This is a genomic window from Enterovibrio nigricans DSM 22720 (assembly GCF_900167155.1).
Taxonomy (GTDB): Bacteria; Pseudomonadota; Gammaproteobacteria; order Enterobacterales; family Vibrionaceae; genus Enterovibrio; species Enterovibrio nigricans.
In genome coordinates this window covers 1-42,111 of the sequence record NZ_FUXU01000037.1, presented here as the reverse complement: position 1 = coordinate 42,111, position 42,111 = coordinate 1, and the positions used below count along the sequence as shown (strand labels likewise).

Below are 42,111 nucleotides of genomic sequence, written 5' to 3'. Positions count from 1 at the left end.
CTTACAGGACTGGGTATGCCTGAAACTCAGTATATTGCTTAAGAACCGAACAACTTTAGGCTGCCATGTCTTCCAACCGAATTAAGCAACAAAGCCGGTGGAAACGTCACCTTATGTCCTTTTTGGTAAAGGTTTTACGCGTTGAATCCCAGATATTCATTGCCCTACCACCACGAAAGGCGCAGAATAGCGCCCCTTTGGTCCTAAACGCGCCGAATGATCGGCCAACGTTCTACATTGAACGTCATCTTGTTGAGAAATAAATATATGAGTTTTACCTCACTCGGTCTCTCTGCTCCAATTCTTCGTGCCATTAAAGATAAAGGTTACGACACACCGTCTCCAATCCAAGCACAGGCGATCCCTGCCGTATTGGAAGGCAAAGACGTGATGGCCGCAGCGCAGACGGGAACAGGTAAAACGGCAGGTTTTGTTCTTCCAATTCTTGAGCGTTTAAGCCACGGCCCTCGAGCTAAAAGCAACCACGTACGTGCGTTGATTCTAACCCCTACTCGTGAGCTAGCTGCGCAGATCCAAGAAAACGCGGTCGGCTATAGCTGTCATCTTAACTTGCGCTCAAGTGTTGTGTTTGGTGGTGTGAAGATCAACCCACAGTTAATGAGTCTTCGCAAAGGGACTGACATTCTGGTGGCGACACCTGGCCGCTTGTTAGACCTTTACCAGCAAAATGCAGTGAAGTTCTCTCAACTTGAAGTGCTCGTTCTGGACGAAGCAGACCGCATGTTGGACATGGGTTTCTTCCGCGACATCAAACGAATCCTTGATTTGTTGCCAAAGAACCGTCAGAACTTACTGTTCTCTGCAACCTTCTCTGATGAGATTCGCACGCTTGCAAAAGGCTTGGTAAACAACCCAGTTGAAATTTCAGTGACACCAGCGAACTCAACGGCACGTACGGTTGAGCAATGCATCTACCCAGCTGACAAGAAAAAGAAACCAGCGATGCTATCCAAGTTGATCAAAGATGGTAACTGGAAGCAGGTATTGGTATTCACCCGTACGAAACACGGTGCGAATAAATTGTCTCACTTCCTGACGGAAGAAGGCATTACATCAGCCCCTATTCATGGAAACAAAAGCCAAAGTGCACGAACTAAAGCGCTGGCTGATTTCAAAACAGGTGATGTACGCGTTCTCGTTGCCACTGACATCGCAGCACGAGGCATCGATATTCCACAGCTTCCACAAGTGGTTAACTTCGAAATTCCACACGTGTCAGAAGACTACGTTCACCGTATTGGTCGTACTGGTCGTGCGGGGGAATCAGGTAAAGCGATATCATTAGTCAGTGCCGATGAGGCCGATGATCTTTTTGGTATTGAGCGTCTCATCCAACAAGTGCTACCACGACTAGAGTTGCAAGGCTTTAAAACGGATAACACGCTACCAGAATCAAAACTAGATACGCGCCCTATTAAGCCGAAGAAACCTAAAAGACCAAATATGGCTAATGGTGATTCAAAGTTTGCAGGGCAAAAGAAAAAATCAAACTTTGGAAAAAGCAAGCCACGCAACCCTAATCGTACCGAAAAGAAAGAAGGCAGCGCGGCGGATAACAAACCACGTCGCGAGAATGGCAATAAGCCAGCTCAAGGTGGTAATACAAGCGCTCAACCTGCGCGTAAGCCGCAAGGAAATCGTCCTAACCAAGGTAACAATGGTCAAGGTCAATCACGTAGACCCGCAGGCAAAAGCCGTCCTTCAAGTGACAGTGTGAAAACTAGCTGGGGCAACTAATCCCCTCCTCAGTGATGTTTACTCAGTCGTAAACAAGCATCGAAGCGGCATTCATTAGATTGCCGCTTTTTTTATGCACAAATGAAAACCATTTCAAACCCATTAAAATCAAAATATTAAGATAATCCCTCCTGTCAAAATACCTTTAAGATTGATCCTCATTAAGACAACCATACTTAAGTATGACTTTATTACTAGGCATCTCACTATCAATAAACAAATAACAATAGATACACAACTTATACAGTACCATAGTATTAGAAATAGCATATATCATTCATAATAAACAACATATTAATATTTAAAGTGAAAAATACTCCCACAAAATTACGACAATTACATTAGCTACGTACGCATGAATGAATTTAATTATTTAGATGTGGGTTGATGTTTAGGTTTAATAAAAAGAACACGTGCAATCTAATAATTAAAGATTGATGCAATGCATATAAATAACATTCAAATGGTCATTTAATTTCATGAATCATCGTTAAGCCGTTATGGTTCGTTTTTGGTGTTTTTATCGATGCGTAATTTTCAATGCGTATTTCGGTAGGTTATTGGATAGATTTTTATTTGATTTAAAGGAGTGTTTAACGTGAATGGACCATTAAAAAATGTAATGCCGTGGGTGTTGTTAGCTTTGTTACCCGTTTCAGCTCTGGCGCACTTTCAAGTGGTATTGATCCCTGAGACGCTATTGGAAGATGGTGGTACTCAAACACTTAAAATGCCATTCTCACACCCCGCCGATGGCGGGCCAGTCATGCCGATGGAAAAGCCAATATCTCTTCACGTATGGGATAAAGAGGGTTTGAAAGATGTGACGGAGACGCTTCAGCCTCTACGCTGGACAAGTGCCACAAACACGGGAGATGCATGGCAAGCAGAATACAATTTTAAGGCGCTAGGCGACCATATCTTTGTCCTTGCCCCTCAGCCCTATTTTGATAAGCCAGAAAATAAATATATTCAACAGTTTACTAAATCAATCATCAATGTTGGCGCCTTTCCTACGCATTGGGACAAAGAGCTTGGCCTCAATGCCGAAATAGTTCCAATGGTTGCACCGTATGCAATTTTAACAGGCAGTAATTTTTCAGGTGTCGTTAAAAGTAACGGAAAACCTGTTCCTAATGCGGATGTTGAAGTCGAATTTGTAAACTACGACTTAGATACTGAAAACAATAAATACAGTGATGAACAAAAAGTATCATTACCTAGCGATGTTTTTGTAACCCAAACGATTAAGACAGATTCCAATGGCGTGTTTCATTACAGTATACCACACGAAGGATTTTGGGGTTTTTCAGCGCTAGCAGTCGGTTCAGAAAAAGAACTGAATGGTGAAGAACTTTCTCAAGATGCTGTTATTTGGGTTCAAGCCAGAGATTTCAAATAATGCATATAGTTGACGGTGTATTATCGCCAGAAATACTTATCGCTGGCGGCGTTGTTTCAACGCTGTTTGTAGCGATTGGTTTAAAGCAATTAACACCAGAAAAAACACCACAAGCGGCACTATTTTGTGCCGTGTTTTTCGTTGCTTCATTGATTCACCTCCCAGCCTTTTTAACGGCATCCAGCGTGCATTTAATTCTGAGTGGCTTAATGGGAATAACGCTCGGATGGGCAGTTTTTCCTGCCGTAGCAATCGCCATTCTATTGCAGGCGGTATTTTTCGGGTATGGCGGGATTCTCGTACTCGGTGTCAATGTATTCAACATCGCCTTCCCTGCACTTTTGGTCGGACTCGCGTTTAGAAAATTTGCACTGAATAAAGGCCTAACGGCGAAGATGCTCGCCATTATAGGCGGATTAGGGGGTGGCGTTAGCATCATCATGAGCGGTTGTTTAGTGGCGAGTGCCTTGTCTATGTCTGGTGAGAGTTTTCAGCTTGCAGCCAAGTTAGTGTTGATTACAAACGTGCCTGTAGCAATTGTCGAAGCGTTTGTTTCTGGTTTTGCCGTGTATTTTCTCATGAAAGCCAAACCTGATTTTTTCGTTTCTGTCATGCAGTATAGGTAGGATAAATGATGAAGCTATTTGGTGTGCTCCTGATAAACGCGTTGTTCGTGTTTGCCGCCGAGGCGCACAAGGTTGTGCACTTTACGCACGTAGAAGGCAGTGAAATTCATGGTGAGGTTGGTTTTTCCAATGGTGCATTCGCCAGAAAAGGAACAATAGTAGAAGTCTCTGAGGCTGATGGTCAGTCACTGGGCATTGTTGAAGTGGGTGATAAAGGTGATTTTGTATTTATAGCCTCGAAACCTATCGACCACCATTTCAGGGTTAACTTAGGGGCGGGTCATGTAGCAACGTTTGTTGTCGATTCAGAACAACTAGCCTTAAAAGCCTCCGAAAATATCGCGCAAAATGGGCATGTATCGTCCTTTGACTCTCAGGCTTTGCAACAACTTAAACAAATAAGAGAGGACGTTTATCGGCTAGAGAAAACACTCAAAATCTCCGATGTGCTTGCTGCGTTAGGTTTTCTGTTCGGCATGATGGGACTTTGGATGTTTATGAGGAGCTCTCGTGGACAATAAGCCCTCCCAGCATGCTTGGTTGCACCTGTCACGGGAAAACAAACAGTCGTATCTGGATTTGCTTGACCCTCGGGTGCGTGTGGCGGTGGCATTTACATGGGTGTGTGTTTCTTTATCCCTCTCTTCACATCGTAGCTTGAGCATCGCGCTCATGGTGAGTTTTCTCTTTCTGATGATGACGAACCTCAAAGCATCCAAGACCCTCATTCAGGTTGCTGCCGTTGAATCATTCATCATCGCATTGGTTGCTTTGTTGCCGTTTACGACGCCTGGTGAAACATGGTTTACCGTCTTTGGTTTCGATGCAACTTATGAAGGTGCAGAAAAAGCACTTTTCATCCTGATGCGTTCGAATGCATCAATGCTCGCTGTTATTGCTCTTATTGGAACGCTGCCAACATCCACATTCGTTGCGGTATTAAATGCGTTTAAACTTCCGACCAAACTGGTGCAATTGATGGCATTCACGCTGCGTTACATCGATTTGATATTTAAGGAGTATCAGCGAATCCGAAATGCGCTGAAGATCCGTGGGTTTGTCCCTCAAAGAAGCGTTCATACGATGAAAACGTTTGGCTTCGTTATCGGGTCGCTCTTGCTAAATACGTTGGAGCGTTCAGAGCGAACGTTGGATGCAATGAAGTGTCGCGGGTATAGCGGGAAATTCCCTTTCTGTGAAGTTTTCGTTTTCACATTACGAGATTCTCTTTTCCTCTTGGCGATTTTTGGAATGGTTGTTGTGATTTACTCTACTGAATGGGTTTTATAATGATGTTACTTGCTGAGGTGGAAAACGTAAGTTTCCACAGAAATGAACAAAGACAATTTTTTAACGGCCTCGATTTTTCCTGGCAGAGCCATGAAAAAATTGGGATAACCGGTGACAACGGCGCAGGTAAATCCTCTTTTCTCCATATGTTAATGGGATTGACTAAACCTCTTTCAGGAAGCATTAAAATTCTCGGTGAAACCTGTGTCTCTGACCGTGATTTTGTAAACGCTCGCAAACGCCTAGGGCTCTTGTTCCAAAATGCAGATGACCAATTGTTTTGCCCCACTGTCATTGATGATGTTGCGTTTGGCCCGTTAAACCTTGGGTTTGATCAAAAAACAGCGATAGCAAAGGCACAACTTGCTTTGGATAAAGTAGGAAAACGAGACTTGGAGCATCGTATCTGTCATAGCTTATCTGGCGGTGAGAAGAGAATGGTTGCCTTAGCTTGTGTGCTCGCGATGGAACCAGAAGGCTTGTTGTTGGATGAGCCAACTAATGCACTTGATCACGCATCTCGGCATCATCTCATCGATGTTTTAAATCAACTCGATATCGGCATTCTCGTCATCTCTCATGATATGCCTTTCCTTAAGACTGTCGTGCAGCGAAATGTAGAATTAAAACAAGGAAAGTTCTATGAGTGTTGAAAACGAACAACTTGGACTATGGAAAAATAGCCTTTTTGTCCGGCTCTTTTCTGCCAATATTTTCAGCCTTTTAGGCACAGGGATAATGACGGTTGCGTTAAGTCTTTTGGCCTACCAATTACAACCTGATTCTGCCGGTGCTTTATTGGGAAGCCTCCTCGCAGTTAAAATGGTGGCATATCTTCTTGTCGCACCGATCGCAGGGTCTGTTGCTGAAAAATTCTCTCGAAAAGCGTGGATAATTTACGCAAATGTCATGAGGATCGTCGCGATTCTCATGCTTCCTTTTGTCAGCGAAGTTTGGCATGTGTTCGTGATAATTTTCCTGATTAACTCTGCCACGGCTGCATACACACCAATTTATCAAGCTCTCATAGCCGACGTATTGCCAAATGAAAAAGACTATAACGTTGCGATGGGCTATTCGCGGATAGCCTTTGATCTTGAATCGTTGGTGAGTCCAATGTTGGCCGTCTTCTTCTTGCTTTTCATGCCATTCGAACAACTGTTCATCGTGACAGGTATATCCCTTGTTTTTGCTCTTATGTCGTTCCTCTTATCTGCTATACCCACCTTTAAAGCGAATAAAAGCCTCGGAGAGCAAAGCGTATTCAATCGTCTTTTCTTTGGCATAAAATGCTACACGGGAACGCCGAGATTGCGTGGATTGCTTGGGCTGCATTGGGTTGTGTCATGTGGTAGTTCAATGACAATTGTGAATACCGTGGTTTATGTCAGAGAATACTTATCACTTTCTGAGGATCGGGTTGGTTTAACATTAGCGGCCGCAGGCTCTGGTGCCATGTTAATTGCTTTTATCATACCTCGGTTTTTAGACCAAAATAATATCCGTAAGATCATGGTATGCAGTGCGGGGGTTAGTGTCGCCACCCTATTCAGCATTTCATTGCTTCCCTCGTATGCTGGCATGTTGGTACTTTGGTTTATTCAAGGTATGGCGATCAGTGGCATACTCACGCCTTCGGGCCTGTTATTGCGCATGTCTTGCAGCGAAAAAGACCGAACTGCTTACTTTTCATCAAACTTTGCCTTGTCACATGGTTTATGGTTCTTTGCATATCTTGGTACTGGATGGATTGCCGCAACTATCGGGATAGCAAATTGCGCAGTGTTGATGGCAATAGCCTCCTTAGTGGGCCTTTTATATGCGTTAAGCCAATGGCCAAAAGAAAGAAGCTTCTCATTGGAACATCGCCACGACCTTGATTCAAATAACATGATTGAGCATGTGGAAGCGCATGGAAGCCAAGATATAACCAGACGGTCTCAGCAAATTGTCCATACGCATCATTTTGTGCTGGATGAAAACCACAAACATTGGCCATCAAAAAACGTTAAGTAGTCGACAGTGTGGCCGTAGTTACCTCCTCCTGCGGCCTTTTAAAGCCTCATGCCTACGGTGTGGCTTTAACACCAGACATACGACATGGCTTTGAAAAATGTCTATGAAGGAATCGCGTCTAACCACAGTTCCCATTGCTCAAAACAAAAAGCATTCGTTCCCGCAATGACACTTTGAGGTTCAAGGCTACATTGCAGCACGGCTTCACCTTGAAAGGTTGAAGACACGCCACCCGCCTCTGAAAGGATTAAAGACCCTGCCGCGTAATCCCACAGCTTTTGACTGCCATGCAGGTAAATCTGACAACGATTAGAGGCAATCCAACACCAATCTAAAGCACTGGCGCCAAAGCTTCGCTGAGAACGATATGGAGGCTCTGATGCAATGGCTGACGCCAGTGGCGCGGATAGCCGCTTGAAGTCTATTAATGCCATAACCTGTGACAAGTCCTTATTCTCCTGCCACTCATCTATCGCGACATTATTGATAAACGCGCCACTGCCTTTAGCTGCGAAAAAAGCCTCATCTCGGCAAGGATCGTAGACCAATCCCATGACGACTTGTTTATTGATAATTAGCGCGAGAGACGTACAAAAATACGGGATGCCTGAGGCAAAGTTACTTGTTCCATCAAGTGGGTCAAGAACCCACATTGCGTCCGAGTGATGGTTCAGTATTCGTTCCTGTTCCTTAATCGACAATTCTTCGCTAAGCACCGGAATATCTGGCCATCGCTCAAGCAGCTTTTCTGTAATGGCTTTCTCCGACTCTTTGTCGGCCAACGTCACGATCGAATGGTCGTCTTTTTCGTGAACCTTCAGTAAGTCAGTATTACTCGATGCGAAGCGGTTCATGATGTACGTTTGGGCAGTATCACGAACAGCATTCTCGATATACAACGCACACAGTTCGACGGGCATAGAGAGGGTTGATACCAACTCTTGGTATCCATTTTTCATCAGCATATAAATCCCCTTTCGTGCTAAACGAGCATTTTGGGTATGGCGTTTAAGTTGTTGATCACTGAATCAGGGTTGGCACTGCTAATGTCAATGCCATAGTTGTACCCATAGGAAACAGCTACCACCCAGCTGCACGCGCAGCCCTCACATCATTGACCGAGTCTCCCACCATTAACACATTGATAGCGTCGACCCGCATATGTTCAGCGGCCTCAATGATGCCGACGGGAGACGGTTTTGGTTCTGCAACTGAGTCTTGTCCCAGCACAACGGTAAAATAGTGACGAATACCGAGATGATCGAGAACTTCATAGGCCTGCGCCGTGTTCTTGTTGGTAACACAAGCTCTCGGTATATCCATATTTTCAAGTTTTTCCAGGCAATCGGCCACATCAGGATAAAGCTGCGTATTTTGAAATTTTCGGTTTCTCAACGCACGATGGAAAATGGGGTTAGCGATGTTATAGACGTTATCGGACACTTCGCCATCGAGATGGCGGGTAATGATCCTATGGATCAAGCGTTCATGACCATCACCTACCCACCCTCGTATCTCGTCAACGCCACCAAAAGGAAGCCCCAGCTCTGTCATCATTTCTTCAGCGGCAAAAGCCAAGTCGTCTGCGGTATCCACCAGCGTACCGTCTAGGTCGAAACAAATGGCATGAATATTATTGAGTTTCAGCATGGGTTGCTCCTTCTCCATGTGAGATGAAAACAACACAGACGAGAACAACTAGTTAGCTTGTCGGTGCGGTGGAGAGCCGGTTAGCTCCTTGTCCATTTCGATGTGGTAACGATGTACGCGTTCAACTTCTTCTTTAGCACCTATCACGACAGGAATACGCTGATGTAGGTCTTCAGGCTGAACTGAAAGGATTCTTTCTCGGCCTGTCGTGGCTGAGCCACCAGCTTGTTCGATGATGAAACTCATAGGGTTAGCTTCATAAAGCAACCGCAGCCTCCCTTTAGTAACGTTGTCACGATTATCGCACGGATACAGAAAGATACCGCCGCGCATCAAGATTCTATGAACCTCTGCAACCATTGATGCAACCCAGCGAGTATTGAAATTCCTCCCTCTTACGCCATCTTCTCCGGCGACTACTTCATCAATGTAGCGCTTAATTGCAGGTTCCCAGTGTCTCTGGTTCGACATATTGATAGCAAATTCGTTGGTTCGCTCTGGGATCGTGAGTTTAGGGTGGGTCAAAATGAACTCGCCGATATCTTGGTCAAGGGTAAATCCGTTCACACCTTGTCCGGTTGTTAACACAAGATTCGTTGCCGGCCCGTAAAGCACATACCCTGCACATACTTGACGCGTACCTGGTTGAAAAAAGTCTTCTTCTTTTGGTTCTGTGACACCATCAGGGCAACGGAGAATAGAAAAAATAGTGCCGATGGAGACATTCACTTCGGTATTGGAGGATCCGTCCAGCGGGTCAAATACCAACAAATATTTCCCTTTTGGAAAGCGACTGGGTATGGAGTACATGTTTTCCATTTCTTCGGAAGCCATTCCTGCAAGGTTTCCTGACCATTCCATCGCTCTGATCATCACTTCATTTGAAATGATATCGAGTTTTTTCTGTGTTTCGCCCTGAACGTTCTCCGTCTCTGCGCTGCCCAGTACATTGATAAGCTGACCGCGATTCACGTCATCAGAGATCTCTTTGCATGCTGTCACGATAGAGCTAAGCAGCAGTGTAAACTCTCCGGTTGATTCGGGAATGCGTCGCTGTTCTTCGATAATAAATCGTGTAAATGTGGTTCCCTTTCTCATGATGCCTCTCTCCCTAGACTGGCATTTCGCGATTTTTGGCAAACCTGTCGTGCGTCGTTGCAACACTTACACGGTTTGAGCCGTTATAAACCAATTCTTCAATCAATGGCTGCATGATGAGCTCCATGGCAAATCCCATTTTCCCACCAGGTACAACGATATTGTTTCGTCGTGACATGAACGACCCATCAATCATATTCAGAAGGTATTGAAAATTGACGCCAGTCTTTTTCGGGTCTCTGAATCGAATCACAACCATGCTTTCGTCAAGCGTTGGAATATCACGAGCAATAAAGGGGTTAGACGTATCAACCATTGGAACGCGTTGGAAGTTAATGTCCGTTAAAGAAAATTGCGGCGTAATAAAATGCACGTAATCATGCATCCTTCGCAGTATGGTATCCGTTACAGCGTCACGGCTATAGCCGCGTACATTGGTATCACGATGGATTTTCTGAATCCATTCGAGATTAACAATCGGTACTACACCAATCAAAAGATCCACAAAGCGGGCGACATTGCTTTGCGGGGTGACGACGCCGCCATGAAGACCCTCATAAAACAAAAGGTCTGATCCTTCAGGAATAGGTTTCCACTCAGTAAATGAGCCCGCTTTGGTGCTATGAAGCGCGGCTTCTTCTTCATTGTGAATGTAATAGCGACGAAGTGCCGTTCCCGATTCCGCATATGCTGAAAATGTCTTCTCAAGCTCCGCGAAGTCATTACCTTCTGGGCCAAAATGACTGAGATTCTTTCCTTTCTCGTACGCACGCCTTAAACGTTCACGCATTTCTGCCCGATCGTATTTGTGGTAACTGTCACCTTCGATAACAGCCGCATCAAATTGGCTGCGACGAAAAATTTGCTCCATGGCATTTTTAACGGTGGATGTACCAGCGCCGGATGAGCCTGTCACGGCCACAATAGGATGTTTAATTGACATGTTTTTCTCCTTCGATAATCAATCTGATCATTCACTTCAACGAACCGAAGGATCCAATTCGCCACTGGCATATCTTGCCGACATGGTCTCAAGGTTAATGGCTCTGATTTTTGATGCATTTCCGGCACAACCAAACGCTTCATAACGTTCTGTGCAAAGGTCTTTCATTGCGTTAGTTGCAGCGATTAAGAATTTTCGAGGATCAAAGTTGCTTGGATTTTCAGAAAGAAAACGACGAACAGCGCCCGTACTGGCCATGCGTAAATCCGTATCAATATTGACCTTCCTGACACCGTGCTTAATACCTTCAACAATTTCAGACACAGGAACACCGTAGGTTTCCCCCATGTCTCCCCCATATTCGTTGATGATTTGAAGCCAATTTTGAGGGACAGATGAGGAACCATGCATAACAAGGTGTGTGTCAGGAATTCGGGCATGAATCGCTTTTATTCGGTCTATAGCAAGGATGTCACCGGTGGGAGGACGCGTAAATTTGTAGGCACCGTGACTTGTGCCAATCGCAATGGCGAGAGCATCCACACCGGTTCGGCGAACAAAATCAGCGGCTTCTTCTGGATCAGTCAGCAATTGGTCGTGACTAAGTATACCTTCTGCACCAGAGCCGTCTTCTTCACCTGCTGTCCCCGTTTCAAGGGAGCCCAGACAACCCAATTCGCCTTCTACAGATACACCACCTGCATGTGCCATTTCAACAACTTGTCGCGTTACAGTACTGTTATATTCGTAACTGGCAGGCGTTTTCATATCTTCCAGCAATGAACCATCCATCATGACGGACGTAAATCCTTGCTGAATCGATTGAAGACAAACACCGGGTGACGCACCATGATCTTGATGGACAACGACGGGGATATCCGGCCATTCTTCAACAGAAGCAATCATCAAATGTCGAAGAAAACCTGCGCCAGCATACGTCCTTGCCCCTGCAGAAGCCTGAAGAATAACCGGGCTATCGGTGGCGCTCGCCGCCCCCATGATTGCCTGAACCTGCTCCATATTGTTAACGTTAAACGCAGGAACACCGTAACTGTGTTCTGCGGCGTGATCGAGTAATTGCCGTAAACTAATCAAAGCCATAACGCTTTCTCCTTGCAATCGCTGTATTTTTGAATCCTAAGTTCTCACTGGCGCTATATTCACAAGCGTTTGTGAGATAAATATTCAGCGGGCTTGCCACGGCGAATTTATGTTGAATGTTTTACAAGGCGCATCACCGCAGCCCTTTCGATTCACATTACGAGTAAAGCGAAGGTGTCACCAATCAGGAAAAGAAAGAGGAAGCATAAATAAATTTTATGCCCGAAATGGTCTTTCAATAAAAATACTAAATATCAGTAAGATGGGGTTTTTCTGTCGTTTTCTAGATTTTATTACCCTCACAATTTTAAATGTTTTTAATTGATTAATATTCAACTGGTTAATTTAAAATCCGCAAAGAAATATCAAAAAACTCGCCTTCAGAAAATGAATTCTTATCATCATCATAAATAGAAGCAATTTCACTTCTCACCCATTCCACTTAACACTGTTTCTAAGCCAACAACAGGATGGCTGACGACAAGCATTCCTCGAATACAAAAGGACAAGACTATGGCCAAGAGTTATCAAGCAGGTGTTAAGGAGTATCGTGATACATATTGGGAGCCTGACTATATCCCTGCCGATACAGATCTTCTCGCATGTTTCAAAATAGAGCCCCAACCCGGTGTGCCTAGAGAAGAAGCCGCAGCTGCGGTTGCTGCAGAATCATCAACCGGTACGTGGACGACAGTGTGGACAGATTTTCTGACTGATCTCGACTATTACAAAGGACGCGCTTACGCGATTGAAGACGTACCCGGTGATGATTCCTCTTTCTATGCTTTCGTTGCTTACCCTATTGATCTCTTTGAAGAAGGATCGGTAGTTAACGTACTAACATCTTTAGTCGGGAATGTTTTCGGCTTCAAAGCGATTCGCGGTCTCAGACTTGAAGACGTCCGGTTTCCGATTGCTTATGTGAAAACCTGTGGTGGACCACCAAACGGGATTCAGGTCGAGCGAGACAAGATGAACAAATATGGCCGTGCGTTGCTGGGCTGTACGATCAAGCCGAAACTCGGACTCTCCGCGAAAAACTATGGTCGTGCGTGTTATGAAGGGCTTCGTGGTGGGTTAGATTTCACAAAAGATGATGAAAACGTTAATTCACAGCCGTTTATGCGGTGGCGCGATCGCTTTGAATATGTTGCAGAAGCCATTCATCGAGCGGAGCGTGAAACAGGGGAACGTAAAGGCCACTATTTGAACGTGACCGCAGCGACACCCGAAGAAATGTACCGTCGCGCGGAGTTCGCCAAAGAACTGGATATGCCCATTATTATGCATGACTTCCTGACTGCCGGTTTCACGGCAAATACAGGGCTGGCTAATTGGTGTCGCGAAAATGGCATGCTACTTCACATTCACCGAGCGATGCACGCCGTGCTCGACCGCAATCCCCGTCACGGTATTCATTTCCGCGTATTGTCTAAATGTCTTCGCCTCTCCGGCGGTGATCACCTGCATTCAGGTACCGTCGTAGGGAAACTGAAAGGTGACAGAGAGGCAACGCTGGGATGGATTGACATCATGCGTGACCGCGTGATCAAAGAAGACCGTTCTCGCGGTATTTTCTTTGACCAGGATTTTGGTTCGATGCCTGGTGTGCTCCCCGTTGCTTCTGGTGGTATCCATGTTTGGCATATGCCTGCATTGGTCTCCATTTTTGGTGACGATGCGATATTCCAATTTGGCGGCGGAACCTTGGGACACCCTTGGGGTAATGCTGCGGGTGCCGCAGCAAATCGCGTCGCTTTGGAAGCCTGTACGCAAGCGAGAAATGAAGGGAAAAACTTAGAACGTGAAGGCAAAGACATTCTCACTGCTGCAGCGAAACATAGCCCTGAATTGAAAGCTGCAATGGAAACGTGGAAAGAGGTCAAGTTCGAGTTCGACACTGTCGACAAACTTGATGTTGTACACGCCTAACCTCGGGAAATAAGGAGACACACCATGAGTGAAGTAATGGATTATGCGTCGCGTCTTACAGACCGACATAGCCGAAAGTTTGAGACATTTTCTTATCTGCCGAGAATGACGGCCGATCAAATACGCCGTCAGGTGGAGTATATCGTCAGTAAAGGATGGAACCCCGCGATTGAGCATTCTGAACCGGAAGAAGCCAGTGGCTCCTACTGGTATATGTGGAAACTTCCCATGTTCGGCGAAACCAATGTCGACACAATTCTTTCCGAAGCGCAGCTTTGCCATAACCTCAATCAAAACCACCATGTTCGTTTAGTGGGTTATGACAATTTCAAACAGAGCCAAGGGGCGTCAATGGTTATCTACCGCGCGCCTGGCTTCGAGTAACCTCCCTGTCTTATCACGGTAGGGCTTTGACTGGGGTAAGCCTGTAGTCCTTGCTTCCCCAGTCCTTTTTCATAACGTGTTCAGGCATAAGGAGAAATCCATGTCTCAAACAGCGCAGACAGTCACACAACATAGCCAGTATCTGATTGATACAGAGCCATATTACCAAGAAGCGGGCGATGAAATTTCCCTGTTTAAAGCAGCTTATGATTCTCGCATTCCCATGATGCTGAAAGGGCCAACCGGGTGCGGTAAGACGCGATTTATAGAACATATGGCTTGGCGGCTTGGTCGCCCACTCATTACGATATCCTGCCACGAAGACATGACAGCCTCAGATTTGATAGGCCGATACCTTCTGGATGCAAACGGTACCTACTGGCAGGATGGTCCATTGACAACGGCGGCGCGTATTGGCGCGATATGCTATCTCGATGAAGTGGTAGAGGCTCGTCAGGACACCACTGCGGCGATACATTCCCTTACTGACTATCGCCGGACCTTGTCATTAGAGAAAACAGGCGAACTGTTGCACGCCCATGCGGATTTTCAGCTCGTCATTTCCTACAATCCGGGTTACCAGACGTTAATGAAAGACCTTAAAACCTCAACCAAGCAACGGTTTGCAGCGTTGGAGTTCTTGTACCCTGATGCAGACACGGAGGCGACGATCGTTTGCCATGAAACAGGATTACCAAGGGAAACAGCTGACCGACTGATTCAAATCGCCAAACATGCTCGGAATCTCGTTGGACATGGACTTAATGAAGGGATTTCCACACGCCTTTTGGTTTATACGGCACAGCTAATTCAAAAAGGCATTCCCGCTGTTACAGCCTGCCAAATGGCCTTGGTGCGGCCGCTGAGTGACGATGCAGACATTCGCGATACACTCGAAGCAACGGTGTTGGGCAGTTTTTAAGCGATGCGAACGTCACTTAGCAATGCACAGGTCAATCCGGTAGAAAAGATGAATCCTCCAATGGCACGGTAAGGGTAAAGCGGGCGCCGCTCTCAGGTATGTTTTCTGCTGTCAGTTCCCCGCCGTGTTCTGCCATTAACCGGTAACTGATGGCAAGGCCCAATCCGCATCCCTTACCTACCAGTTTGGTGGTGAAGAACGGATCGAAAAGTTGCCCGAGTTGGCTGTCACTGATCCCTGTACCGTTATCAGAAATGCTTATCCAGCCATGACCGTTTTCCGCCGCACACTGAACGATAACAGACGGAATAGCTGCGTTTTCACAAGCATCCAATGCATTGTTCAAGAGATTAACCACGACTTGAACCAATTGCCCTTTGTGTCCGATAACGACGATGTCTTCCAGACGTTCAGCATGAATGTGTTCCTCACAATGTCGACTGGCTGCAACCCATTTTATGGCTAATTCGACGACCTCTTTTAAGTTCAGCGCTGCTTTCTCCGCTTGCTGCTGTGCAGAGAGAAGGCTGAGATCCTGAACAATAGTGCTGACACGGCCTGCAGCCTCCAGAATATCGCTAACCATTGGGGGCATATCGTTGAACATAATATCAATGCCGCTGGTCTTTCTCATTGTTTCAGCCTCTTGGGATTGAGGCGATGCATGAACACGTTCTAAGTACCCTTCTAACTTGTCGAGATTCTTTTTCAGTGCGTGACCATTGCCGATGATAAAGCTGATCGGATTGTTAATCTCATGCGCCACCCCTGCGACCAATTGTCCAAGTGACGCCAATTTCTCCGCTTGGACGAGTTGGTGTTGCGCCGATTTCAATTGCATCAGCGTTGCCGCCAAGGTGTCATTTCGAACTTGTAGTGCTTGTTGATAATACCGTAGTGACAGGTGTGTTTTGATTCTTGCTTTCACCTCCGCCAGATGAATGGGCTTGGTGACATAGTCCAGCGCACCACAATCAAAGGCTCTGAGCTTGTCATCCAGCTCGCTGTAACTGCTGATAAAGAAAACCGGAATGGCCATCAACTGAGGATCTGATTTCAACTTCGCGCATACGTCAAAACCGTTCATATCCGGCATATCAATGTCGAGCAGGATCAAGTCTGGTTGATGGCGTTTAATACCTTCTAATGCATCGCTACCTGACACATAGGGGTGGGTAAAGTAGCCTTCCTCGTTGAGCAATTCACAGAGCATTTCACAAAGCGGTGCAGAGTCATCGACCACAGCAATGACAGGCATTTTGTTTCCTTCTTCTACGCCAACTCGCTGCGTTTGATACTTTGGATCCATAATCTTCCCTACTTACTTACATTGGCATCGAGATATGCCTGTACAACAGCGGTAAGCCGTTCAAATTCACCGACAATCTGTGTCAGGTCTTTGTCAACGATGCTGCGACTGTCACACTGCGCTTCAAGTGTCCCGCTAATTCTGCTCAAACGATCGGCCCCCAATGTTGCCGCGATACCCTTAAGTTCATGAAAGGCGTGTTTTTGAGCATCACGATCAGCAGCGCTGGCTATCCGTTTGAGATCCCCCAAACGAGATTCTCGTTGTGAGAGAAATTTACCCAACATTTTTATATATACAGCCTTGTTTGATCCCAAACGTAGCAACGCGGCGGTTGGGTTGAACGTAGTGAATTTGGCGCATTCATTAATAGAATCACGATTCACTAAATGGTTGGCAATCACCTGAATCAAACGACGAAAATCGACAGGTTTGGGTACGTAATCATTCATTCCTGCCCGAATGCAGGTTTCCGCCATGCTCGCTGTTGTATTTGCAGACAAGGCGATAACGGGAACGGTGTTTCCATTTGGTAGCTTTCTCAATGCTCTAGTCGCTTCAATGCCGTCCATCCCCGTCATACGAAGATCCATCAGGATCAAAGAAAAACATTGCTGTTTAATCGCATCCAGCGCCTCTTCACCTGAGCCTACCTGACTCACTATCATGCCCAGAGACGACAGCAGCTCGCGGATCATTTCTCGATTAATGGTATTGTCATCAACGACCAGCACGTGGCCATTTTTTAGCTCAGTCACGTTAAGTGAGCTGAGATCATCACTCGTATCCGATATGAGCAGATTTGCCTGCATGGCTTCCTGAAGTCGCTCAAATCGCGCTGAAAATTCACACTCAGTACCGAGTCCGTAAGCACTTTGGATATGAATCTCGCCTTTCATCAAGTTAACCAATTTTTGGCTAATCGTTAGTCCCAACCCTGTTCCGCCGAAACGCCGACTGGTTGAAGGGTCTGCCTGATGGTATTGACTGAACAACCGATTTAACTGCGCATCCGTCATGCCTATACCCGTATCACAGACTTTAAATATCAAGGTAGTGCGCTTTTTGGCGCGGGATTTCTTCTGCGAAACAGAGATAGAAACCTCTCCTTTATCCGTGAACTTGATGGCGTTGCCGACCAGATTCACAAGCACTTGTTGTAGACGCAGAGGATCGCCTTTTAGATGGGTAGGGACAGAGGGATCAATGTGCGTTAGAAACGTCAGGCCACGCTTCGAAACATCGAACCACATAACATGCCGTACATTGCTTATCACCTGACGCAAATCAAACGGGACGCTCTCTATTTGAAGTTTACCGGCTTCGATCTTTGACAAGTCCAACACATCGTTAATCAGATGAGAGAGCGAGTGGGAAGCAACATCCACTTTATTGAGGTAGTCCCGCTGTTTCAGCGTCAAATCAGAGTGCAGACATAGTTTCGTAAAGCCTATAATTGCGTTGAGCGGCGTACGAATTTCGTGACTCATCGTCGCAAGGAAATCCCCTTTTGCCTGATTGGCGGCATCAGCCACAGCTTTGGCTTTTTGAAGGGCGATTTCGCTTTGCCGGAGTGCAACTTCCCGTTGCCTCAATTCTGAAATATCCGTGGCCGTCAGCAATATGCCCTGTAGCTTTCCTTGATGACTATAAAACTGTTCCCCTTTTACCAGATAGACTGCCTCAGTAAACTCACCGTCACGCTTATGCAGTGGCGTTTCGAATTCCAAATGGCCACGTTGCGTGATGTAAGACACGACCAAGGAGCCCGACGGTGATTTCACGTTTTCCTGAATATTAGAGAGCACCTCTTTAGGGAACAGCAAATCGATATGAATATGCAGCAATTCTTCTTCAGTCCACCCCAGATCCTGAGTAAATACACGGTTTGCCTGCGTAATGTCCCCCCAATACCAACCACAACCAGAATGCTGTTCATCGCATCGTTAATACTTCGAATGTAGGCATTCAGTTCCAGTAACTGCTTGTTATTCCTTTTTAGCGCATTGCGTTGGGATTCCATCTCCAAAAGAATGTCGTCCATCGCATGCGTTGCTGCTAGCAATTGTTGCTCTCTTGCCTCCGCGGCGGCGTATAGCGCGTCGATTTCCTTTCGCAACTGCGCGTTCTCTTGTTCTGATGAATGCACGGGGACACTGAGTTTTCTGGAAGGCACCGTCATAATAAATACCGTTCCGTTTTTCCGTTTTGCAGCGTAAGACGTTTTACGTAATCAAGGATTGCCGACACAACGTCCTCTAGTACCAGGGTGAGCTCATCAGACAATCCGGGAGAGAAGCTCTCACAAACAGCGGGTTGTACCGCAAGTATCTCTATTTTGGGTGCCGGTGTCACGATGGCGTCGACCGCTTGTAAAAGGTAGCTAACGCCTCCCAGATGGTCGGATACGTTTTGTTTCGTTAGTTCCGATACGGTTTTAAAGCGGAAACTGCCTGCAGACAATCCCAGTTCTGCGGCATCTACAATCAGTACGCTTGAGCAGTGCTCAAAAAGCGGTAAGGCGTTCAACCCAGCAATGCCAGCATCAATCACTTTGACACTTGCTGGAAGCGTTTCTTTGTGCAATCTCGCTGCAATGGCTACACCGATTCCATCATCGCTATGAAGTGTATTACCGAAGCAAAGGATATGGATATTCGTCATACGCTTACACACTAAACCTTAATTTTTTCCCTGTGGGCAGCATGTGCACCGTACACACCAAGCAAGGGTCGTGCGAGCGTATAACGTGTCCGAGCATCAAGGGGTTTTCCATATCATCAATAGGCAACCCAATGACGCTTTGCTCCCAGTGACCGTGCGTCCCCTCTGAATCACGCGGGGACGCATTCCATGCGGTGGGTGTAATAATTTGGTACCGATCAATTACCCCCTCTTTTATGCTGATCCAATGCCCCAACCCGCCGCGTGCAGCTTGTATCATGCCAAACCCTTTGCCATCGACTTCATCTTGAGGATTTGGCGGCAGAAAAAAATCACCATGAATGTCTTCACTCAACGCGTCGACGGTTTCTTTCATTTGCATCAAGCTAAAACCAATTCGCCGTAAACGGGAAAACTGCCTGAGCCACGTTGATGCGCCTTCTTTTTGGTGTAAATCTGTTGTTAATGGGTCACCACCAATAATGAGCTCTGCCATCGGGCCCGTTTGCATCACTCTTCCGTCGTATCTCGGCGCTTTAGCCCATGTATAACGGTCTGACTCACTTTGGTAGTCAGGAATCGTTTCGCCTTTGTGTGGATGGCGACCGCCGTCGTAGTGCCGAAACCAGGAATAACGAACATGCTCTGTGATTGCAGATTGATCGAGTGGCCCTATTTCACCACTGTCACCATCAAATACACCGGCCTGCATGGCATGAGCCTTTGGGTTCAATGGGTCTGAAACAGCACCAAAACTGATCATGCTGGCAGAACCAAATCCTATTTGGTGCAAACCAATCGTTCGGGAGAATCGGGTAAATAAGCCCAATGCGCTGTTCGCTTTATTGCTGTCTTTTTCTAATCCCTCGAAAAAGACGTCACTTTTCGAGAGTGACAGCCAGTTTTCCAATGTGTCACCAATGACGGCAGTTTCGTACCAACGCGTAAGTTTGTTGATGATGTCTCTGGTTTCAATGATTTTGCGTATACTGGGTTTTCCCACAACGCCGCCCGGCAACATATAAGAAGAATGGGGCCACTGGCCGCCAAACAAAGCAACAATACCGACGGCATCCCGACTTTGCTCCAACGCCCCCAAATGATGCCGTCCTTTAAAAGGCGCAAAGGCATCCATAATTTGCGCGTAAAGCGGGTGAGAACGATAAGCCTCATGGCAAAAATCGACCAGAAACATCAAAAAGCTCTGACGAATATCGTTTTGAATGCTTTCTGTCAGTAAACAGAGGTTTCTGATCCGCGTAGCGTTGGGCGGGACGTCAATACCCCATATTTGCTCCAGCGCCAGCGTCGCAGCGTACAAATGTGCCGTACCACAGATCCCGCAGACACGAGGTGTAATTACCGCCGCGTCACGTGGAGCGCGTCCAATCATGATTTGCTCAAATCCACGGTACATCACGCCAATACAGCGTGCATCGACCACCATGCCGTCTTCAACATCCAACTCGAACTCCAAATCACCTTCAACGCGATTTAAATCGATATTCAGCGTCTTTTTGACCATTAAGGCTCCATTTTGCGCTTTTTAACTCGCTCTGGTGCAGCTGCTTTGGCGAGATTTTTATAGGCAATGTAGTTTGCCCGCTCCACGCCTACAGGCAGTTTTGATGGAATTGGGCCTAGCTTTTCCGTCTTAAACAACCCTTCGTCTTCTGGAAATTCAGGGGATGTGCAGCCAAAGCAAGGGACTCCTGCGCGCGTTTTGCTGCTTCTGCCATTCCAAAGGTCGGTGTTGCACGTAGCTTGTGTATATGGGCCTTTGCAACCAAGGTTGAAAAACATACAGCCATTGGTACCAAACTCGGCTTCTTCAACGTCGTACTCGTGGTATTCATTTCGGGTACAACCTTGATGCACCAAAGAACTGAAGAATTCTTTCGGTCGGTTCAACTCGTCTAGCTGAAGAATGATGCCACTGGCGATCATGGCCAGTGTTTTCGTCATGGTGTTCGGGTGTACGGGACAGCCCGCAAGGTTGATGACCGGATACCCTGCACCGCTTCGCCACTCAGGGGGAAGCAAACCACCGGGTTCAGACTTATCCATCTGCAAACCGATACAGTCGGTTGGATTTGGCGGCGCGGCGTGTACACCGCCAAACGCGGCACAAGTGCCCATTGCGAGTACAAACCGCGCCTTCTCTGCCAATTTTAGTACCCAGTTTTTCTTTGCTGTTTTACGAAAAGTGTCAAACATCCCGGAGCCGTTAGGGCCAGTGATTATGCTGCCTTCAATACAGAGGATGTCGAGCGGCAAAGTGCCCTGAATAATGTGATCCATCAAATCGTTCAGGTTGTTTACGCTCTCTACGGACAGCGAAGGCTGCCATAACAATTCAATGGGATAGTCGTTAAGGAGGTCTGAAAATGAAGGTCGATCGGCACTGAGCAGTGCCATGGTGTCTCCACCGCAACTTCCTGTTTGAAACCAAAGCAATGTCATCTTGTCTTTTGCCATCGCTGCTTCCTGCAAAAAACCGTAAGGTAATTATGGTTCAAGCACTGACTGCGTGTTTCCAGATAAAGAAACAGCCGCGGTGACAAGTGCTTGCCCAAACGCTAACCCGCCATCATTCGCGGGAATATGTCGATGTATGAGAACCTCAATCCCGCAATTGGAGAGCTTTTTAGTGGTCAGATCGAGCAACAATCTGTTTTGGAAAACGCCGCCTGTCAGCACCACTTTCGGTGACACACACAACGTTTGGGATAAATGCATCACCATTTGTGAGATCGCCTCTGCGAGACTTTGGTGGAATTTACGTGCAATCACTGTGGATGCAACGCCCTGTTGAATATCATTCAACAGCATCGGCCACATGGGGGCTGGATCCAGCGTGACAGTGTCACCCGGCACAATATCAAACGGATAGGATTCAGCGCAGCCAATGTCGCTTAACGTCGCTAATGCTTCCAGTTTAATCGCCGCTTGTCCTTCATAAGTTTGTGTACCGATGCACACACACAAGGCCGCAGAAACCGCATCGAACAGACGCCCGGCGGACGAGCATTGCGGCGAATTGACGCCAGTTTCTATCATAGCGAGAAGCGTATCGACGGCTCGATTGTCTAAGTGAAGATGGGGAAAATCATGATGTTCAAGAGATGCTTGATGAAGCCTCGCAATAAGATTACGCCAAGGTTGGACAATGGCTTGCGTCGCCCCCGGAAGCGCGGCAGGACGTAGCGCCCCTACTCGCGTATATGAGCGGTAATTCGCGATGAGAAACTCACCGCCCCAAAGTGAACCATCCTCACCGAAGCCCAAACCATCAAAGACCACGCCCAGCACATTGTCATGATCAATAGGCAATTGATTATCGCCCATGCACGCAGCTACATGTGCGTGGTGGTGCTGAACCTCATGAATGAACGCCGGATCAAACGTTGATTTACCGTACTTGGTCGACAGATATTCTGGGTGCCTATCAACGGCGACGCACTGGGGTACAAAACGATACAGCGTTTGGTAGTGCTCCAACATGCGTTCGAAGTCTTCTAATACATTCAAACTTTCGAGATCGCCAATGTATTGGCTCAATATTGCGCCATGCTCTGAAAGCAGACAGAACGCATTTTTAACCTCACCGCCGAGCGCAAGCACCTTGGGTGCAGACTCAAAGCCTTTGGGCAAAGAAATGGGACTGGGTGCCATGCCTCTTGCTCGCCGAAGCAGTTGTAAGCCAGAGTCAGTTTGCCGAAATACCGAATCATCCGCCCTAACGACAATGTCCCTATTGTGCATCAACCAATAATCAGCGATGTCTTTCAAGTCTTCTAGTGCCGCTAGATTATCTGTACATTGCGGATTTCCACTGAGGTTGGCCGATGTCATCACCAAAGGCACGTCGGCGTATCGACACAACAAAATGTGTAGCGGTGAAGGCGGTAGCATAATACCGAGTTCATGAAGTTTTGGGGCGACGGAAGGTGCGATAGCAGGAAATTCGATACCACTATATTCGACACTATCATATTTGACACCGGCGCGTGACGCTGTCACGCGCCCTCTAGGCATGATGACAACAGGGCTGGGCGCACTCTGCAATGCCAAAAGTCCTTCTTGAGATGGCTTACAGTATGTCATGACCTGTTCAGCATCTTTCATCATCACCGCGAAGGGTTTATCAGGTCGCCTCTTACGGGTTCGTAAGCAGTTAACGGCCGTTTCATTCGTTGCGTCACACACCAGATGGAAGCCACCCACGCCTTTCACAGCAACGATTTTTCCCTGCTTAAGAAAATACGCTGCTATTTCAATCGCGTCGCAACCGTCTTTACCATCAGGATGGCATAGCACCTCGGTTTCCCCCGCAGTATGGCCGCATAGCCATACGCTTGGACCGCATTCAGGGCAAGCGATCGGCTGTGCATGAAAACGACGGTCTTCCGGGTTTTTATATTCGTTGAGGCATTGTTGGCAAAGCTCAAAACTCGCCATGCTGGTTTTCGGGCGATCGTAGGGAAGCGACGAGATGATCGTCAGTCTAGGACCGCAATGGGTGCAATTGGTGAACGGATAACGATAACGTCTGCTGCCGGGATCTAACGTTTCATCGATACATGCCTGACAAACCGCAGCATCTGCAGGAATACCAGCGTTGATTTGTGGGGTTTCATGGCTTTCAACAATGCTAAAGCTGTCCGGTGGATGACTTAATTTAACGGTATCGATCTCGATGCTTCTAATAGCCGCCAGCGGCGGACATTCTTGCTTGATCGCGTTGATGAACGCCCTTGCGTGTTCAGCCTCACACCACAGTTCAACGATAACGCCTTCGCCATCATTGAGGACATGCCCTTTCAATGACAGAACGCGAGCCACGCGCCAGACGGCAGGCCGAAAACCTACCCCCTGAACAACGCCACGTATCCTGATTCGGTAACCGGACATAGCCGTGTTTTATATCGCCAGTGAATACATTCCGGTGAGGGCAATCGCTCCCCCCGTTAACGGCATGATCAGGCGTTCAACCTTGAAATAGTGACACATCTTTGCTGCCAAACTGCCGCTGAAGATCAACGCGCCGGATGCCATCAAAAAACCCGCAAAATAGCCCCCAAAGGATGCTGCATAAGGCATTTCTACGCCATGTGCGATACCATGAACTAACGCGAACACACCGGCTAATAGGAAAGATAATCGGGAATAATGATGCTTTCCTGCCACCAGCAGTAGCCCAAGAAAAATAACAGACATCGCTATCCCAGTTTCCATCAGTGGCATCTTTAATCCTGCAAGCGCGATGAATGCACCCAATGCCATCACGGCTAAAAAGGCCACAGGAATCAGCGAGCTTGCCCGCTGGAAGCCTTGACGACTTACCATAACAGCCCATAACCCGACAGCAACCAATGCGATCAAGTGGTCGGCTCCAGTTAAAGGATGAAGTAAGCCTGCCACGAAGCCATTCACTTCATGCCCTGTATGTGCTGATGCTGTTAAAGGCAATAACGCCATCAGGAGTGTTGCCGCTTGAAATCCATTACGTTTCATCTTGATCCTTCCTATTTTCTATCAGCCGTACGGCTGCCAATATCGATACGTTAATTTCGTTCAACAAATTCGAGGCAGTTGATCGCCTGTCAACATGTCAATCATCCGTTCACCGCCAAACGCCGTTTTCATTGAAACGCCCGCTCTGGGCCGTATTGCCGTCGTTGCCTCAACACGCCCTACCACACACGCCTGTTCTGCACCGGGAAACTGACGTATGGCCTCAATGGCTTGTTCTGCGTTCAGCGCGGGAATAATTGCGATGAATTTTCCTTCATTCGCAAGATAAAGTGGATCCAACCCCAATAACTCACAAACGCCTCGTACCTCTTCTCGTACAGGAATAGCTGATTGATCCAGAACGATCCGGACACTGCTGCTCTCAGCAAATTCGTTTAATACTGTTGCAACACCGCCTCTCGTTGCATCACGCAAGCAGTGAACCGAGGTTGCTGCCAACAGCGCACTGACCTCTTGATAGAGTGACCTGCAATCAGATTGCAGTTGAGCCTCTAGCAATAAATCGTCACGCGACGCCATCACGGTGGCACCATGATCGCCCACCCAGCCATTCACAATCACAAGGTCGCCGGGCTTCGCCGCACTGGCGCAGATATTGGTTTGGTAGGGAATGGCACCTACGCCTGATGTGTTGATAAACAGCTTATCTGCCGCACCTTTGTGAACGACTTTTGTGTCGCCAGACACAATGGTGACGCCCGCTTCATCCGCGGCTTTTCTCATGCTTGCAAGAATACGGCGCAAGATATCAAGTGGTAGACCTTCTTCCAAAATAAGGCCGCAAGTCAGAAACAAGGGTTTCGCGCCACACATGGCGAGATCGTTCACTGTGCCGTTTACGGCCAACGTGCCGATATCTCCGCCGGGAAACTCAAGCGGGTCTACAACAAAGGAGTCAGTGGTCATGGCTAACCGATCGCCAAATTGGCTAAATGTACTCAGAGGTAGTCGGGCCTGATCTTCAAGAGGAGCAAGATGGGGATTGTGAAACGCCGAAACGATCTCCCTTTCGACCAGTTCACGCATAGCGATTCCTCCACTACCATGGGAAAGCGTGATGCGTTCAATCTCTTCTGCTTGCAGTAGTTGCTGTTGTAATGCCATAACTGCTTCCCTGTTTAATTCGGGGTTGAGGTTGTATCAACCACGGCAATTCGTCCCTCATCGTTGGAAGGCTGGCGAAAACCGTGGTTGTAATAGGCAGAACATGCGCCTTCAGAAGAAACCATCAGCGCACCAAGTGGTGCTTGCGGTGTACAAGACTCACTGTACATTTTGCATTGCCAAGGCTTGATTAGGCCTTTCAACACTTCGCCACATTGGCAGGCTTCAGGCTCATGAGTATTATGGTGAGTAACAATGAATTTCTGCTCGGCATCCCATGCGGCATATTCTGGACGCAATCGCACACCGGCATCCCCAATTTCGCCAAACCCACGCAACTCCGTCACGGGATAGGTGTCATAAACCGTTGTCATGGCATCCAGACCGGGATCATTTCCCGCATTATCAACGACTCGGCGATACTGGTTTTCGACCTCGCAACGTTCATCGGCGATTTGTGAGACCAACATCAGTATGGATTGGAGAATATCGAGCGGCTCAAAACCGGTTATTACGATGAGCTTACCATAGTCTTGTGCGATGAATTCAAAGGGTGTTAAGCCGATGACCATGCTGACATGTCCCGGCGCGAGAAAGCCATCAAGGTTAAGATCCGGTTCGTTTAATATGGCATCAATTGTGGGGGCTGTCGTAATGTGATTACAAAACAGAGAAAAGTTTTGTAGCCCTTCTTTTTCTGCCTGCAAGACGGTTAGCGCGGTACTTGGCATCGTGGTTTCAAAGCCTAGAGCAAAAAATACCACCTCTTTCTCTGGATATTTTCGCGCTAAATGAAGTGCATCTAGTGGCGAATAAACCAATCGAATGTCACAGCCGCGGGCTTTTGCATCCAATAAGCTGCCTTTACTTCCCGGTACGCGCATGGCATCGCCAAACGTTGTGAAAATCACATCTGGGTTTTCTGCGATATCAATACAATCGTCTACTCGCCCCATGGGTAATACGCATACTGGACAACCTGGGCCATGAATCATTTCAATCCTGTCTGACAGGAGGCTTTCAATGCCGTATTTAAACAAGGTGTGCGTATGCCCACCGCAAAACTCCATAAGCTGCAACGGGCGCATAGCTTGCCCTGTTAAAGAAACGCGTTTTTGATCAATCACATCTAGCTTGGCATTTATTGCATCCAAAAGACCTTGTACGACTTCTGGGTTGCGAAATTCATCTACGTATTTCATCGCTGCGTTCCTCCTTATCATCGTGATGTGATGAATGCGCCATGGCATCCAATTCCTCCTGTAACTCACCGATTTCTACAAGTAACGCGAGTGTTTTTTCGGCTTCTAGGGCGTCGATTCTGCTCATGGCAAAACCGACATGCACCAATACCCACTCACCAATACAATCGTCAGGTCGCTCTCCATTCAACACACAGGCAATATTTACCGGCCGACGAACACCTGAAATTTCAACGATGGCGATACAATTTGCCTCATCGTCAATGCGCATAATTTGTCCGGGAATCCCGAGGCACATTGGGTATCTCCTTATTGATTGCTCAACTTGTTCTGCTCAAGTCCATAGCGTTCGAGTTTTGCTCTCAAACCTACACGTGATAACCCAAGCTCCAGCGCCGCTTTGCTCTTATTCCATTTATGTCGGATTAATGTTTCTTTAAGGATCCGCGCCTCAAGTACCTCTACGCGGTCTTTAAGACTGCCTTCGTCCAGCAGAGGCATGTTGGTTTGTTGTACATCGCCACAGGCGACTTTCAACACCTTAGACGACAGTAAATCCGCACCCAGTTGTACAGAGTCTGTCATCACCAACATACGGCGTACTTCGTTTTCCAATTCCCTGACATTTCCCGGCCAATGGTAGGCCGACATACATTCAAGGGCTTCATCGGTAAATCCATCGACAGGTTTGTCATAGGCAATGATGTGATTTTGCAAAATCCAGTTAGCGATGACCGAAATGTCCATAGGGCGCTCTCTAAGAGGCGGAATATGGATCGGAACGGCAGCGAGTCGATAGTAAAGATCTTCTCGAAAACGGCCTGCCCGTACTTCGTCCTCAAGATGACGATTAGTGGCAAAAATAACGCGCACATTGACATGACGACTTCGATTGCTCCCTAGAGGGCGTATTTCCCCTTCTTGCAGAAAGCGCAGTAATTTCACTTGAAACTCAAGCGATGTATCGCCTATTTCATCCAGAAAAACGGTTCCGCCATCAGCTTGCTCTAACAAGCCCGTTCGCTCCGTCGTCGCTCCTGTAAATGCGCCGCGTGTGTGACCGAATAATTCGCTTTCGAGCAACTGAACTGGCATTGCGCCACAATTCTCTGTCACAAACGGTTTGTCAGCCCGGTGGCTGCTGTAATGAATCGCTCGGGTTATCAATTCTTTACCCGTTCCTGATTCTCCGGTTACCAATACAGGAATATCGAACGGTGCGATGCGGGCAACTTGCGCACAAATTGCTTTCATTGGACTGTTTTCGGCGCTGGTTATGTTGTCGAAGTGGTGACGATGTTTAAGTTCATCGCGCGATTGTTTCAGTTTTTCATCCCACTGCGTGGCGGTCAGTTTTAATTCGACATTCAGCAGCGCATTTTCTCGCTGTAAGCGATGAAGACGAACCGCATTTTTGAGCGTGAGAATAAGGTGTTCAGGCTGCCAAGGTTTGGGAATAAAGTTATAAATTCCCGCCTCGTTAATCCCTTTGATCAGATCGGCTGGGTCGGTATAGGCCGAGATAATAATTCGAATGACATCAGGCCATTGATTGCGGACTTGAGTAAGAAAATCAGTGCCGCTGATATCTGGCATCCGTTGATCTGAAACCACCACTTGCACCGGAATTTCTGACAGCACCTTTTCTGCATCGGCAACGTTATCCGCAGTCAGAACCGAAAATTCATCTTCCAATATGCGGCGTAGCGCCTGCAATGACATAGGCTCATCATCGACAACCAGTACAATGGGTAATCGCGAACTTTGCATTACTTCCCCACTTTTTAACAACTACGTGGTTCTACGTGGATCGGTGTTTTCTGAACCTTTCGAAATCTCGCTCTCTATTGCCTGTATCTGATTTAATAACCTCTCTTTCTGCTGCGCCAAAACACGTTCTTTTTGCTCCCGCAGCCAATCCAGCCAAACCACCAAACCTTGCTCGGATGTTGCTGAGAGCTCAATGATGGTAGCGAGAGGATTAACCTTCAATATGTTGTCTTTGCACACCGCTAAATCAAAAGAGACGTAAGGCAGTAAGTCAATTTTATTGAGGATCACCAACTGCGAAGCAGCAAACATATCGGGGTATTTCAACGGCTTGTCTTCACCCTCAGTCACGGAAAGGATCGCGACCTTGCAATACTCGCCGAGGTCGAACGCCGCAGGGCAAACTAGGTTCCCGACATTTTCGACAAACAGCAAACAGCGTGGTTTTAACTTAAGGTCGTGGGCAGCATGGCTAACCATATGCGCATCAAGGTGGCATCCTTTTCCTGTGTTCACCTGAATCGCAGGTACACCTGTTGCGCGGATACGCTCTGCATCGTTAGTGGTCTGTTGATCGCCTTCGATAACCGCTAGGGTTTGATTGGCTTTCAACAGTTCCAGCGTTTTCACTAACAGTGTGGTTTTCCCTGAGCCAGGGCTGGAAACCAGATTCAGTACCAACTGGCCATTTTCAATGAATTGATCGCGGTTCTCTGTGGCGTAGATGTCATTCTTGGCCAGTATGTTTTGCTCAATACTGACCATCCTTGACTGGCTTAATCCTGGAGCGTGCGCCCCCGCGGGTCCTTTTCCGTAGTGGTGATGATCATGACCTTTATCGTGGTGGTAACTATGATCGTGAGGGTGACTATGGTTATTTTCGGCGTTGTTATCACTGCAGCCACAGACTGTACACATTATTCAACCTCCACTTCCGCTATTCGCATTTCTCCGCCAGTTGAAAGCGTCAGCCCGCTACTTCCACAAAGGTCACAAGACGAATAACGGGCTTGCATATCCGTCAGACGCTGGCAGGTTTCACACCAACCGCGTCCAGGCACCAGATTGATTTTCAGTTCCGCTTCTTCAGCAAGGGTTCCCAAGGCAACCACGGGAAAGCAAAAACGCAGACTTTCAATTTCCACACCGGCAAACTGTCCGATGTCTAATTGCAGCACCAGTACACGCGAAAACTGATGGGCTTCAGCTTGCGACTTCAATGTGTTTACGATGCTCTCGCAGATTGATAACTCGTGCATGTAACAACTCCCTTGCTCGTGTCGTGACGCTTCCTCTAGAAGACACAGCATGGAGCGTGCCAAGCGAAAGCGTTCTGCAAAATAAACAGCCAACCCTAATAACGACGGGGCTCTCAATTAACCATAATTAAAATAAGTATAAACGAAAATGCAACGACGCGCCCCGCCACCGAAAGGCTACTTTCCATTATTCTCAAGAGCTGGAAACTCTCTAACCAGGCTTGTGCGCAAAAAAATCCCCTCGTCGATGACTCTTAGAGGGGAAAACCGGAAAGATGGGATTAACACATGTACGTGTTTATTCTTGTGGGTGTTGCAGTGTACAAAATGAGTTTCTTATCAATCAGTATCGACCTTTACCTCCTGTTGCTATGTAGTCCGCGAGTTCTGCTTGCTGTTGCCCAATCGCCGTCACCGTGTGGTGAACGCGCTTTACAACGGCACGCATAAAATCAAAGACTAACTTAGGGTGTGTTGTGATCAGTGGGTCTATGTCTTCCCGGTTGAAACACAGCACAGTTGCATTGCCAAGTGCCTGCACGGAGATGCTTCTGGGCTCTCCGTCGATAAAGCTCAATTCCCCAATCAAATCCCCCTGATGCAGGGTATGAAGAAGGTTTATCTTTCCGCTGGATTTGTTTTCACGACAAAACGCTAAACGACCAGAAGTGACGATGTAGAAGCTATTTGCGGCATCTCCCGTTCTGTAAAGAAATTCGCCATCGTCTAAGGATGTCTCCGTCGCGGCTTGTTGGGCCAAGATCGTTGCGCCAGACTCACCAATGTACTGCCCTATTGGCGCATCCAGAATCAGTCGCGCTACATTTGTTTCGGTGGGTTTATTCATGTCGTTATCCTTATGCTTTCACGATGACTTTTCGCATGAGTATTAACCGTATTGGCGGATTCAATCAGACCTTTGGTGGTGTCGAAAACGCCAAGAGCGTTGACCATTTCCAATGCTTGGCAGAGATTTTTGTTTGCCTCGTCCGTTAACCCCAGAGACAGTTCCCAGCTTGTCCCTCTTATGGTCAATAGCCAGACATCAGGAAACACCTGATAACATTGATGGCACATAGCGACGATCGACTGTACTGAAATCGCATGCGAGGTGAAGCTGTCGTCCAGCTTGGGAAGGACGCGTTCCATTTTATACTGTGACGTTGTCACTGACTTGGTGGCGTCAACAAATAACACGCGCTTGTGGCGACGAATCAAATCAACGTCTTCAAAGAACAATTGATAATGACGAATCAGCGTGGTTTCACCATGATATTGCGTTTCAGAGATAGCGTTGGCTTCGATCGCATCAATAAATGCCCAGCCCAAACCATCATCTTCTCTGCCGACATTTCCAATGCCATAGATCAAATCAAAATCATGCAGCTGAAGTGGTTTATCTGAATTTTTCATCAATAAGATGTCCTTCTGTATCGAGAAGCGAGATCTGTAAGGGCATTTGCCCCATCGCATGTGTCGCGCAACTTAAACACGGGTCATACGCTCTGATGCCCACTTCGATTGCATTCATCATGCCTTCTGTGATTTCCGGTTTCCCGGAGATCCAATCCTGCGCCACCGATTGCACTGTCCGATTGATGACTTTGTTATTCTGTGTGGTTGAAACAATGAGATTCGCGAACGTCATGTTGCCCGTTTCGTCAGCACGGTAATGGTGAAGTAGCGTGCCACGAGGCGCCTCAACCACACCGACTCCTTCGCCGGTCCATGCACCTTTGGCGGGTGTAATAATCAAGTTCTCTCCCTGCAAATCTGGATCGTTCAACAGATCTTTTATCAATTCTGCCGAATGAAGAATTTCAATCGCTCGGGCCCAATTGGTATGCAGCGTCATGTTGTTGGATTTGCCTTCGGTATACGCGTGGAATCGCTCTAGGGCTTTCTGTGCCAACGGCGTGTGGTAACGCCGCGTGACGTTGAGTCGAGCGAGTGGGCCTACGCGCACAGAGCCAGCTTCTCTTCCCAATGCTTTTAGGTATGGGAATTTCATGTAGCTCCATGACTCTGTGGCTTCAGCAAAGTGCTCCAGATAATCGTGATAGTCTATTTCCAACACCACTTGTTTGTTTTCATCCACTACGCGTATCTTGCCGTGGTAGTAATCGACATCGCCATTCTCGTCGACAAGGCACATATCGAGAGCCTTCACCACACCGAAGCGATCAATTTCCTCTCGGTGCTCTTCGTGATATTGATAAAACAAATTCAACGCATCTTGCGCGTAATCAATCACTGCATCGATAGAAAGAAGGTCCTCATTCCCGTTAAGGAATTTGTCCCTTTCCTGAATGCTGAGATTGCTATTCACCCCCCCAGGTATCGAACTGATGCCGTGCATGCGCTTACCGAGCACAGAAACAATCAGTTCCTGCCCCCATTTACGCAGTTGAATCACGCGCTTTACCAGTTCTGGATTTGCCTCGGCCAACCCCAATACATTGCGTTTTTCTGGTGCTGACTCGATACCAAAAACCATTTCTGGCGCAATCAGGTAGAAATACGCGGTGACATGAGATTGCAGTTGTTGTGCGTAATGGCCCAAGCGACGAATCTTTTCGGGTGTTGGAAGCATTGGAATGCCGTCTTTCAGTCCGACGCCGACCATATCATCCAGTGCTTTTGCACCGCACAGGTGGTGACTGACAAAACAAATGCCACATATACGTTGCAGCAGCATAGGTGCTTCCCAATACGGGTGCCCCTGAATGAATCGCTCGAATCCGCGAAATTCGACAACCTGAAGTCTTGCGTCAGTGACCTCATTATTGTCATCTAGCTGTAGCGTGACTTTGCCATGCCCTTCAATCCGCGTGACTGGATCAATGACTAATGTCTTGCTCATGACTCTTCTCCCTTTAGTCGTAACGATTCACTGCGGTGGGTAAATCCACGTCGCGTCCATTCACCAAGTCATCCAACACTTTGAATATCGCATCGCCATCTGGTGGGCACCCCGGAATGAAGTAATCCATTTTGACAACCTCATGAGCGGGATAAACTTTGGACGTAATTTTTGGCACATCAACATGAGGGATCACGTTTTCTGACCCTTCAACGCGCGTGGGTGAGGAGATATAGGCTTCATCAAGACATTCGATTAACGGAACCTGATTTCTCATGGCTGGTACTCCCCCCAAACAGCGCACGCACCGACAGAAATCAGGATGTCGCAGTTTTCACGGAAGTGTTCAAGTGTCTCGATGTTCTCATCGTTTGCCACGCCACCTTCGATAAAACCGATGACGCAGCGTTCGGGTATGCGTTTTAAGTCAGTGATTGATGAACGTGTAATGTTCACTTTATCCAACAAGCCAAGGATTCGTTCGTCCATATCCAGAAACGACAATGTACAGCCCCAACAGCCGCATAGCCCGATCATGGCTACCTTGATCTTTCCTTCGCGCAACTGTTCTGTTTCACGATCCAGAGGTGTACAGGGTAGTTCGTGGGAAAAAATGCGTTTACAGTCCGTGGATTCCATACTCATTTGTTGTCACTCCTTGTTGCACGATCTCGAACCGATTGAATCTCAAATTTACGTCTACCGATCGGCGCATCGAAACCAACTGCTTTCTTTAAAATGCAACCAACCGGACAGAGTTCCATGGCTTCAGTTACCTGCTCGTCGCTCATTTTATCGGCGAGCACAACGTCAATCTCTATTCGTGCCGTGGATCCTCTGCCGTTAATACTGAAAATCTTCTTGCCCGTTTCTCGGTCTTTCACGAACTCGACACACCGTTGACAGAAAATGCATCGGTCTCTTTCAAGCCAAATTTTCTCTGAGCGAAAGTCCGTTTCTGTAACTGGAAAACGATAGGGAAAACGCGAAACCATCATGCCAGTCTCATACCCGACGGCCTGTAGATCACAACGTCCACTTTTTTCACAGCTTGGACAGTTGTGTTTACCTTCAACAAACAGCATTTCAACGAGTGCTTTACGGATGTCTTTGGTTTCAGGTTCATTGACTTCCACCACCATACCTTCAGATACTGGCACGGTGCAGGAAGCTGCATTGTTCCCATTAACTTTGCAGGTACAAACCCGACACGTACCCAAACAAGGCTTGCCTCGCTGATAACACAATGTGGGGATATACACGCCGTTGTCTGCCGCCACATCCACCAGCATTTGGTTTTCTTTTGCCGTGACTTCCTTTCCATCAATCATCAAGGTAATGCTCATTTCTATACCTCCGAAATGTCGACAGTGTCTACGCTCTGAAAGTATTCCGTTGCGGCGGTAAAATCATGAAGAGCCGCATTAAGATCAAAAGAAGCAAGCAATGACCCTTGTTGCTCAACTAGCTTTTGCTTGTACTCTTCTGGGAAAGCGTTCATAGACGTGAGAATAGGTTTTGGAGAGGTCGTTCCAAGGCCACATCGACTTGCACCCCGAATGATTTTTGCCCAAGCAAAGATCTCATCAAGATCCTGCTCGACGGCACGCCCTTCGATGATGAGTGACACTTTGTTATAAAGTTCGACGTTGCCTGCCCTGCACGGCGTACATATCCCACAGGACTCTTCCACAAAGAAGTGAATAAAATGCCTGACGATTTCCAATAGATTGCGCTCATAGTTGAACACCATCAAAGAGCCGTTACAGGAAAGATCTTTATAAGAAAAGGTTCGGTTACCTTCTCTCGCCGCGGAAACACATTCACCCGAAAGGCCGCTAATTTGTGCAACTCTGGGATTCTGCGCACCAACAAGTTCAAGCACATCCGTGAGGCTAATACCCCACTCAATTTCGTAAATGCCGGGTCTATCAACGTCACCGGACACGCTGATCAAACGTGTTCCTGCAGATTCAGTTGTTTCCATTGCTTCATACCAGCGAGCGCCTTGCTCAAGTATCCGCGTGACATTTGCTAAGGTCTCGACATTGTTAACGGCCGTTGGGCATCCTTTAAACCCTTGATGGACGGGAAACGGTGGTTTTACGCGTGGCGTGCCGCGTTTGCCTTCACATGACTCTATCAATGCGGATTCGTCACCACATATGTATGCGCCTGCCCCCAATTGGATCCTGATATCGAAGTGGAAGTCAGGATTCCCGCCAACGCTGGCGCCAAGCAGCCCACGCACTCTCATGGATGCCAACGTCGACTCAAGGTAATGCACCAAATACCGGTATTCGTAGCGAAGGTAGAGAATACCTTCTCTTGCGCCAATCGCATGGCCCGCGATGATCATACCGGCGAATACCTGCTCTGGGCTTTGGGTCAATATCACGCGATCTTTAAACGTACCCGGCTCACCCTCATCGGCATTGCAGATAACATACTTGGTATCCCCCGGGGCATCATGACACAGTCGCCATTTAAGCCCCGACGAGAAGCCCGCCCCGCCTCGCCCACGTAATTTTGACGTGCTGGTAGCATCAATCACTTCCATAGGTAATAAAGTGACGGCGTCACGTATTATTTGATCGATATTGACGGGTTCACCGAAGAATATTGGCCCAGGCTGACGGATGTTTGAATCTACCAATGATTCAATGTAATCCCTTGAATCCTCGGCATACCCATTTGGATTGACGAGTGCTTTTGGATGAACGCCGGATTTAAATGCCGCGATCAGTGTTCTCACTTTTTCGGGGGTTAAATGAGTAAACGGAATACCGTCGACCAACATCGCAGGTTCCTGATCTGACAATCCGATACACTGGGTATCATACAGCCCTATCAGCCCATCCTCAGTGACTTCACCAAACTGGCAACCAACCGACTCTTCTAACGCAAGTTTGACGTCGTCGTAGCCTTTCATCCTTGCGATAACAGTATCCGCCAAATAGATCGTATGTTTGCCCGAGGGGGAATCGTGTAGGAAGTGATAAAAAGACAGTGTTTCTCTTACATCAAGCGGAGACATATTCAGCCCTGATGCAAGCATGGTGACAAATGAATCTGATATGTATCCTTCGGTTTCCTGTATCGCTATCAGCATATCTATCAGCCGTTCACGGCGATACAGATACCGAGAGAGTGTCGCTTCTACGTTTTTGCTCATTGCTTACTCCTTTCTGCTTCTTCCTGATGCTGTTCGTAAGGTATACAACGTCAGCGTGAGCGGATTTTGGGCAAAGCTACACCTACCCAATTCAAGACATGAGTGGGCTTTCGTTATCTTTTGGTCTTTTGATTAATGTAATTGCAATGTTAATGCCACGTTTAGCTTGGTGTGTAACATGCGATATATCAATACTTTAGCGTCATTGACAGAAAATGTAGGGTGTCAACACTGCTAGAGAGTTTCCAATTCATTCACTTGGTGGTTAATACGTTTCCAATTAAACGCGGGGCGAACCTAATTTCCTCTGAAAATGCTGCGTGTGAACATTTGGATACGAACTGTGCAATAGCGTGTGACAAATGAAATCAATAAAGGGATGTGAAAAAGCCTGATAGCTTTTTCACATCCCTTTATGAGAATTTCTGAGGAATAATTGGTATCTAACTGTTCACTAAGTTTTCGGCGTGATTGACGATGTTATCTACCGTCAAACCAAAGTGGGAATATAGCTGCTCGGCAGGTGCAGACTCACCAAAAGTATCAATACCTAATGCGACGCCATTGGTCCCTACATATTTATGCCAGCCGAGTGTAGAACCCGCTTCGATAGAGATACGACGAGTAATCTGAGAAGGCAAAACGCTTTCTCTGTATTGGTCTGATTGCCCATCAAATGCATCACTACAAACCAGAGAAACCACACGTGCACGGATGGATTTCCTGTTTAGTAATGTGGCAGCTTCAACAGCAAGTTCTATTTCTGACCCTGTGGCGATAAGTATGATATCGGGCTTATCATTCAAACTACCCTCATGCTCTTTAAGAATATATCCGCCCCGTTCAATCAAGGGCAATTGGTCTGCGCGACGAAGTTGATAGGGCAAGGTTTGTCGAGAAAACACGAGAATGTGCAGCCCAGAGTCGTCTTCTATCGCTTGTTTCCACGCGACAGTCGTTTCTACCGTATCGCAGGGGCGCCATACTTTCACGTTAGGCATGGCTCTAAAACTGGCTAAATGCTCAATTGGCTGGTGGGTAGGCCCATCTTCCCCGAGCCCAATCGAATCATGCGTAAATACGAATACATTGTGGATTTTTGACAATGCCGCAATCCGAATGGCATTTCTCATATAGTCAGAAAAAACAAGAAATGTGGCGCAATAAGGGATAAAACCACCATGAAGCGCTAACCCGTTGGCGATGGCTCCCATACCAAATTCCCGCACACCAAAGCGTATGTAGTTTCCTCCTGGAGATGACGGCGAATTATCAATGGCGCCTCGCCAAAACGTATTGTTTGAAGGGCTTAAATCCGCCGAACCGCCTATCAGTTCCGGCAACTTTGGCCCAAGATCATTCAGTGCTTGTTGAGAAGCTTGACGTGTGGCGATACTCTGCGCGCCCAGTGCAGATTCTGTGACAAGATGATCGGCGTGTGTCTTCCATGACGGCGGAAGTTGTTTCTGCATTCGGCGGAGAAATTCGGCCGCGAGTTCAGGGTGTTTTTCAGCATAGCTATCAAATGTGGTGTTCCAGAGGTTTTCTCTTAAAAAACCCTGCTCTTTTTCATCCCAATAGGTTTTGATTTTTAAGGGGATTTCAAAAGGATCGTGAACCCAACCAAGCGCTTTCCTTGTCCCTTGAACTTCGTCTTTCCCCAATGGGGCACCATGAATACCATGTGTTCCCGCTTTGGTAGGTGCACCCTTCCCTATGACGGTTTTACAGCAAATTAATGTCGGTTTATCTTCTATTGCTTGTGCATTAAGAATCGCATCCCGAATTGCACGATGGTCATGACCATCGACCTGTTCAATCACATGCCAACCGTAAGAACGAAAACGCTGAGGCGTATCATCCGTTAGCCAGCCTTCAACATCACCGTCAATAGAGATGCCATTGTCGTCGTAGAATGCGATGAGCTTAGACAACTTGAGGGTGCCTGCAAGAGAGCATACCTCATGCGAAATACCTTCCATTAGACAACCATCCCCAAAAAACACATAGGTATAGTGATCAATGATGTTTAAACCGGGCATATTGAATTGAGCTGCTAGTGTCTTTTCCGCCAATGCCATACCCACTGCATTCGCCAACCCCTGACCCAGCGGGCCTGTGGTCGTTTCAACACCGGGCGTCACACCAAATTCTGGATGGCCTGGTGTTTTGCTGCCTAATTGTCGAAATAGCTTTAAATCTTCAATTGAAACGTCGTAGCCAGTCAGGTTTAACAAGCTATAAAGTAAACACGAAGCATGACCATTGGAAAGAATAAACCGGTCTCGATTGCTCCAGTCAGGGTTCGAGGGGTTGTGTTTAAGGAACTCTCGTCACAAAACCGTCGCGATGTCTGCCATTCCCATCGGTGCACCTGGATGCCCAGAGTTTGCATTTTCCACCATATCGACAGCAAGCATCCGAAGAGCATTAGCGCAGTCCTCATGGATATCAGTTGAAGATAGGTTGTAGTGAATATTTCCATCAAGCTTTGTGAAATCCTGAATGTCGTCTGTCATTTCATTCATGTTTGAATATCCTTTTAAAAACCATCATAAAACACGTTCATATGCGTAGATAAAACACACATAAATCTGTTATGAAAATAAAAATGATACATTCAAAATAATCACTTACCGTTCTAATCACCAATAAGAACGATTTAATTTAAAATAAAAAGATCTTATACCTGCAATTTGGTAGTTAACCTCTCAGCCCAAACCATGGCAGATTAGTTGCATATACATTTAACGCTAATTCCTTCCTTAGCTATATATGTTATTTAATTTATAGTTAGCATAAGAAATCCCAATTGCACTTCTTGTTACTTGCTGAGAATATAAAAATAAAGCCACCTAATCCAAGAGCAACTAATTCAATATAATCTTTAAATTTCGGTTAGTTACCATCAATTTCGCGATAAACAGTGCTTGAGAGTGAGGCTCGATATGGATGCGAAACAGAAAGCCCAACGAAAAAGAATAGAACAGCAAGTTGCTTTGAGAAGTGAAGAGTTAAAACATGTGTTGAGTGTTGGGCTTATAGAGTCAGAATTATTACTCAAAGGCGACGAATTAGATGCCTATCTGTTTTATATTTCAGAGTATTTAAAAGGCAAGCGTTCAGACCAATTGCTGTCTGCGTTTATTTTAACTATTCCGGCGGTCCATAAACACATTGGCGATCAGGTAACGTCATCAATCATTGACAGTATACAGTGCTTGTCTGAATGGATTGGTACCGAACGACTTTGCCAATTTTTAAATATACTCCCTTCGGTGGCAGAACGATTGCGCTCTTTAGAATCGCTAAAAATATATCTTGATACCGTCGCATTTTTGGCATCAACAGCTCCAAGATGCTTACACTTTTTCTTTATGAAATCAGCTTTTTACCTTCATTCTCTACCCATTTTGGGACTTCGCTATTGGGCCTTCATTGGTGCTAAAACACACGCTCACAATTTATCCGCACTAAATAGTTACTTCTCTCTTTCTTCCACTGAAAGCCAGAGCATTTTTCAGCATCAGCGTCCCGGCGTGCTACTTATTGATGTTCAACGGCACCTTCAATTTTATTTGAGAGCCATATGGGACCAGGATTTCTTCATTCGACCTAAATTAACCCTCTCGCACGGTGAGCAAGAAGACACAGGTAAACAAGGTATTACGCAGTGCTCAACAGTAAAAGGAATGACCATTTATCTGCCAGATGCACTTGATCATCACCAATCCATTGATGCAAAAGCATGCTATCGCGCGGCTGCCGCTCACTGTGCAGCACAGTTGAAGCTTGGTCATCGGCGATATCCTGCAGATTTCACAAAATTGCAGCGATTTTGCGTCGAAATCATTGAAGATGCCCGTATTGAACATTTGGCGATTACTGATTTTGCGGGGCTAAAACCGCTTTGGCTTTCCTTGCTATCAAATCAAGGAAAGCTCGCGTCTTCATCATTCGACTGCTTTTTACAAAAGATTGCGATAACACTTCTATCGTTAAACGCACCCTGCACAGATAACCCAATCATTGTTGAATGTCAGAAGCGATTTAAAGAACTGGTTAAAAAACCGCAATCGCTTGAACAAAAACAATCTGTTGAAGCATTGGGCCGTTGGTTAGCCGACAACATTCAAAATAATTTCAATATTGGTGACACCGTAACACTTAAAATAACAGATATCTTTACCTATAGAGATGACAATGAATTCATGTGGATAGATGAGTCTGAGGCGTTTGATGAATGGCAATTAACCATGACTGAACAAGTTCAACGTACCGTCAACGTGATGGAAATGGTGAATGAAATAGACTGCGAACTTGCTGACGAGGATGCTCAGGAAATCTGGCGATTAGAATCTGAATTCTTCCGAGATGGTGACCCTGAAAATGTCAGTTTGAATGCACTTGAAGGTCAGCATCACGTCTCTGCCCCCTTCTATTATTCAGAATGGGATTACACCGCCAACAGTTACAAACCAAACTGGGTAACCCTAACTGAACGATCGGTAACAAAATCCACCAATCAAGACATGGATTCACTGCTAGCCAAGCGAAAATCTCTTTTAAGAAAACTCCGTATGATGATCGAAGCTCTCCAACCCAAAGGGCTCATTCGCCTAAGAAAACAGTACGAAGGAGACAGCTTAGATCTTGATGCTGCTATTGAAGCCATCAAAGAAATTCGTCGGGGTTCCCTGCCTGACATGAACATCGATCAACGATTGATTCGACAAGATCGTAGCTTATCCGTGCTTGTTCTCCTCGATTGTTCGCAATCAACTTTGGAAACAGTGTCTGGACGAGAAGACGATTTGACCATTTTGGACATCGCGAAGGAAGCGACAGCTATACTGGCAGGTGCGGTGAATGAAATTGGAGACCCTTTTGCTATTCATGGATTTTCATCGAATGGCAGAAGTGACGTCCAATATCAACGTGTGAAAGATTTTAATGATGATTATGATGACAATGCTAAAGCACGTTTACTCGGTTTAAATGCAGGCCTATCAACACGAATGGGATCGGCGTTGCGACATGCAAAAACATTTTTGTCTCAACAACCTCATCGGAAAAAGCTACTGTTGATGATAAGTGACGGCGCCCCTGCGGATATTGATGTGCGCGACCCTCAGTATCTTCATGCCGATACGAAAAAAGCCGTCGATGAACTCAATATTGAAGGCATTATTCCGTTTTGTTTAACCATTGACCCGGATGCCGACGCTTACGTGTCTCAGTTATTTGGCCAAGGACACTTTTCGGTGTTGGACTGTGTTGAGCAACTGCCGGAAGTTTTGCCTTCACTTTTTGCTTCTCTAACTAGAGGTGCTCACTGAGCGTGTTATTTGATACGCGTGCATCTCGAATTTGGTTAAGGACACCCGATGCATTTGACGTTAAGACAGCCGAATATTTTCCAAGCTGTCGCTACCCACTCCAGTTACACAAGGGCAGCCGAAGAACTTCACCTCACACAACCTGCTGTCTCAATGCAAATAAAACAATTGGAAGACAATATTGGTCTGCCGCTTTTTGAACAACTCGGTAAATCACTTTTCCTTACGAGTGCCGGAGAAGAGTTGCTCGGTTATTGTGAGCGCATCTCTCAGCAATTAAGAGATGCTGAAGACGCATTTGCTAATATGAAATCGTTGTCAAACGGAAAACTTAGCATCACTGTTGCGAGTACTGCGAACTACTTTGCCGCCAATCTTCTCGCTGCTTTCTCTCAGCAACATCCGGAAATCACGATTCGTCTAAACGTGACGAATAGAGAAAAGCTACTCAAAGACCTAAAGTTCAACCGGCTTTGTTGCTTAATTCGGTTGGAAGACATGGCAGCCTAAAGTTGTTCGGTTCTTAAGCAATATACTGAGTTTCAGGCATACCCAGTCCTGTAAGCTTGTTCAGCGCTTTGATCATAGCGTAAGTCTCGCCAACCTGAGCATTGTAATTTCTTAGGCTTAATTTCCCACCTAGCAGCTGTTTTACTCGGTACATTGCTGTCTCTGATAGTGAGCGCTTGTGATAGCCATACCGCTTTTTCCACTTCTTGTTGGAGCCGTAGAGCTTTTGACAACCTACTGCTAAATTGCGAGGGTG

36 protein-coding genes and 3 pseudogenes are annotated in these 42,111 nt (G+C 46.8%); 12 read left to right on the top strand and 27 right to left on the bottom strand.

The window, feature by feature from the left end; all coding sequences use genetic code 11:
- Positions 1 to 267 precede the first annotated feature (267 nt).
- The 7 genes from B5D35_RS13760 to B5D35_RS13730 all read left to right on the top strand — a co-directional run bounded on the left by B5D35_RS13760 (position 268) and on the right by B5D35_RS13730 (position 7,092).
- A complete protein-coding gene (locus B5D35_RS13760; RefSeq protein ID WP_078753135.1) occupies positions 268 to 1,758 on the top strand; it encodes a DEAD/DEAH box helicase in 1,491 nt (496 codons plus the stop codon).
- A 598-nt stretch (positions 1,759 to 2,356) separates the two neighbouring features.
- Entirely contained in the window at positions 2,357 to 3,160 is an 804-nt protein-coding gene (locus B5D35_RS13755) for a DUF4198 domain-containing protein (RefSeq protein ID WP_198557122.1), read from the top strand.
- A complete protein-coding gene (gene cbiM, locus B5D35_RS13750; RefSeq protein WP_078753133.1) occupies positions 3,160 to 3,786 on the top strand; it encodes a cobalt transporter CbiM in 627 nt (208 codons plus the stop codon). The genes B5D35_RS13755 and cbiM overlap by 1 nt, the downstream gene beginning before the upstream one ends.
- 5 nt (positions 3,787 to 3,791) lie before the next feature.
- The gene (locus tag B5D35_RS13745) at positions 3,792 to 4,307 is read left to right on the top strand and encodes a hypothetical protein (RefSeq protein ID WP_139367768.1); all 516 of its coding nucleotides are present in this window, start codon (positions 3,792 to 3,794) and stop codon (positions 4,305 to 4,307) included.
- Entirely contained in the window at positions 4,297 to 5,076 is a 780-nt protein-coding gene (cbiQ, locus tag B5D35_RS13740; RefSeq protein ID WP_078753131.1) for a cobalt ECF transporter T component CbiQ, read from the top strand. Before B5D35_RS13745 ends, cbiQ begins: the two co-directional genes overlap by 11 nt.
- The gene (locus B5D35_RS13735) at positions 5,076 to 5,729 is read left to right on the top strand and encodes an energy-coupling factor ABC transporter ATP-binding protein (protein WP_170915180.1); all 654 of its coding nucleotides are present in this window, start codon (positions 5,076 to 5,078) and stop codon (positions 5,727 to 5,729) included. Before cbiQ ends, B5D35_RS13735 begins: the two co-directional genes overlap by 1 nt.
- Positions 5,719 to 7,092: an MFS transporter gene (locus B5D35_RS13730; protein WP_078753129.1), complete on the top strand. Its 1,374-nt coding sequence runs from the start codon at positions 5,719 to 5,721 to the stop codon at positions 7,090 to 7,092. The genes B5D35_RS13735 and B5D35_RS13730 overlap by 11 nt, the downstream gene beginning before the upstream one ends.
- 101 nt (positions 7,093 to 7,193) lie before the next feature.
- Here the strand turns inward: B5D35_RS13730 and B5D35_RS13725 are convergent, their stop codons facing one another.
- The 5 genes from B5D35_RS13725 to fba all read right to left on the bottom strand — a co-directional run bounded on the left by B5D35_RS13725 (position 7,194) and on the right by fba (position 11,884).
- Complete coding sequence (locus B5D35_RS13725) at positions 7,194 to 8,057, bottom strand: inositol monophosphatase family protein (protein ID WP_078753128.1); 864 nt, start codon at positions 8,055 to 8,057, stop codon at positions 7,194 to 7,196.
- A gap of 115 nt (positions 8,058 to 8,172) precedes the next feature.
- Positions 8,173 to 8,742, bottom strand: coding sequence for an HAD-IA family hydrolase (locus B5D35_RS13720; protein ID WP_170915179.1), 570 nt, complete (start codon positions 8,740 to 8,742; stop codon positions 8,173 to 8,175).
- A 48-nt stretch (positions 8,743 to 8,790) separates the two neighbouring features.
- Entirely contained in the window at positions 8,791 to 9,840 is a 1,050-nt protein-coding gene (locus B5D35_RS13715; RefSeq protein ID WP_078753126.1) for a class 1 fructose-bisphosphatase, read from the bottom strand.
- A 13-nt stretch (positions 9,841 to 9,853) separates the two neighbouring features.
- Positions 9,854 to 10,783, bottom strand: coding sequence for a phosphoribulokinase (locus tag B5D35_RS13710; RefSeq protein WP_078753125.1), 930 nt, complete (start codon positions 10,781 to 10,783; stop codon positions 9,854 to 9,856).
- A 36-nt stretch (positions 10,784 to 10,819) separates the two neighbouring features.
- Entirely contained in the window at positions 10,820 to 11,884 is a 1,065-nt protein-coding gene (gene fba / locus B5D35_RS13705) for a class II fructose-bisphosphate aldolase (RefSeq protein WP_078753124.1), read from the bottom strand.
- Between the two features lie 513 nt (positions 11,885 to 12,397).
- Between fba and B5D35_RS13700 the strand changes: the two genes are divergently transcribed.
- The 3 genes from B5D35_RS13700 (at position 12,398) to B5D35_RS13690 (ending at position 15,122) form a co-directional block, all read left to right on the top strand.
- The gene (locus B5D35_RS13700) at positions 12,398 to 13,816 is read left to right on the top strand and encodes a form I ribulose bisphosphate carboxylase large subunit (RefSeq protein ID WP_078753123.1); all 1,419 of its coding nucleotides are present in this window, start codon (positions 12,398 to 12,400) and stop codon (positions 13,814 to 13,816) included.
- A 24-nt stretch (positions 13,817 to 13,840) separates the two neighbouring features.
- Complete coding sequence (locus B5D35_RS13695; protein ID WP_078753122.1) at positions 13,841 to 14,200, top strand: ribulose bisphosphate carboxylase small subunit; 360 nt, start codon at positions 13,841 to 13,843, stop codon at positions 14,198 to 14,200.
- Positions 14,201 to 14,300: 100 nt separating this feature from the next.
- A complete protein-coding gene (locus B5D35_RS13690) occupies positions 14,301 to 15,122 on the top strand; it encodes a CbbQ/NirQ/NorQ/GpvN family protein (RefSeq protein ID WP_078753121.1) in 822 nt (273 codons plus the stop codon).
- 31 nt (positions 15,123 to 15,153) lie between these two features.
- Here B5D35_RS13690 and B5D35_RS13685 read toward each other — a convergent pair whose 3' ends face one another.
- From B5D35_RS13685 to tkt, 21 genes and pseudogenes are all read right to left on the bottom strand, one after another.
- Positions 15,154 to 16,431 carry a hybrid sensor histidine kinase/response regulator gene (locus B5D35_RS13685; RefSeq protein ID WP_078753120.1) on the bottom strand — a complete coding sequence of 426 codons (1,278 nt, stop codon included), beginning with the start codon at positions 16,429 to 16,431 and terminating at the stop codon, positions 15,154 to 15,156.
- A gap of 8 nt (positions 16,432 to 16,439) precedes the next feature.
- On the bottom strand, positions 16,440 to 18,215 hold the full coding sequence (locus B5D35_RS13680) for a response regulator (RefSeq protein WP_078753119.1): 1,776 nt from the start codon (positions 18,213 to 18,215) through the stop codon (positions 16,440 to 16,442).
- Positions 18,212 to 18,613 (bottom strand): hypothetical protein, encoded by a 402-nt coding sequence (locus tag B5D35_RS13675; RefSeq protein ID WP_078753118.1) that lies wholly within the window; start codon positions 18,611 to 18,613, stop codon positions 18,212 to 18,214. Before B5D35_RS13675 ends, B5D35_RS13680 begins: the two co-directional genes overlap by 4 nt.
- Positions 18,610 to 19,095 (bottom strand): hydrogenase maturation protease, encoded by a 486-nt coding sequence (locus B5D35_RS13670; RefSeq protein WP_078753117.1) that lies wholly within the window; start codon positions 19,093 to 19,095, stop codon positions 18,610 to 18,612. The genes B5D35_RS13675 and B5D35_RS13670 overlap by 4 nt, the downstream gene beginning before the upstream one ends.
- Positions 19,096 to 19,099: 4 nt before the next feature.
- The gene (locus B5D35_RS13665) at positions 19,100 to 20,620 is read right to left on the bottom strand and encodes a nickel-dependent hydrogenase large subunit (RefSeq protein WP_078753116.1); all 1,521 of its coding nucleotides are present in this window, start codon (positions 20,618 to 20,620) and stop codon (positions 19,100 to 19,102) included.
- Positions 20,620 to 21,573: an NADH-quinone oxidoreductase subunit B family protein gene (locus B5D35_RS13660; protein ID WP_078753115.1), complete on the bottom strand. Its 954-nt coding sequence runs from the start codon at positions 21,571 to 21,573 to the stop codon at positions 20,620 to 20,622. The genes B5D35_RS13665 and B5D35_RS13660 overlap by 1 nt, the downstream gene beginning before the upstream one ends.
- 30 nt (positions 21,574 to 21,603) lie before the next feature.
- Positions 21,604 to 24,009 carry a carbamoyltransferase HypF gene (hypF, locus tag B5D35_RS13655; protein ID WP_078753114.1) on the bottom strand — a complete coding sequence of 802 codons (2,406 nt, stop codon included), beginning with the start codon at positions 24,007 to 24,009 and terminating at the stop codon, positions 21,604 to 21,606.
- Between the two features lie 9 nt (positions 24,010 to 24,018).
- Positions 24,019 to 24,612: a HupE/UreJ family protein gene (locus B5D35_RS13650; RefSeq protein ID WP_078753113.1), complete on the bottom strand. Its 594-nt coding sequence runs from the start codon at positions 24,610 to 24,612 to the stop codon at positions 24,019 to 24,021.
- Positions 24,613 to 24,672: 60 nt separating this feature from the next.
- Positions 24,673 to 25,737, bottom strand: a complete 1,065-nt coding sequence (gene hypE, locus B5D35_RS13645; RefSeq protein WP_078753112.1) for a hydrogenase expression/formation protein HypE — start codon at positions 25,735 to 25,737, stop codon at positions 24,673 to 24,675.
- A 14-nt stretch (positions 25,738 to 25,751) separates the two neighbouring features.
- Complete coding sequence (hypD, locus tag B5D35_RS13640) at positions 25,752 to 26,939, bottom strand: hydrogenase formation protein HypD (protein WP_078753111.1); 1,188 nt, start codon at positions 26,937 to 26,939, stop codon at positions 25,752 to 25,754.
- Positions 26,923 to 27,237, bottom strand: a complete 315-nt coding sequence (locus B5D35_RS13635) for a HypC/HybG/HupF family hydrogenase formation chaperone (RefSeq protein ID WP_078753110.1) — start codon at positions 27,235 to 27,237, stop codon at positions 26,923 to 26,925. Before B5D35_RS13635 ends, hypD begins: the two co-directional genes overlap by 17 nt.
- 11 nt (positions 27,238 to 27,248) lie before the next feature.
- Positions 27,249 to 28,709, bottom strand: a complete 1,461-nt coding sequence (locus B5D35_RS13630; protein ID WP_078753109.1) for a sigma-54-dependent transcriptional regulator — start codon at positions 28,707 to 28,709, stop codon at positions 27,249 to 27,251.
- A gap of 21 nt (positions 28,710 to 28,730) precedes the next feature.
- Positions 28,731 to 29,627, bottom strand: a complete 897-nt coding sequence (gene hypB, locus B5D35_RS13625; protein WP_078753108.1) for a hydrogenase nickel incorporation protein HypB — start codon at positions 29,625 to 29,627, stop codon at positions 28,731 to 28,733.
- Positions 29,627 to 29,968, bottom strand: coding sequence for a hydrogenase maturation nickel metallochaperone HypA (gene hypA / locus B5D35_RS13620; protein ID WP_078753107.1), 342 nt, complete (start codon positions 29,966 to 29,968; stop codon positions 29,627 to 29,629). Before hypA ends, hypB begins: the two co-directional genes overlap by 1 nt.
- Positions 29,969 to 30,311: 343 nt before the next feature.
- Positions 30,312 to 30,815 (bottom strand): Crp/Fnr family transcriptional regulator, encoded by a 504-nt coding sequence (locus B5D35_RS13615; RefSeq protein WP_078753106.1) that lies wholly within the window; start codon positions 30,813 to 30,815, stop codon positions 30,312 to 30,314.
- Positions 30,812 to 31,381, bottom strand: a complete 570-nt coding sequence (locus B5D35_RS13610; RefSeq protein ID WP_078753105.1) for a hydrogenase maturation protease — start codon at positions 31,379 to 31,381, stop codon at positions 30,812 to 30,814. Before B5D35_RS13610 ends, B5D35_RS13615 begins: the two co-directional genes overlap by 4 nt.
- Positions 31,365 to 32,831: a Ni/Fe hydrogenase subunit alpha gene (locus tag B5D35_RS13605; RefSeq protein WP_078753104.1), complete on the bottom strand. Its 1,467-nt coding sequence runs from the start codon at positions 32,829 to 32,831 to the stop codon at positions 31,365 to 31,367. Before B5D35_RS13605 ends, B5D35_RS13610 begins: the two co-directional genes overlap by 17 nt.
- 13 nt (positions 32,832 to 32,844) lie before the next feature.
- Positions 32,845 to 33,320, bottom strand: a pseudogene (locus B5D35_RS13600) (NADH-quinone oxidoreductase subunit B family protein).
- A gap of 152 nt (positions 33,321 to 33,472) precedes the next feature.
- Entirely contained in the window at positions 33,473 to 34,177 is a 705-nt protein-coding gene (locus B5D35_RS13595) for a 2Fe-2S iron-sulfur cluster-binding protein (protein ID WP_078753103.1), read from the bottom strand.
- A gap of 2 nt (positions 34,178 to 34,179) precedes the next feature.
- Positions 34,180 to 36,006, bottom strand: coding sequence for an NAD(P)H-dependent oxidoreductase subunit E (locus B5D35_RS13590; protein ID WP_078753102.1), 1,827 nt, complete (start codon positions 36,004 to 36,006; stop codon positions 34,180 to 34,182).
- A gap of 443 nt (positions 36,007 to 36,449) precedes the next feature.
- A pseudogene (gene tkt, locus B5D35_RS13585) lies at positions 36,450 to 38,525 on the bottom strand (transketolase).
- 429 nt (positions 38,526 to 38,954) lie between these two features.
- Between tkt and B5D35_RS13580 the strand changes: the two are divergent.
- Both B5D35_RS13580 and B5D35_RS13575 read left to right on the top strand, forming a co-directional pair.
- Positions 38,955 to 41,345, top strand: a complete 2,391-nt coding sequence (locus B5D35_RS13580) for a nitric oxide reductase activation protein NorD (RefSeq protein ID WP_078753101.1) — start codon at positions 38,955 to 38,957, stop codon at positions 41,343 to 41,345.
- A gap of 48 nt (positions 41,346 to 41,393) precedes the next feature.
- Positions 41,394 to 41,855, top strand: coding sequence for a LysR family transcriptional regulator (locus B5D35_RS13575; protein ID WP_244556604.1), 462 nt, complete (start codon positions 41,394 to 41,396; stop codon positions 41,853 to 41,855).
- Positions 41,856 to 41,868: 13 nt separating this feature from the next.
- On the opposite strand, the pseudogene B5D35_RS13570 reads toward B5D35_RS13575, so the two are convergent.
- Positions 41,869 to 42,111, bottom strand: a pseudogene (locus B5D35_RS13570) (IS5/IS1182 family transposase); the annotation flags it as partial.

What these genes read in the sequence shown, in the direction of transcription:
- B5D35_RS13665 (WP_078753116.1), bottom strand. Translation starts at nt 20,620, where the DNA reads ATGGTCAAAAAGACGCTGAATATCGATTTAAATCGCGTTGAAGGTGAT.
- B5D35_RS13615 (WP_078753106.1), bottom strand. Translation starts at nt 30,815, where the DNA reads ATGAATAAACCCACCGAAACAAATGTAGCGCGACTGATTCTGGATGCG.
- hypF (WP_078753114.1), bottom strand. Translation starts at nt 24,009, where the DNA reads ATGTCCGGTTACCGAATCAGGATACGTGGCGTTGTTCAGGGGGTAGGT.
- cbiM (WP_078753133.1), top strand. Translation starts at nt 3,160, where the DNA reads ATGCATATAGTTGACGGTGTATTATCGCCAGAAATACTTATCGCTGGC.
- B5D35_RS13675 (WP_078753118.1), bottom strand. Translation starts at nt 18,613, where the DNA reads ATGACGGTGCCTTCCAGAAAACTCAGTGTCCCCGTGCATTCATCAGAA.
- B5D35_RS13710 (WP_078753125.1), bottom strand. Translation starts at nt 10,783, where the DNA reads ATGTCAATTAAACATCCTATTGTGGCCGTGACAGGCTCATCCGGCGCT.
- B5D35_RS13745 (WP_139367768.1), top strand. Translation starts at nt 3,792, where the DNA reads ATGATGAAGCTATTTGGTGTGCTCCTGATAAACGCGTTGTTCGTGTTT.
- B5D35_RS13725 (WP_078753128.1), bottom strand. Translation starts at nt 8,057, where the DNA reads ATGCTGATGAAAAATGGATACCAAGAGTTGGTATCAACCCTCTCTATG.
- B5D35_RS13590 (WP_078753102.1), bottom strand. Translation starts at nt 36,006, where the DNA reads ATGAGCAAAAACGTAGAAGCGACACTCTCTCGGTATCTGTATCGCCGT.
- hypA (WP_078753107.1), bottom strand. Translation starts at nt 29,968, where the DNA reads ATGCACGAGTTATCAATCTGCGAGAGCATCGTAAACACATTGAAGTCG.
- B5D35_RS13730 (WP_078753129.1), top strand. Translation starts at nt 5,719, where the DNA reads ATGAGTGTTGAAAACGAACAACTTGGACTATGGAAAAATAGCCTTTTT.
- B5D35_RS13575 (WP_244556604.1), top strand. Translation starts at nt 41,394, where the DNA reads ATGCATTTGACGTTAAGACAGCCGAATATTTTCCAAGCTGTCGCTACC.
- B5D35_RS13630 (WP_078753109.1), bottom strand. Translation starts at nt 28,709, where the DNA reads ATGCAAAGTTCGCGATTACCCATTGTACTGGTTGTCGATGATGAGCCT.
- B5D35_RS13695 (WP_078753122.1), top strand. Translation starts at nt 13,841, where the DNA reads ATGAGTGAAGTAATGGATTATGCGTCGCGTCTTACAGACCGACATAGC.
- fba (WP_078753124.1), bottom strand. Translation starts at nt 11,884, where the DNA reads ATGGCTTTGATTAGTTTACGGCAATTACTCGATCACGCCGCAGAACAC.
- B5D35_RS13670 (WP_078753117.1), bottom strand. Translation starts at nt 19,095, where the DNA reads ATGACGAATATCCATATCCTTTGCTTCGGTAATACACTTCATAGCGAT.
- B5D35_RS13595 (WP_078753103.1), bottom strand. Translation starts at nt 34,177, where the DNA reads ATGAGCATTACCTTGATGATTGATGGAAAGGAAGTCACGGCAAAAGAA.
- B5D35_RS13605 (WP_078753104.1), bottom strand. Translation starts at nt 32,831, where the DNA reads ATGAGCAAGACATTAGTCATTGATCCAGTCACGCGGATTGAAGGGCAT.
- B5D35_RS13690 (WP_078753121.1), top strand. Translation starts at nt 14,301, where the DNA reads ATGTCTCAAACAGCGCAGACAGTCACACAACATAGCCAGTATCTGATT.
- B5D35_RS13715 (WP_078753126.1), bottom strand. Translation starts at nt 9,840, where the DNA reads ATGAGAAAGGGAACCACATTTACACGATTTATTATCGAAGAACAGCGA.
- hypE (WP_078753112.1), bottom strand. Translation starts at nt 25,737, where the DNA reads ATGGCATTACAACAGCAACTACTGCAAGCAGAAGAGATTGAACGCATC.
- B5D35_RS13685 (WP_078753120.1), bottom strand. Translation starts at nt 16,431, where the DNA reads ATGGATCCAAAGTATCAAACGCAGCGAGTTGGCGTAGAAGAAGGAAAC.
- B5D35_RS13610 (WP_078753105.1), bottom strand. Translation starts at nt 31,381, where the DNA reads ATGAAAAATTCAGATAAACCACTTCAGCTGCATGATTTTGATTTGATC.
- B5D35_RS13735 (WP_170915180.1), top strand. Translation starts at nt 5,076, where the DNA reads ATGATGTTACTTGCTGAGGTGGAAAACGTAAGTTTCCACAGAAATGAA.
- hypB (WP_078753108.1), bottom strand. Translation starts at nt 29,627, where the DNA reads ATGTGTACAGTCTGTGGCTGCAGTGATAACAACGCCGAAAATAACCAT.
- B5D35_RS13760 (WP_078753135.1), top strand. Translation starts at nt 268, where the DNA reads ATGAGTTTTACCTCACTCGGTCTCTCTGCTCCAATTCTTCGTGCCATT.
- B5D35_RS13650 (WP_078753113.1), bottom strand. Translation starts at nt 24,612, where the DNA reads ATGAAACGTAATGGATTTCAAGCGGCAACACTCCTGATGGCGTTATTG.
- B5D35_RS13635 (WP_078753110.1), bottom strand. Translation starts at nt 27,237, where the DNA reads ATGTGCCTCGGGATTCCCGGACAAATTATGCGCATTGACGATGAGGCA.
- hypD (WP_078753111.1), bottom strand. Translation starts at nt 26,939, where the DNA reads ATGAAATACGTAGATGAATTTCGCAACCCAGAAGTCGTACAAGGTCTT.
- B5D35_RS13700 (WP_078753123.1), top strand. Translation starts at nt 12,398, where the DNA reads ATGGCCAAGAGTTATCAAGCAGGTGTTAAGGAGTATCGTGATACATAT.
- B5D35_RS13720 (WP_170915179.1), bottom strand. Translation starts at nt 8,742, where the DNA reads ATGCTGAAACTCAATAATATTCATGCCATTTGTTTCGACCTAGACGGT.
- B5D35_RS13580 (WP_078753101.1), top strand. Translation starts at nt 38,955, where the DNA reads ATGGATGCGAAACAGAAAGCCCAACGAAAAAGAATAGAACAGCAAGTT.
- B5D35_RS13660 (WP_078753115.1), bottom strand. Translation starts at nt 21,573, where the DNA reads ATGGCAAAAGACAAGATGACATTGCTTTGGTTTCAAACAGGAAGTTGC.